Source organism: Kitasatospora sp. NPDC054795 (assembly GCF_053611565.1).
In genome coordinates this window covers 47,664-102,742 of record NZ_JBSHAP010000008.1, presented here as the reverse complement: position 1 = coordinate 102,742, position 55,079 = coordinate 47,664, and the positions used below count along the sequence as shown (strand labels likewise).

Annotated in this window: 53 protein-coding genes (1 of these 53 only partly in view); 26 read left to right on the top strand and 27 right to left on the bottom strand. The window is 73.5% G+C overall.

The features are described 5' to 3' along the window. On the bottom strand, positions 1–374 hold the beginning of the coding sequence (locus tag ACWGJO_RS04965) for a COX15/CtaA family protein (protein ID WP_452182178.1). Its footprint begins 598 nt before the window's first position; the window shows 374 of its 972 coding nt (coding positions 1–374); it begins with the start codon at positions 372–374; its stop codon lies beyond the left edge, outside the window. Positions 375–619: 245 nt separating this feature from the next. Here ACWGJO_RS04965 and ACWGJO_RS04960 point away from each other — a divergent pair, with 245 nt between their 5' ends. Together ACWGJO_RS04960 and ACWGJO_RS04955 are read left to right on the top strand one after the other, a co-directional pair. Further along, on the top strand, positions 620–1,930 hold the full coding sequence (locus ACWGJO_RS04960; protein WP_452182177.1) for a choice-of-anchor A family protein: 1,311 nt from the start codon (positions 620–622) through the stop codon (positions 1,928–1,930). A gap of 373 nt (positions 1,931–2,303) precedes the next feature. Further along, positions 2,304–2,981, top strand: coding sequence for an LAETG motif-containing sortase-dependent surface protein (locus ACWGJO_RS04955; protein WP_452182176.1), 678 nt, complete (start codon positions 2,304–2,306; stop codon positions 2,979–2,981). A 73-nt stretch (positions 2,982–3,054) separates the two neighbouring features. On the opposite strand, the gene ACWGJO_RS04950 is transcribed toward ACWGJO_RS04955, so the two are convergent. Next, the gene (locus ACWGJO_RS04950) at positions 3,055–3,831 is read right to left on the bottom strand and encodes an ABC transporter permease (RefSeq protein ID WP_452182175.1); all 777 of its coding nucleotides are present in this window, start codon (positions 3,829–3,831) and stop codon (positions 3,055–3,057) included. A gap of 20 nt (positions 3,832–3,851) precedes the next feature. After that, positions 3,852–4,778 carry an ABC transporter ATP-binding protein gene (locus ACWGJO_RS04945; RefSeq protein ID WP_452182174.1) on the bottom strand — a complete coding sequence of 309 codons (927 nt, stop codon included), beginning with the start codon at positions 4,776–4,778 and terminating at the stop codon, positions 3,852–3,854. Positions 4,779–4,941: 163 nt separating this feature from the next. Here ACWGJO_RS04945 and ACWGJO_RS04940 point away from each other — a divergent pair, with 163 nt between their 5' ends. From ACWGJO_RS04940 to ACWGJO_RS04900, 9 genes are all read left to right on the top strand, one after another. Beyond that, complete coding sequence (locus ACWGJO_RS04940; protein WP_387685656.1) at positions 4,942–5,784, top strand: helix-turn-helix transcriptional regulator; 843 nt, start codon at positions 4,942–4,944, stop codon at positions 5,782–5,784. A 9-nt stretch (positions 5,785–5,793) separates the two neighbouring features. Further along, positions 5,794–7,209, top strand: coding sequence for a Fe-S cluster assembly protein SufB (gene sufB, locus ACWGJO_RS04935; protein ID WP_359905296.1), 1,416 nt, complete (start codon positions 5,794–5,796; stop codon positions 7,207–7,209). Between the two features lie 56 nt (positions 7,210–7,265). Next, the gene (gene sufD / locus ACWGJO_RS04930) at positions 7,266–8,495 is read left to right on the top strand and encodes a Fe-S cluster assembly protein SufD (protein ID WP_387685661.1); all 1,230 of its coding nucleotides are present in this window, start codon (positions 7,266–7,268) and stop codon (positions 8,493–8,495) included. Positions 8,496–8,500: 5 nt separating this feature from the next. Continuing rightward, the gene (locus tag ACWGJO_RS04925) at positions 8,501–8,818 is read left to right on the top strand and encodes a bifunctional 3-phenylpropionate/cinnamic acid dioxygenase ferredoxin subunit (RefSeq protein ID WP_359905302.1); all 318 of its coding nucleotides are present in this window, start codon (positions 8,501–8,503) and stop codon (positions 8,816–8,818) included. Positions 8,819–8,824: 6 nt separating this feature from the next. Beyond that, positions 8,825–9,589, top strand: a complete 765-nt coding sequence (gene sufC, locus ACWGJO_RS04920) for a Fe-S cluster assembly ATPase SufC (protein WP_380548925.1) — start codon at positions 8,825–8,827, stop codon at positions 9,587–9,589. Next, on the top strand, positions 9,586–10,845 hold the full coding sequence (locus ACWGJO_RS04915; protein WP_452182173.1) for a cysteine desulfurase: 1,260 nt from the start codon (positions 9,586–9,588) through the stop codon (positions 10,843–10,845). The genes sufC and ACWGJO_RS04915 overlap by 4 nt, the downstream gene beginning before the upstream one ends. A 19-nt stretch (positions 10,846–10,864) precedes the next feature. Then, positions 10,865–11,317 (top strand): Fe-S cluster assembly sulfur transfer protein SufU, encoded by a 453-nt coding sequence (sufU, locus tag ACWGJO_RS04910; protein WP_380548922.1) that lies wholly within the window; start codon positions 10,865–10,867, stop codon positions 11,315–11,317. 22 nt (positions 11,318–11,339) lie between these two features. Then, on the top strand, positions 11,340–11,732 hold the full coding sequence (locus ACWGJO_RS04905; protein ID WP_387685667.1) for a metal-sulfur cluster assembly factor: 393 nt from the start codon (positions 11,340–11,342) through the stop codon (positions 11,730–11,732). Between the two features lie 125 nt (positions 11,733–11,857). Then, positions 11,858–12,514: a Uma2 family endonuclease gene (locus ACWGJO_RS04900; RefSeq protein ID WP_452182172.1), complete on the top strand. Its 657-nt coding sequence runs from the start codon at positions 11,858–11,860 to the stop codon at positions 12,512–12,514. A gap of 69 nt (positions 12,515–12,583) precedes the next feature. Here ACWGJO_RS04900 and ACWGJO_RS04895 read toward each other — a convergent pair whose 3' ends face one another. Beyond that, on the bottom strand, positions 12,584–13,918 hold the full coding sequence (locus ACWGJO_RS04895; protein WP_452182171.1) for an MFS transporter: 1,335 nt from the start codon (positions 13,916–13,918) through the stop codon (positions 12,584–12,586). A gap of 361 nt (positions 13,919–14,279) precedes the next feature. On the opposite strand from ACWGJO_RS04895, the gene ACWGJO_RS04890 reads away from it, so the two are divergent. Next, positions 14,280–15,908, top strand: a complete 1,629-nt coding sequence (locus ACWGJO_RS04890) for a hypothetical protein (protein WP_452182170.1) — start codon at positions 14,280–14,282, stop codon at positions 15,906–15,908. Between the two features lie 40 nt (positions 15,909–15,948). On the opposite strand, the gene ACWGJO_RS04885 is transcribed toward ACWGJO_RS04890, so the two are convergent. After that, positions 15,949–16,452, bottom strand: coding sequence for a VOC family protein (locus ACWGJO_RS04885; RefSeq protein WP_452182169.1), 504 nt, complete (start codon positions 16,450–16,452; stop codon positions 15,949–15,951). A gap of 136 nt (positions 16,453–16,588) precedes the next feature. Here ACWGJO_RS04885 and ACWGJO_RS04880 point away from each other — a divergent pair, with 136 nt between their 5' ends. Then, positions 16,589–17,971 (top strand): hypothetical protein, encoded by a 1,383-nt coding sequence (locus ACWGJO_RS04880; RefSeq protein WP_452182168.1) that lies wholly within the window; start codon positions 16,589–16,591, stop codon positions 17,969–17,971. A gap of 203 nt (positions 17,972–18,174) precedes the next feature. Beyond that, the gene (locus tag ACWGJO_RS04875) at positions 18,175–19,665 is read left to right on the top strand and encodes an alkaline phosphatase PhoX (protein ID WP_452182167.1); all 1,491 of its coding nucleotides are present in this window, start codon (positions 18,175–18,177) and stop codon (positions 19,663–19,665) included. Here ACWGJO_RS04875 and ACWGJO_RS04870 read toward each other — a convergent pair. After that, positions 19,653–21,296, bottom strand: a complete 1,644-nt coding sequence (locus tag ACWGJO_RS04870; RefSeq protein WP_452182166.1) for a PucR family transcriptional regulator — start codon at positions 21,294–21,296, stop codon at positions 19,653–19,655. The genes ACWGJO_RS04875 and ACWGJO_RS04870 overlap by 13 nt on opposite strands. 437 nt (positions 21,297–21,733) lie before the next feature. On the opposite strand from ACWGJO_RS04870, the gene pruA reads away from it, so the two are divergent. Together pruA and ACWGJO_RS04860 are read left to right on the top strand one after the other, a co-directional pair. After that, the gene (pruA, locus tag ACWGJO_RS04865; protein WP_452182165.1) at positions 21,734–23,362 is read left to right on the top strand and encodes an L-glutamate gamma-semialdehyde dehydrogenase; all 1,629 of its coding nucleotides are present in this window, start codon (positions 21,734–21,736) and stop codon (positions 23,360–23,362) included. Between the two features lie 163 nt (positions 23,363–23,525). Continuing rightward, positions 23,526–24,455: a proline dehydrogenase family protein gene (locus ACWGJO_RS04860; protein ID WP_359905370.1), complete on the top strand. Its 930-nt coding sequence runs from the start codon at positions 23,526–23,528 to the stop codon at positions 24,453–24,455. A 65-nt stretch (positions 24,456–24,520) separates the two neighbouring features. Here ACWGJO_RS04860 and ACWGJO_RS04855 read toward each other — a convergent pair whose 3' ends face one another. Then, on the bottom strand, positions 24,521–25,114 hold the full coding sequence (locus ACWGJO_RS04855; RefSeq protein WP_452182164.1) for a Uma2 family endonuclease: 594 nt from the start codon (positions 25,112–25,114) through the stop codon (positions 24,521–24,523). Between the two features lie 147 nt (positions 25,115–25,261). Here ACWGJO_RS04855 and ACWGJO_RS04850 point away from each other — a divergent pair, with 147 nt between their 5' ends. Further along, the gene (locus tag ACWGJO_RS04850) at positions 25,262–25,954 is read left to right on the top strand and encodes an RraA family protein (protein WP_452182163.1); all 693 of its coding nucleotides are present in this window, start codon (positions 25,262–25,264) and stop codon (positions 25,952–25,954) included. Between the two features lie 5 nt (positions 25,955–25,959). Here the strand turns inward: ACWGJO_RS04850 and ACWGJO_RS04845 are convergent, their stop codons facing one another. The 4 genes from ACWGJO_RS04845 to ACWGJO_RS04830 form a co-directional block, all read right to left on the bottom strand. Next, entirely contained in the window at positions 25,960–26,448 is a 489-nt protein-coding gene (locus tag ACWGJO_RS04845; protein ID WP_452182192.1) for an N-acetyltransferase family protein, read from the bottom strand. 99 nt (positions 26,449–26,547) lie between these two features. Continuing rightward, positions 26,548–27,513, bottom strand: coding sequence for an SGNH/GDSL hydrolase family protein (locus tag ACWGJO_RS04840; protein WP_452182162.1), 966 nt, complete (start codon positions 27,511–27,513; stop codon positions 26,548–26,550). A 172-nt stretch (positions 27,514–27,685) separates the two neighbouring features. After that, the gene (locus tag ACWGJO_RS04835; protein ID WP_452182191.1) at positions 27,686–29,032 is read right to left on the bottom strand and encodes a TerD family protein; all 1,347 of its coding nucleotides are present in this window, start codon (positions 29,030–29,032) and stop codon (positions 27,686–27,688) included. A gap of 169 nt (positions 29,033–29,201) precedes the next feature. Beyond that, positions 29,202–30,563, bottom strand: a complete 1,362-nt coding sequence (locus tag ACWGJO_RS04830) for a hypothetical protein (RefSeq protein ID WP_452182161.1) — start codon at positions 30,561–30,563, stop codon at positions 29,202–29,204. Positions 30,564–30,892: 329 nt separating this feature from the next. On the opposite strand from ACWGJO_RS04830, the gene ACWGJO_RS04825 reads away from it, so the two are divergent. Further along, the gene (locus tag ACWGJO_RS04825) at positions 30,893–31,393 is read left to right on the top strand and encodes an SsgA family sporulation/cell division regulator (protein ID WP_452182160.1); all 501 of its coding nucleotides are present in this window, start codon (positions 30,893–30,895) and stop codon (positions 31,391–31,393) included. Positions 31,394–31,436: 43 nt separating this feature from the next. On the opposite strand, the gene ACWGJO_RS04820 is transcribed toward ACWGJO_RS04825, so the two are convergent. From ACWGJO_RS04820 to ACWGJO_RS04810, 3 genes are all read right to left on the bottom strand, one after another. Then, entirely contained in the window at positions 31,437–32,870 is a 1,434-nt protein-coding gene (locus tag ACWGJO_RS04820) for a GAF domain-containing protein (RefSeq protein WP_452182159.1), read from the bottom strand. Positions 32,871–33,064: 194 nt separating this feature from the next. Continuing rightward, positions 33,065–34,294, bottom strand: a complete 1,230-nt coding sequence (locus tag ACWGJO_RS04815) for a M56 family metallopeptidase (RefSeq protein WP_452182158.1) — start codon at positions 34,292–34,294, stop codon at positions 33,065–33,067. Beyond that, entirely contained in the window at positions 34,291–34,740 is a 450-nt protein-coding gene (locus tag ACWGJO_RS04810; protein WP_452182157.1) for a BlaI/MecI/CopY family transcriptional regulator, read from the bottom strand. Before ACWGJO_RS04810 ends, ACWGJO_RS04815 begins: the two co-directional genes overlap by 4 nt. Positions 34,741–34,855: 115 nt before the next feature. Between ACWGJO_RS04810 and ACWGJO_RS04805 the strand changes: the two genes are divergently transcribed. The 5 genes from ACWGJO_RS04805 to ACWGJO_RS04785 all read left to right on the top strand — a co-directional run bounded on the left by ACWGJO_RS04805 (position 34,856) and on the right by ACWGJO_RS04785 (position 38,846). Continuing rightward, positions 34,856–35,524, top strand: coding sequence for a DedA family protein (locus ACWGJO_RS04805; protein ID WP_452182156.1), 669 nt, complete (start codon positions 34,856–34,858; stop codon positions 35,522–35,524). Beyond that, the gene (locus ACWGJO_RS04800; RefSeq protein ID WP_387685711.1) at positions 35,521–36,183 is read left to right on the top strand and encodes a phosphatase PAP2 family protein; all 663 of its coding nucleotides are present in this window, start codon (positions 35,521–35,523) and stop codon (positions 36,181–36,183) included. Before ACWGJO_RS04805 ends, ACWGJO_RS04800 begins: the two co-directional genes overlap by 4 nt. A 200-nt stretch (positions 36,184–36,383) precedes the next feature. Further along, positions 36,384–36,899 carry a pyridoxamine 5'-phosphate oxidase family protein gene (locus tag ACWGJO_RS04795; protein ID WP_452182155.1) on the top strand — a complete coding sequence of 172 codons (516 nt, stop codon included), beginning with the start codon at positions 36,384–36,386 and terminating at the stop codon, positions 36,897–36,899. A 139-nt stretch (positions 36,900–37,038) separates the two neighbouring features. Beyond that, positions 37,039–38,160, top strand: a complete 1,122-nt coding sequence (locus ACWGJO_RS04790) for a TIGR03364 family FAD-dependent oxidoreductase (protein ID WP_452182153.1) — start codon at positions 37,039–37,041, stop codon at positions 38,158–38,160. Positions 38,161–38,171: 11 nt separating this feature from the next. Continuing rightward, positions 38,172–38,846 carry a phosphonatase-like hydrolase gene (locus ACWGJO_RS04785; protein ID WP_387730833.1) on the top strand — a complete coding sequence of 225 codons (675 nt, stop codon included), beginning with the start codon at positions 38,172–38,174 and terminating at the stop codon, positions 38,844–38,846. Positions 38,847–38,892: 46 nt separating this feature from the next. On the opposite strand, the gene ACWGJO_RS04780 is transcribed toward ACWGJO_RS04785, so the two are convergent. From ACWGJO_RS04780 to ACWGJO_RS04730, 11 genes are all read right to left on the bottom strand, one after another. Further along, on the bottom strand, positions 38,893–39,555 hold the full coding sequence (locus ACWGJO_RS04780; protein ID WP_452182152.1) for a hypothetical protein: 663 nt from the start codon (positions 39,553–39,555) through the stop codon (positions 38,893–38,895). Beyond that, complete coding sequence (locus tag ACWGJO_RS04775) at positions 39,552–40,238, bottom strand: hypothetical protein (RefSeq protein WP_452182151.1); 687 nt, start codon at positions 40,236–40,238, stop codon at positions 39,552–39,554. The genes ACWGJO_RS04780 and ACWGJO_RS04775 overlap by 4 nt, the downstream gene beginning before the upstream one ends. Then, positions 40,228–41,556, bottom strand: a complete 1,329-nt coding sequence (locus ACWGJO_RS04770) for a WXG100 family type VII secretion target (protein WP_380353736.1) — start codon at positions 41,554–41,556, stop codon at positions 40,228–40,230. The genes ACWGJO_RS04775 and ACWGJO_RS04770 overlap by 11 nt, the downstream gene beginning before the upstream one ends. Further along, positions 41,553–41,849 carry a hypothetical protein gene (locus tag ACWGJO_RS04765; protein WP_359905419.1) on the bottom strand — a complete coding sequence of 99 codons (297 nt, stop codon included), beginning with the start codon at positions 41,847–41,849 and terminating at the stop codon, positions 41,553–41,555. Before ACWGJO_RS04765 ends, ACWGJO_RS04770 begins: the two co-directional genes overlap by 4 nt. Before the next feature lie 170 nt (positions 41,850–42,019). Continuing rightward, a complete protein-coding gene (locus tag ACWGJO_RS04760; RefSeq protein ID WP_452182150.1) occupies positions 42,020–42,511 on the bottom strand; it encodes a hypothetical protein in 492 nt (163 codons plus the stop codon). A gap of 111 nt (positions 42,512–42,622) precedes the next feature. Then, the gene (locus ACWGJO_RS04755) at positions 42,623–42,946 is read right to left on the bottom strand and encodes a DMT family transporter (protein WP_359905424.1); all 324 of its coding nucleotides are present in this window, start codon (positions 42,944–42,946) and stop codon (positions 42,623–42,625) included. Position 42,947: 1 nt separating this feature from the next. Further along, positions 42,948–43,691 (bottom strand): HAD family hydrolase, encoded by a 744-nt coding sequence (locus tag ACWGJO_RS04750; protein WP_452182149.1) that lies wholly within the window; start codon positions 43,689–43,691, stop codon positions 42,948–42,950. Positions 43,692–43,751: 60 nt separating this feature from the next. After that, positions 43,752–44,837 (bottom strand): ABC transporter ATP-binding protein, encoded by a 1,086-nt coding sequence (locus ACWGJO_RS04745; RefSeq protein WP_387685733.1) that lies wholly within the window; start codon positions 44,835–44,837, stop codon positions 43,752–43,754. A gap of 21 nt (positions 44,838–44,858) precedes the next feature. Beyond that, a complete protein-coding gene (locus ACWGJO_RS04740) occupies positions 44,859–45,704 on the bottom strand; it encodes an ABC transporter permease (protein ID WP_387685735.1) in 846 nt (281 codons plus the stop codon). Next, positions 45,692–46,672 (bottom strand): ABC transporter permease, encoded by a 981-nt coding sequence (locus tag ACWGJO_RS04735; protein WP_452182148.1) that lies wholly within the window; start codon positions 46,670–46,672, stop codon positions 45,692–45,694. Before ACWGJO_RS04735 ends, ACWGJO_RS04740 begins: the two co-directional genes overlap by 13 nt. 43 nt (positions 46,673–46,715) lie before the next feature. Further along, positions 46,716–47,885: an ABC transporter substrate-binding protein gene (locus ACWGJO_RS04730; protein WP_452182147.1), complete on the bottom strand. Its 1,170-nt coding sequence runs from the start codon at positions 47,883–47,885 to the stop codon at positions 46,716–46,718. Positions 47,886–48,226: 341 nt separating this feature from the next. Between ACWGJO_RS04730 and ACWGJO_RS04725 the strand changes: the two genes are divergently transcribed. Then, entirely contained in the window at positions 48,227–49,057 is an 831-nt protein-coding gene (locus ACWGJO_RS04725) for a GntR family transcriptional regulator (protein ID WP_452182146.1), read from the top strand. 113 nt (positions 49,058–49,170) lie between these two features. Here the strand turns inward: ACWGJO_RS04725 and tmpA are convergent, their stop codons facing one another. Continuing rightward, positions 49,171–50,769: a 2-trimethylaminoethylphosphonate dioxygenase gene (gene tmpA, locus ACWGJO_RS04720; RefSeq protein ID WP_452182145.1), complete on the bottom strand. Its 1,599-nt coding sequence runs from the start codon at positions 50,767–50,769 to the stop codon at positions 49,171–49,173. Positions 50,770–51,027: 258 nt separating this feature from the next. Here tmpA and ACWGJO_RS04715 point away from each other — a divergent pair, with 258 nt between their 5' ends. Then, entirely contained in the window at positions 51,028–52,665 is a 1,638-nt protein-coding gene (locus ACWGJO_RS04715) for an APC family permease (RefSeq protein ID WP_359905447.1), read from the top strand. Positions 52,666–52,730: 65 nt separating this feature from the next. Here ACWGJO_RS04715 and ACWGJO_RS04710 read toward each other — a convergent pair whose 3' ends face one another. Beyond that, positions 52,731–53,816: a pyridoxal-phosphate-dependent aminotransferase family protein gene (locus tag ACWGJO_RS04710; RefSeq protein ID WP_452182144.1), complete on the bottom strand. Its 1,086-nt coding sequence runs from the start codon at positions 53,814–53,816 to the stop codon at positions 52,731–52,733. A gap of 93 nt (positions 53,817–53,909) precedes the next feature. Between ACWGJO_RS04710 and ACWGJO_RS04705 the strand changes: the two genes are divergently transcribed. Continuing rightward, positions 53,910–55,001 (top strand): amidohydrolase family protein, encoded by a 1,092-nt coding sequence (locus ACWGJO_RS04705; RefSeq protein WP_380553153.1) that lies wholly within the window; start codon positions 53,910–53,912, stop codon positions 54,999–55,001. Positions 55,002–55,079: the final 78 nt, after the last annotated feature.

The following is a 55,079-nucleotide window of genomic DNA, read 5'->3' as shown; positions in this document are numbered from 1 at the left end:
GTGATGCCGCCGAGTACGGCGTTGCTCATCACCAGCCAGAACTGCGCCCAGCCGAGCCGGGTCATGCTGTGCCGCCAGGGCCGGTGGCAGCGGGCGGCCAGGATGGCCCAGCCGACGGCGGCGCTCAGCACGTAGGTGAGCATCCGGTTGGTGAACTCGACGACGCCGTGGAAGCCCATCTCGGCGGTGGGCGTCAGGCTCTCGTCGGTGCACCGGGGCCAGGTCGTACAGCCGAGGCCGGAGGCGGTGAGCCGGACGGCGCCGCCGGTGACGACGATCACCACGCTCATCACCAGCGCGGCGAACGTGGCGCGGCGGACCATCTCGGCGGATGGCTGCCAGCGCTCGGCGAGCAGGGAGAAGGGGTTAGGCACGGGGTCAATCGTAGGCGGCCTTACAGGCGATCTTGGGGCGGGGCACGGCTGCGGGCGGCCGTGGGCGGCGGAGTCCGGGGCCGGCGACACGCCGGGACGGGACACGCGGACAAAAGGGGTTAATCCCTCAAGATGCGCATTGGTCTTGACCAATTGTGGTTCGGGTGGAGAGAGTGCGCCTCTGGTCCATACCTTTTTTCGGACCTCTCTCCCACCTCCTCCCGCACGTAAGCGGAGACCTGCACATGCGCATATCCACTTCCGCCGCCGCGCTCGCCGTCGGTGGCTCCCTCGCACTGGCCGGCCTCATCGCGCCGGCCGCCCAGGCCGTCGGCGCCGACCAGGAGTGCCGCGGTCTCGGGGTCGCCAACCTCTACGGCGAATTCATCGAGGGCGACGACACCCACACCCCCGACGCCGAGGGCGCGGTCGCGGTCGGCGGCAACGCCGACTTCACCGGCGGCTTCTCGGTCGGCCAGGAGCTCACCGCGGCCCAGGTCGACGCCCTGCCCGGCAAGAACGCCCTGGTCGTGGCGGGCCGGATCACCGGCCACAACACCCAGGTGATGAAGGGCAACGGCGTCTTCGGCTCCAAGGCCGACGGTGCCACCGTCCAGGCCCACCAGGGCGCCGTCGCCCAGGGCGCCTCGCCGATCGACTTCAAGGCCGAGTTCGCCAAGCTGCGCGCCGCCGCGACCTCGCTGGCCGCCGTGCCGCAGACCGCCGGCGCCACCGTCCAGGCCGAGGGCGCCAAGCTGACGTTCACCGGCGGAGACGCGAAGTACAACAGCTTCACCGTCGACGCGGCGAAGCTGCAGGGCGCCAAGGACGTCTTCCTCAAGGTGCCGGCCGGCTCGGTGACGGTGGTCAACGTGACCGGCGGCTCGTACGACATGGCGGCGGCCGGAACCACCGGCTTCCACCTGTGGGACGAGGGCAAGAAGGCCTTCGTGCTGGACGACAAGCTGCAGAGCGCCGCGGGCGGGGCGATCCGCTCCAAGCTGCTCTGGAACTTCCCGACCGCCACCAAGGTGGTCAAGAACAGCCAGGCCGCCTGGGCCGGGACCGTGCTCGCGCCGAACGCCGCCTTCGACCTCGGCAGCGGCGGTCCGGTCAACGGCTCGGTGATCGCCGCCTCGCTGACCGGCAAGGGCGGTGCGGAGACGCACCACTACCCCTTCGCCGGCTGCCTGCCGGGCACCGTGCCGACGCCGTCCGGCACGCCGACGGTGCCGCCGACCGTGCCGAGCGGCTCGCCGTCGGCCACGCCGAGCGCCTCGACCTCCCCGAGCGGTTCGGCGAGCCCCTCGGGCGGCCCGTCCGCCCCGGCGACCGGCACGCCCGGCCCGAGCGGTTCGCCCAGCGCGTCCGCCACTGGCGCGACCACCGCCCCGTCGGCCTCGGGCAGCCCGTCCGCCCAGCCCGACGCGGGCGGCAACCTGGCGCACACCGGCTCCGGCCCGGTGCTGCCGCTGGCGATCGGCGGTGCGGTCGTGCTCGCGGCCGGCGGCGCGATCGTGGTGGCCGCCCGGCGCAAGGCGGCCAGGAAGGCCTGAACCGGTCGGGCCCGCCCCGGCGGTGGCCCCCGGCCGCGGAGGGGCGGAATCGACGGAAAGGCCGGAATGGCCCGCTGTTCGTCGGTTGACTGAATCGGAGCCCTCGGTGATTGAACCCGATCACCGAGGGCTCCGTTCTGTCTTGAAGGTGACGAAGTCCATTCAGGTTTGTCGAATCCGCGTTCCGCGAGGTGACGGCTGTGATGGGCTGGTCATGCACATCGGAAGACGGACGGACAGTCGATATCCGGTCGTACGGCGGGGTGTGGCGGGGTGCGGGAGTGCCGGTAGAGTCCCCCGGACAGTCGTAGCGGGCCACCGCGAACCACTCAACACGCCTGCTGCACAAGACCGTTCGGAGGGGAACAAAGTAATGGCACGACAGCAGCGGCACTTTGCGATCGGTGCGACGGCGCTTGCCGGAACGGCTGCGGCCGGTTTTCTCCTGCCCCTGGCGCTGGCCACCAATGCCTCGGCGCACGTGCCGAGTTGGACGGTGACCTGCGACAAGATCGTGATCGATCTGATCAACTACAGCGGCAACGAGACCGTGAGGAACACCGTCAGCCTCACCATCGACGGCGAGAAGGTCCTGGACGGCAAGACCTTCCCGAAGGAGTACCACGGCACCTTCCCGGTGAAGGATCACAACGCCCCGATCAAGGCGAACCTGGTGGTCACCACCACGGAGAACCCGAACGAGAAGGGCTGGAACATCAACGAGACCAAGACCATCGAGCCGTGCCACACGCCGACTCCCACCCCCACGCCCACCCCCACCAAGACGCCGACCCCGACGCCGACGCCGACCGCGACCCCGACCCCCACGCCGTCGACCACGCCCCCGGCCACGCCGACCCCGTCGGCCACGCCCACCCCGAGCAAGACCCCGACGCCGACCCCGACGCCCACCACCAGCGCGCCGGCGCTCGCCCAGACCGGTAGCAGCGACTCGACCCCGATCATCGCGGCGGCCGGCGGCGGCGTGCTGCTGGTCGGCGGCGCGCTCGTCCTGCTCGCCCGCAAGCGCCGCGGCGGCAGCGAGAGCTGACACCCGGCCCGATGACCACGACGCCCCCCGGCCCAAGGCGGCCGGGGGGCGTCGTTCGTCGGTACCCGCCGGCCTACTCCCAGCGGAAGAAGCGGGCGGCCGCGGCCAGCCCGAGCACCGACCAGCCGGCCAGGATGCCGAGGTCGGCCCACGGCACCCCGGCACCGTTCTGGAGCACCGACCGCAGGCCGTCCGAGAGCGCCGAGATCGGCAGCAGCTCCAGCACCGACCGCACGGCCTCGGGGAACCTGGTCAGCGGCACGATCACCCCGCCGCCGAGCAGCAGCAGGACGAACACCAGGTTGGCGCCGGCCAGGGTGGCCTCGGCCTTCAGGGTCCCGGCCATCAGCAGGCCGAGCCCGGAGAAGGCGGCGGTGCCGAGGACCAGCAGCGCGGCGACGGTCAACGGGTCGCCGTGCGGGGACCAGCCGAGGGCCAGCGCGATCACCGACAGCAGCGCCACCTGCAGCGCCTCCGTCACCAGGACGCAGCCGGTCTTGGCGGTCAGCAGCGCCCAGCGCGGCAGCGGGCTGGCGCCGAGCCGCTTCAGGACGCCGTAGCGGCGCTCGAACCCGGTGGCGATGGCCTGGCCGGTGAAGGCGGTGGACATCACGGCCAGCGCGAGCAGGCCGGGCGCCAGGAAGTCGACCCGCTTGCCGGGGCCCTCGACCGCGACGACGTCCACGGCGGAGAACAGCACCAGCAGCACGGTCGGGATGACCACGGTGAGCAGCAGCTGCTCGCCGTTGCGCAGCAGCATCCGGGTCTCGAACGCGGTCTGGGCGAGCAGCATCCGGCCGACGGGCGCGGGGCCCGGCGCGGGGGAGTAGTCGGTCGTGGTGGCGCTCATGGTTCCCTCACTCCGTTCGCTCACGAGCGCAGCTCCCGTCCGGTCAGGTCGAGGAAGACGTCCTCCAGGCTGCGGCGCTGGACGGACAGCCGTTCGGGCAGGACGCCGGAGGCCGCGCACCAGCCGGTGACGGTGGCCACCAGTCCCGGGTCGACGGGCGCCTCGACGCGGTAGCTGCCGGGGGCGGTCTCGGTGGCCGCGGCGCCCTCGGGCAGCTCCTTGAGCAGCGGGCCGAGGTCGAGGCCGGGCGGGCCGTCGAAGCGCAGGGAGTCCTCGGCGCCGCCGCGGCACAGCTCCTCGACGGTGCCGTCGGCGATCACCCGGCCGCGGTCCACGACGGCGACCCGGTCGGCGAGCTGCTCGGCCTCGTCCATGTGGTGGGTGGTGACGACCACGGTGACGCCGTCCCGGCGCAGGTCGCGCACCAGCTCCCAGGTGGCCCGCCGGGCCTGCGGGTCGAGGCCCGCGGTGGGCTCGTCCAGGAAGACCAGCTCGGGGCGGCCGACCACGGCCATCGCCAGGGCGAGCCGCTGCTGCTGGCCGCCGGACAGCCGCCGGTAGGCGGTGCGGCCGCAGGAGCCGAGGCCGAGGCGCTCGACCAGGGCGTCCACGTCCAGCGGGTGGGCGTGCAGCTTGGCGGTGTGCCGCAGCATCTCGACGGCGCGCGCGCCCGCGTACACGCCGCCGGACTGCAGCATGACGCCGATCCGGGGCCGCAGCGCGGCGCTCTGGGCGACCGGGTCGAGGCCGAGGACCCGGACGGTGCCGGCGTCGGGGCGGCGGTAGCCCTCGCAGGTCTCGATGGTGGTGGTCTTGCCGGCGCCGTTGGGGCCGAGGACGGCGGTGATCGCGCCGGCCGGGATGGTGAGGTCGAGGCCGTCCACCGCGAGCTTGTCGTCGTAGCGTTTGACCAGCCCGGCGATCTGGACCGCGGGTTCGGAGTGCATACCGGCGAGTGTAAGAGGGCCTGACGCGCGGGCCGGACGGCGGCTCGATGATCGTTTTCGCAGGTCAGGTAAGGCTAACCTGCGTGACAGATGACACCGGTGAGGCCTGGATCACGGCTTGTCGCGGCGGAAGGAATTACGCAACACTGGTGTTGTGAAAAACATGCGCGAGCACGCCCAGCAGCAGGAGGCCGAGACGGCCTCCTCCTGCGACGTGCCCGTGACGGCGGCCGAGGTGCTGCTGGAGGGCCACCGGGCCACCCGGGACCGGGTCGCCCGGTCGATCCTGGACCACGGCCCCTCCTCCGCCGCCGACCTGGCGAACCGGCTCGGCCTCACCGCCGCCGCCGTCCGCCGCCACCTCGACGGGCTGGTCGCCACCCGTCTGGTCGAGTCCCGCGAACAGCGGGTCTACGGAAGTCGCGGCCGGGGCCGTCCGGCCAAGGTCTTCGCCCTCACCGACGCCGGCCGGGACGCCTTCTACCAGGCGTACGACCAGCTCGCCGCCGACGCGCTCCGCTGGATCGCGGACTCGGTGGGCGGCGGCAAGGCGGGGGAGGAGGCGGTCGCCGCCTTCGCCCGCGCCCGGTTCGGCCAGCAGGCCGAGAAGTACCTGGAGGCCCTGCGCATGGCCGCCGCCGGGGAACGCACCGAGGCGCTGGCCCAGGCGCTGAGCGCGGACGGGTACGCTGCCACGGTGCGGCGTGTCCCGTCGGCCGCGGCCAAGGCCCCGGCGGGCGCCCAGCTCTGCCAGCACCACTGCCCGGTCGCGCACATCGCCGAGCAGTTCCCGCAGCTCTGCGAGGCGGAGACCGAGGTCTTCTCCCGGCTCCTGGGCACCCATGTGCAACGGCTGGCCACGATCGCCCACGGCGACGGGGTCTGCACCACCTATGTGCCGGCACCCGGTGCCGCATCGTCGCCCGCCCAGCCCCCGGCGGGCCGCGGCTCCGATGCAGTGCCGACTGCCGGTACGTCCACCGAAGATTCAGCGTCCGCGCGTTAGGAAGCTCGCATGACTGACACCGTTTCGCACCCCGAGCTCGAAGGCCTCGGCAATTACGAGTACGGCTGGGCCGACCCGGACACCGCCGGTGCCGCGGCCAAGCGCGGGCTCAGCGAGGAGGTCGTCCGCGACATCTCGGCGAAGAAGAACGAGTCCGAGTGGATGCTGAACCTGCGGCTCAAGGGCCTGAAGCTGTTCGGCAAGAAGCCCATGCCGACCTGGGGCTCCGACCTCTCCGGCATCGACTTCGACAACATCAAGTACTTCGTCCGCTCCACCGAGAAGCAGGCCGAGTCCTGGGAGGACCTGCCCGCGGACATCAAGGCCACCTACGACAAGCTCGGCATCCCGGAGGCGGAGAAGCAGCGCCTGGTCGCCGGTGTCGCCGCCCAGTACGAGTCCGAGGTCGTCTACCACCAGATCCGTGAGGACCTGGAGGAGCAGGGCGTCATCTTCCTGGACACCGACACCGCGCTGCGCGAGCACCCGGAGATCTTCAAGGAGTACTTCGGCACCGTCATCCCGGTCGGCGACAACAAGTTCGCCGCGCTGAACACGGCCGTGTGGTCCGGCGGCTCGTTCATCTACGTGCCGAAGGGCGTGCACGTGGACATCCCGCTGCAGGCCTACTTCCGGATCAACACCGAGAACATGGGCCAGTTCGAGCGGACGCTGATCATCGTCGACGAGGACGCCTACGTCCACTACGTCGAGGGCTGCACCGCCCCGATCTACTCCTCCGACTCGCTGCACTCGGCGGTCGTGGAGATCATCGTCAAGAAGGGCGGCCGCTGCCGCTACACGACCATCCAGAACTGGTCGAACAACGTCTACAACCTGGTCACCAAGCGCGCCGTGGCGTACGAGGGCGCGACCATGGAGTGGGTCGACGGCAACATCGGCTCCAAGGTCACCATGAAGTACCCGGCCGTCTACCTGATGGGCGAGCACGCCAAGGGCGAGACCCTGTCGATCGCCTTCGCGGGCGAGGGCCAGCACCAGGACGCCGGCGCCAAGATGGTGCACATGGCGCCGAACACCTCCTCCAACATCGTCTCCAAGTCGGTGGCGCGCGGCGGCGGCCGGACCTCCTACCGCGGCCTGATCGAGATCGGCGAGGGCTCCAAGGGCGCCAAGTCCAACGTGCTGTGCGACGCGCTGCTGGTGGACACCATCTCCCGCTCGGACACCTACCCGTACGTGGACGTCCGCGAGGACGACGTGTCCATGGGCCACGAGGCGACCGTCTCCAAGGTCAGCGAGGACCAGCTCTTCTACCTGATGAGCCGCGGCCTGACCGAGTTCGAGGCGATGGCGATGATCGTCCGCGGCTTCGTCGAGCCGATCGCGCGCGAGCTGCCGATGGAGTACGCGCTGGAACTCAACAGGCTGATCGAGCTGCAGATGGAGGGCGCGGTCGGCTGACCCAGGCCGCCGCCGCCGTCCACTCATTTCCGAGGAAGAGAGCACTACGAACAGCCATGGCTGAGCAGAACACCACCGGCTCCACCACCGCCGGGTCGATCGAGGTCGGCACCGCCGGCGCGGGCGCGCAGCTCGCCGGCCCCGGCACCGGCCGCACCGCGGTCCAGCAGCCGATCGACGCGCGCGTCGCGGTCAAGCCGTCCTTCGACGTGAACGACTTCCCGGTGCCCACCGGCCGCGAGGAGGACTGGCGGTTCACCCCGCTGCACCGCCTCGGCGGGCTGCACGACGGCACCGCCGCCTCCGCCCCGCGCGGTGAGGACAAGGTCGAGTTCACGCTGCCGGACGGCGTCACCGCCGAGACCGTCGGCCGGGACGACGCCCGCCTGGGCAAGGCCGGCAAGCCGGTCGACCGGGTCGCCGCGCAGGCGTTCAGCGCCTTCGAGCAGGCGCTGGTGGTCACCGTCCCCAAGGAGTCGGTGCTGGCCGAGCCGGTCAGGATCGACGTGCGCGGCGAGGGCGGGGTCCGCTTCGCCCACGTGGTGATCGACGTCAAGCCGTTCGCCGAGGCCGTCGTGGTGCTGAACCACGAGGGCACCGGCACCCGGGCCGCCAACGTCGAGCTGCTGGTCGGCGAGGGCGCCAAGCTCACCTTCGTCTCCGTGCAGGACTGGGAGCGCGACGCCGTCCACGCCGCCCAGCACAACGCGCTGATCGGCCGGGACGCCTCGTTCAAGTCCGTGGCCGTCACCTTCGGCGGCGACCTGGTCCGCCTGCACCCGCGGGTCACCTACGCGGGCCCCGGCGGCGAGGCCGAGCTGTTCGGCCTCTACTTCGCCGACGCCGGCCAGCACCTGGAGCACCGCCTGGTGATCGACCACGACACGCCGCACTGCCGGTCGAACGTGGCGTACAAGGGCGCGCTCCAGGGCCAGGACGCGCACGCGGTCTGGGTCGGCGACGTGCTGATCCGCGCCGCCGCGGTCGGCACCGACACCTACGAGCTCAACCGGAACCTGGTGCTCACCGACGGCGCCCGGGTCGACTCGATCCCGAACCTGGAGATCGAGACCGGCGAGATCGTCGGCGCCGGCCACGCCTCGGCGACCGGCCGCTTCGACGACGAGCAGCTGTTCTACCTGCAGGCCCGCGGCATCCCGGCCGACGAGGCCCGCCGCCTGGTCGTGCGCGGCTTCTTCGCCGAGCTGCTCCAGCAGATCGGCGTGGCCGAGGTCCAGGACCAGCTCATGGAGAAGATCGACGCCGAGCTGGAATCGGCGGTCTGAACGCGATGACCTTCCTCCGTGCCTGCGCGCTGAGCGACCTCCAGGAGGACGTTCCCAAGCGCGTGGACCTCAACGGCGTGCCGGTCTCCGTCGTCCGCACCGACGAGGGGGTGTTCGCGGTCAACGACACCTGCTCGCACGCGAACGTCTCGCTCTCCGAGGGTGAGGTCGAGGACTGCATGATCGAGTGCTGGCTGCACGGCTCCAGCTTCGACCTGCGCACCGGCAAGCCGTCCGGCCTGCCCGCCACCAAGCCGGTCGCTGTCTACCCCGTAAAGATCGAAGGGGACGATGTGCTCGTCTCCGTCAACCAGGAGTCCTGAGTACACATGGCAACCCTTGAAATCCGCGACCTGCACGTCTCCGTGGACGCCGAGAACGGCCCGCGCGAGATCCTGAAGGGCGTGGACCTGACCGTGAAGCAGGGCGAGACCCACGCCATCATGGGTCCGAACGGCTCCGGCAAGTCCACCCTCGCCTACTCGCTGGCCGGCCACCCCAAGTACACCGTCACCGGCGGCTCGGTGCTGCTGGACGGCGAGGACGTCCTGGAGATGTCCGTCGACGAGCGCGCCAAGGCCGGCGTCTTCCTGGCCATGCAGTACCCGGTCGAGGTCCCCGGCGTCTCGGTCAGCAACTTCCTGCGCACCGCCGCCACCGCCGTCCGCGGCGAGGCCCCCAAGCTGCGGCTGTGGGTGAAGGAGGTCAAGGAGGCGATGGCCGCCCTCCAGATGGACCCGGCCTTCGCCGAGCGCAACGTCAACGAGGGCTTCTCCGGCGGTGAGAAGAAGCGCCACGAGATCCTCCAGCTTGAGCTGCTCAAGCCGAAGATCGCGATCCTCGACGAGACCGACTCCGGCCTGGACGTCGACGCGCTGCGCATCGTCTCCGAGGGCATCAACCGGGTCCGCTCGACCGGCGAGGTCGGCACCCTGCTGGTGACCCACTACACCCGCATCCTGCGGTACATCAAGCCCGACCACGTCCACGTCTTCGCTGGCGGCCGCATCGTCGAGTCCGGCGGCGCCGAGCTGGCCGACAAGCTGGAGGAAGAGGGCTACGAGTCGTATGTGAAGGGGGGCGCGTCCGAGTGACCCATCCGTTTGCGGGACTGCTCGACACCGACGCGATCCGCAAGGACTTCCCGGTCCTCCAGCGGGTGCTGCACGACGACAAGCCGCTGGTCTACCTGGACAACGCGGCCACCTCGCAGAAGCCGCGTCAGGTGCTGGACGCCCTGAACGCCTACTACGAGCGGCACAACGCCAACGTCCACCGCGGCGTGCACGTGCTCGCCGAGGAGGCCACGGCGCTCTACGAGGGCGCCCGGGACAAGGTCGCGGCCTTCGTCAACGCGCCGAGCCGCAACGAGGTGATCTTCACCAAGAACGCCTCGGAGTCGCTCAACCTCGTCGCCAACATGCTGGCCTGGGCCGACGAGCCCTACCGGGTGGACGCCGACTCCGAGATCGTCATCACGGAGATGGAGCACCACTCCAACATCGTCCCGTGGCAGCTGCTGTCGCAGCGCAGCGGCGCGAAGCTCAAGTGGTTCGGGCTGACCGACGAGGGCCGGCTCGACCTGTCGAACATCGACGAGCTGATCACCGAGAAGACCAAGGTGGTCTCCTTCACCCTGGTCTCCAACCTGCTCGGCACGGTCAACCCGGTCGAGACGATCGTCCGCAAGGCCCAGTCGGTCGGCGCGCTGGTCGTCATCGACGCCTCGCAGGCCGCGCCGCACATGGTGCTGGACGTGCAGGCGCTGGAGGCCGACTTCGTCGCCTTCACCGGCCACAAGATGCTGGCCCCGACCGGCATCGGCGTGCTCTGGGGCCGCCAGGAGCTGCTGGAGGACCTCCCGCCGTTCCTCGGCGGCGGCGAGATGATCGAGACCGTCACCATGGGCTCGTCCACCTACGCCCCGGCGCCCCACAAGTTCGAGGCCGGCACCCCGCCGATCGCCCAGGCGGTCGGGCTCGGCGCGGCCATCGACTACCTCCAGGGCATCGGCATGGAGAAGATCGCCGCGCACGAGCACGCGATCACCGAGTACGCCGTCGAGCGGCTGCTGGAGGTCCCGGACCTGCGGATCATCGGCCCGCGCACGGCCGTGGACCGCGGTGCCGCGATCTCCTTCACCCTCGGCGACATCCACCCGCACGACGTGGGCCAGGTGCTGGACGAGCAGGGCATCGCCGTGCGCGTCGGCCACCACTGCGCGCGGCCGGTGTGCCTGCGGTACGGAATTCCGGCGACCACGCGGGCGTCGTTCTATCTGTACTCGACGCCGGGCGAGGTCGACGCGCTGATCGACGGCCTGCACCACGTCCGGAACTTCTTCGGCTGAGGGACGGGGCAGGACGACCATGAAGCTCGACTCGATGTACCAGGACATCATCCTGGACCACTACCGCAACCCGCACGGCAAGGGGCTGCGGGACGGCGACGCCGAGGTGCACCACGTCAACCCGACGTGCGGCGACGAGATCACCCTGCGGGTGAAGCTCGACGGCGCCACCGTCACCGACGTCTCGTACGAGTCGCAGGGCTGTTCGATCAGCCAGGCGAGCGCCTCGGTGCTCAACGACCTGGTGGTCGGCAAGACCGTGGGCGAGGCGCAGGCGGTCCAGGAGGCCTTCCTGGAGCTGATGCAGAGCAAGGGCCAGGGCGAGGGCGACGAGGAGGTGCTGGAGGACGCGGTCGCGTTCGCCGGCGTCTCCAAGTACCCGGCCCGGGTCAAGTGCGCCCTGCTCAGCTGGATGGCCTGGAAGGACGCCACCGCCCAGGCGCTCGCCCAGAACCCCGCCGTGAACGACTGACCCCGCAGAGGAGGACAAGACCATGAGTGACGAGAGCACCACCACCGGCACCGAGGCCCCCGCTGCGGAGCAGCAGACCGGTCTCATCGTCGGCACCACCGCCGGCACCGTCTCGGTCGAGGACCTGACCGAGGCCCTGATGGACGTCGTCGACCCCGAACTGGGCATCGACGTCGTCAACCTGGGCCTGATCTACGGCATCCACATCGACGAGTCCGACGTGGCCACCATCGACATGACGCTCACCTCGGCGGCCTGCCCGCTGACCGACGTCATCGAGGACCAGGCCAAGACCGCCACCGACGGCCTGGTGCAGGACCTGCGCATCAACTGGGTCTGGATGCCGCCGTGGGGCCCCGACAAGATCACCGACGACGGCCGCGACCAGCTCCGCGCCCTCGGCTTCAACGTCTGAGCACGGGCTGGTTCGTCAACCTGCTGCCGTACAAACCTCTCCTTCGAGGGAAAGGTTTGTACGGCAGTGGTATATCTGCGACCGGGCGGCCAGGCTGGAGCCGCGACCGTGGAGGGAGCGACGTAATGGCTGTGGAAGCAACTGGGCACTGGACGTTGCCCGACGCGCCGTACGCCATGTGGGTCCGGGGCGAGCTCGAGGAGTATCTGCGGATTCCGGACGATGGCACTCGGGTCGAGGTCATCGGAGGGGAGTTCGTCGTGTCACCGGCGCCGGCAGTTACTCATGCGGTGTTCCTCTCGCACATCGAGCGACGGTTCACGCTGGCCTTGGGTTTGGATCCGGCCTTCCCATGGAGAGCACTGCAGACGGTCAATCTGGACCTGGTGGAGATCGGTGACGGCTACATCCCGGACCTCGTCATCGTGGGCACCGAGGTGGAGGAGCGGGCTCTGAACGGAGACATCTCCCGCCTCCACCCGGACGACATCGGCATGGCAGTCGAGGTGACCTCCCCGTCCAATGCCCGCTACGACCGCCGCCCGATGTTCGGGCGGCAGATCAAGTCCACCAAGTGGAACGGGTACGCCCGGGGCGGAGTGCCCTACTACCTGCTGGTGGACCGCGACCCGCGGCAGTCCGGTGTCACCCTGTTCGGGGAGCCGAACCGGGGCGAGGGGACGTACGAGGTGCTGGGTGAGTGGAAGTTCGGTGAGACCGTCCGGCTGCCGAAGCTCTTTGACGTCGAGATCGACACCGGCAAATGGAAGCCCTGGGAGTAGGGGCTGGAGCGCTGCTGCCCGGGACTTCTTCGGAAGTCCCGGGCAGCGGCGTTTCGGTGTTCGAGGGGGTCAGGCTGTTGCCCTGGGTTTGCGGGCGACGGCCATCGCGAGGGCGGAGCAGGCGACGGCGGCGACGGCGGCGAAGCCGCTGACGGAGGGGAGGAGGCCGTAGGTCTGGACGAGGGCGCCGAGGGCGATGATGGGGGCGGAGCTGCCGAGGTAGACGATGACCCAGAGGGTGCTCAGCTCGGAGCCGCGGCGTTCCGGGTTCATCGCGCCGACGGCGGCGGTGAACAGGGAGCGGAAGGCCACGCCCTGGGAGATTCCGCCGAGGACGCTGCCGATGAAGAGCAGCGCCGGGGTGCCGGTGTACTGGGCGGCGACGACCAGGCCGAGGCCGGCGGCCAGGCCGGCCATGCCGAGGGCGGTCACCACGCGGTCCGAGGTCGGCGGGACGAGCAGCTGGGTGGCGGCCGAGGAGCCGAGCAGGAGGGCCGCCACGATCGCGCCGACCAGCTTGGAGTCGGTGTGCAGCAGCTGGGCGGCGAAGGCCGGGGCCAGGCTGAGGTAGACGCCGAACACCGCGTAGGAGATGAAGCCGGCGGTGGCGGCGAGCAGGAATTCGCGGCGCCCGGTGCGGGGCAGCCGCAGGCGTTGCGGGCGCAGGTGGGCCGGGGTGGTGATGCGGGGCGGGGAGGCCGGCGGGCGGCTGCGGCCGGGCATTCGGGGGTGGAGGAGGGCCAGCGGCACGCAGAGCGCCAGTAGGGCGACGGCGTGCAGCAGGAACGGGGTGAGCAGCGGGTCGGAGCCGCCGGCCAGCAGGGCGCCGACCACCGGGCCGAGCGCGACGCCGCCCGCCGAGCAGGCCAGGGTGATCTTGGCGGCCTGGGTCGGCCGGTCGGGCAGCAGGTCGCCGAGGGCGGCCCCGGCGGCGCCGGTGGACAGGCCGACGGCGATGCCCTGGACGGCTCGGCCGGCGGCGAGCTGCCAGAAGCTGCCGGAGGTGGCGAACACGACGTCGCCGGCGGCGGCCAGCGCGACGGCGGGCAGGATCAGGGCGCGTCGGCCGAGGTGGTCGGACCAGTGGCCGACCACGGCCAGCACAGGGACCAGCGCCAGTACGTAGATCGCGAACAGGACGGTGGTGTCGAGCGCGGTGAGGTGCAGCCGCTGCTGGAGGAGCGAGTAGATCGGCGTCGCGAGGTTGGCGCCGATCAGCATCAGCAGCAGGGCGGCGGCCACCAGGCCGACGCGGACGCCGCGCAGCGCGTTCCAGCGGCTGATCGCGGCGAGCTGGAGCTGGGCGCGCGGCGCGAGCTCCAGGGGAAGCAGGGCCTCCGACAGTCGGCGTCCGTCGAGCTGCGCGGTGCGCAGGCCGGAGCCGGCGGGGGAGAGGTCCGCCATGGCAGGGGTCTCCTGTGGCCGGGCACCACCGGGGTCGGCGGGGTTGTGCCGGCGCGCCCGTCCGGAGGCGCTGTGGTGGTGGCCGCGGGTACGGGCTCCCTGGTGGGGCGAGGTGAGCTGAAGAGGGCCCCTCCGGCCCGGGGTCGGGCGGAGGGCGGTTGGGCTTCGTTGCCCCGGTGGCAGGCGCGGGGTGTGCGCGCTACCAGACCGAAGGATAAGGGGTGGGCGCACGTCCATGGCGCGCGCCCCTGGGTGCGCCCCGTACGGCCGGGCATCGGGGGTGCCCGGCCTATACGCTGAGGTGATGGATCGGTACGCGGCGCTGTTGGGCTGACCGCTGGCTGAGGGAGAGCGCACAACGATGGCCGGACGACGTCGCAAGAACACCGGGGCTTCGGCGGGGGAGGGCACGGCCGAGGCGGTGCTGCCCGCGGACCTGGAGCTCCAGGACCTCTACGGGGCCTTCGCCGCACACGGGCTGGACGACGAGGATCTGGACGACGCGGCCGTCCTGGTCCCGCCGGTGAAGCTGCCCGCCGAGCGGGAGCTGGCCGAGCAGGCGAAGGCCGTACCGATGTTCGGGTATGCGCTGGCGCTGGCCCGCTGGGCCGCCCCGCACCGGGAAGTGGACGAGTTCGGCGACCTGGTCGAGGCGGACCGGGCACCCGCGGCCCGGCTGCTGGGCCTGGCCCCGGCCGAGGGCGAGGTGCCCGAGGAGGCCGAGGTCGAGGCACTGCGGGCCTGGTCGCTGGCCTGCGACCTGGACCTGGTGGAGCTCGGCACGACCGCGGACGGCGAGCACGTCGCCGTCCCGGGCCCGGACCTGGAACCCGCCGAGCAGGGCGACCCGGAGACCGTCCTGGAGCTGTGGCTGACCGCCGCCGGGATCGTCCGGGAGCTGGCCGTCGAGGCGGACTCCGTCCCGGAGGGGGCCGAGGGCGGGGCGGAACCGGCCGGGGACGGCGCGGACGAGGAGGAGGACGAGGACGGGCTCTCCGAGGTCGAGGAGGCCCGCGACGAGGCCGCCGAGCTGCTGGACGAGGCCCTGCAGGTGCTCTACGAGACCACCGCCTTCGCCGAGCCGGGCAACGAGACCGTGCCGCTGGGCGTGCTGGCCGCGCTGCTGGTCGTCCCGGAGGGCGAGGAGCCCAGCGAGGAGCTGCTCGGCGACATCACGGACGTGATGGTCGCGCTGGACCCGATGCTGGGCGACCTCGCCGAGCTCGGCCTGCTGGACTACCGCCCGATCGACCCCGAGCTGTTCGACGAGGAGGACGGCGAGGAGCCCGCCGCGGTCGGCGAGGAGCCGCTGGACGAGGAGGAGTCGGCCCGCTTCGGGCTGGTCCGGCTCACCCCGCTCGGCCAGTACGGCATCCGGCAGTGGCTGCTGGAGGACGGCTACGACGCCCCGCTGGTCGGCGACCTGGCCCGGGGGAACGCGGCCGAGCTGCTGCGCGGGGTGTGCGAGTCCGCCAACGTGCTGCCGGAGGAGGAGCTGCGGGTGTGGACCGCCGACCGGGAGCCGGTGGCGGCGGCGCGCGAGCTGCTCGCGGCGGCGCGCGGCACCGACGGCTACGGCCCGCTGCGCCGGATGCTCTGCGTCTCGGCGCTCAACCTGCTCGGGCCGGACGCGGAGCCGGCCGTCCGGGAGGCCATGGACGACCCGGAGCTGGGTGGCGCGGCGCGCGCCTGGCTGGCCGCGCAGGGCGCGACGGACGTGCCGGTGCCGGACCGGGCGATGGCGCTGTGGACGGTGGTCGACACCTTCGCCGCCCAGCTGCTGGACAACGGCGGGGACGCCGAGCTGCTCCGCGAACTGATCACCGACCTGCCGGTGAACGGCGATCCGGCCGGGTGGTTCGGCGAGCTGTGGCGGGTCGACCACCCGTACACGGCGGACGTCCTGGAGGCGATCGGGGAGCTGCACCCGGACCGGGCGCTGGCCAAGGAGGCGCGCAAGGCCGCCTTCAAGGCGCGCTCCAGGAGCTGAGCCTCCCGGCCTTCACGGAGTGCGCCGAGCCGGGCCCGGGTCACGGAAGGTCCAGCGAGCCGTCCTCGGTGAAGGGGAAGAACGGGTTGTGGGCCAGCTCCCAGAGGTGGCCGTCCGGGTCCTCGAAGTAGCCGGAGTAGCCGCCCCAGTCGGTCGGGACCGGCGGCTTGACCACCACGGCGCCGGCCTCCACCGCCGTCCGCAGCGCGGCGTCCACCAGCGCGGGGGACTCCAGGTTCACCGCGAGGGTGACGCCGCGGAAGGAGGGCTCGCCGGCGGGGGGCAGGCCCGCGTCGGCGGCCAGCTCCTCGGTGGGGAAGAGCCCGAGCGCCGAGTCGGCGGTGCGGAACCAGACGATCTCCGGGCTGGAGGCGGCGGAGCGCTTCCAGCCGAGCGCCTCGTAGAAGCGGGCGCTGCGGTCGAGGTCGGTCACCCCGAGGGTGACGATGCTGATCCGGGCGGGGAAGGCGCCCGGCCGGGTCCGGTCCTGGGCGGCGCCGTCGTGCGCCGCCCCGTTCGGTGCTGCCTCGTTCTGTGCTGTCATGCCGCCAGGTTAGGGAGGGCCGCTGACAACCGGGCGTCCTGACACGGCCACCGCCCCCGTCCGGAGGCGGAGCTGATGACCCGGCAGCTGCGGGCACGTAAGGTGGCGTCAGCGGTGCGGGTGCGAGGAATCGGGGGTGCGGCACAGGATGATGCGGGAGAACGGCGGCAGGCACCAGAAGCGGAACACCGGGCCCTCGGGGTCCGTACCGGCCTCGGACCGGCCGGTCCGGGAGGACCGTTTCGCCGGTCGGCCCGCGGAGCGCGGCGCGGACCGGAGCGCGGACCGGAGCGCGGAGCAGCCCACCGACCGGCCGTCGGGCCGGGCGGCCGAACCGCCCGTGGACCGGACCGCCGGCCGGCCCGTCGACCCCTTCGCCGATCAGGAGGCGTTCTCCCGCCGGACCCTGGCGGCGGCCGACTTCCCGGTGTACGGCGTGGTCGCCGGTCGAACGGTGGCCGGGGACGTGCGGACCGGTGGACCGGCGGCCGGTGACGGGGCCGACGATGACGCGCCGGACGGTGAGGCGCTGTCCGCCTTCGAGACCTCCGGCGGCGAGCTGCGCTGGGTCGAGGTCCAGTGCGGTGACTGGCGCTCGGCGGCCGGCCCGTACGTCACCGTGCGCACCTACCGGCCGGGCGCCGATCGGGGCGAGCGGCTGCCCGAGCTGGAGGACCTGGTCGAGGACGAACGGGACCGGGTCTACGAGCAGTTGGGCATCGACGAGGGCGACGGGCCGGGCCGGGTACGGGCGTTGCGCGCGTGGATCACGGTGGACGGCGAGCCCTGCGCGGTGGAGGTGCACGAGGACCGGCCGGTGCCGGAGCCCGGCGCCCCTGCGGTGCCCGGGCCGGAGGCGGTGTGGGCCGGGCGACTGCGGGTCGGCGGGCTGACCGTGACGGTCTGCGGGCGCGGGGTGGCCCCCGGCGCGGTGGAGCTCGGCTCGATCGGCGACTTCGAGCGCTGCCTGCGCGGACGCACCGGACTGCTGCGCGACCTGGCCGCCCGACGGGCCCGCCACGTGCCGGTCGAGGAGCGCGAACTGCCGCCCGCCGTCGGGATGGAGGCGCACCGGGCGTTGATCGCTCAGACCGTCGCCGAGTCCGCCGCGATCGAGGCGCAGGTGCGGGTCGGGCGCACGCCGCGGCTGCCGCGCGGGCTGCGCGGGGACATCGGCGCGGTGCGCTGGGAGACGGCGGTGCGCCAGCAGATGCGGCTGGCCACCGAGACCCGGGAGGAGGCCGCGGCGGCGGTGACCTCGATGGTGAACCACCTCGACCGGCTGTCCCAGCAGACGCATTGGCTGGTCGGCACGGCGGAGGGCGAGGCCGCCGTCGAGGAGGTGGTCCGGTACACGGTGTTCGCGAGCGAGGTGGCGAGCCTGCCGGCGCAGCGGGCCTGGGCGCAGCTGTGGCGGGAGCGGCCGGGCGGCGGCGGGGCGGGCGTGTGGGAGGAGCAGCGGCTGTCCGAGCAGCTGTGGCTGGCGGCCTGGGAGCAGTGGCGGGCGGCGCGGCACTGACGGGCCGTCGGCCCGCGCGGCGTCCGACGGAGCGCCTCTCCGACGGGTGCCGGCGTAAAGCCGAGGTCATGTGAAGGTCATCGGTCGGCAAATGGCCGCCTGGGCGTGAGGTGGACGTCATACCGGGTTCATCCGTCCGGCGGAGCCTGCTGGGCGTCGGCATCCCGCACCGACGCCCCCGCTCATCCTCAGGAGTTGCTGCCATGTCGCTGTCCCGCCGGGACTTCGTCAACCGTTCCACCCTCGTCGGGGCCGGCGTGCTGATCGCCGGCAGCGCCGAGGCGCTGGCCAGCGCCCCGGGCGCGATCGCCGCCCCGGTCGGCGGCGAGGCCCCGGTCGCCGCGGCCGCCGGGACCAACTCGGCCGCCGGCACCGCCGTCGGCTACGGCCCGCTGGTCCAGGACCCGGGCGGCCTGCTGTCCCTGCCGAAGGGCTTCTCGTACAAGGTCCTCAACCGGGCCGGGGTCACCAAGCTGCGCACCGGCGAGTTCACCCCGAGCAACCACGACGGCACCTCCGCCTTCGAGGACGAGCGCGGCGGCAACTACATGGTCGTCAACCACGAGCTGGCCGGCGCCCGCGCCAACTGGCCGCACCCGGTGCCGCTGACCGAGGGCCACGTCTACGACCCGGGCGCGGCCGGCGGCTGCACCATCGTGCACGCCAAGCGGGACGGCTCGGTCGAGCAGTGGGTCGGCATCGCGGGCACCGCCACCAACTGCGCCGGCGGCGTGACCCCGTGGGGCACCTGGCTGTCCGGCGAGGAGACCGAGGACAAGGCCGGCAAGAACGGCTTCACCAAGGACCACGGCTACATCTTCGAGGTCGACCCGTTCGACGACGACTACAACCGCGACCCGCAGCCGGTCAAGGCCTTCGGCCGCTACGCCCACGAGGCCGTCGTGGTGGACCCCAAGCGCGGCCAGGTCTACCTGACCGAGGACGCCTCGAACCCGAACGGCCTGCTGTTCCGCTGGACCCCGCCGGCCGGCTTCAAGCACGGCCGCTACAAGCTGCGTCAGCTGGCCGCCGACGCCGGTGTGCTGGAGGCCTTCAAGGTCTTCGACGCGCAGGGCAAGTTCGTCGACGACCTCTCCCGCGCCACCGCGGTCGGCACCACCTACGGCGTGGACTGGGTCAAGGTCGCGGACCGTGACGCCAGGACCGTCTCGGTGCGCAAGCAGTTCAAGGACGGCGAGGTCACCCGCGCCCGGAAGCTGGAGGGCATGTGGTGGGGTGACGGCGGCTTCTACTTCGTCTCCAGCTTCGCCCGCTCGGAGAGCCCGCTCCAGCACGACGGCCAGGTCTGGTTCTACAACCCGGCCCGCCGCACCATCACCCTGAAGGTCCTGCTGGGCGTCAACACCGACGTCTGGGGCGACCACGACAACTTCGACGGCCCGGACAACATCACCGTCTCGCCGTACGGCGGCATCGTGATCTGCGAGGACGGCGAGGGCGTCTCGCACCTGTTCGGCGCCACCGAGGAGGGCCTTGTCTTCCCGATCGCCCGCAACGAGCTGAACATCGGCACCGCCGAGAAGCCCGAGTTCAGCGAGTTCACCGGGGTGACCTTCTCGGACGACGGCAAGACCCTCTTCGCCAACATCCAGACCCCGGGCATCCAGCTGGCCATCAGCGGCCCGTGGCGCCGGCTGAACGAGCACAAGCGCGGCCAGGGCTACGGCGAGTGACCCTCCGAGCGTGAAGGGCTGCCCGCGGACCACTCGTCCGCGGGCAGTCGCAGTTGCAGCATGGCCAGCAGGCGCTGCTGCGGCTGGGCGAGGTCGATGCCGGTCAGCTGCTCGGCCCGGCGGACCCGGTAGCGCAGGGTGTTGGGGTGGATGTGCAGGGCGTCCGCGGCCACCCGGACCTCGCCGAGCGCGTCCAGCCAGGCCAGCACCGACTCGGCGAGCCGGGTGCCGTGCCGGCGGTCGTACGCGGTGAGCGCGGTCAGCCGCGGGTCGCGCAGGCCGGAGCGTTCCTGGAGCAGCGCCAGCATCTCGCTGACCAGCACCTCCGCCTGGACGTCGATCAGCGCCGCGACGTCGAGGTCCACCCCGCCGCGGCCCATCGCGTCCAGGATCCGGTCCGCCTGCGCGCGGGAGTCGGGCACCTGGGCCAGGCCGTCGACGGTCGAGCCGATCGCGGCGCGCAGCGGGACGCCCAGGTGCTCGCGGGCGGCCGTCACCACCTCGCAGGCCCAGTCGCGCACGGTGGTCATCGGCAGGCCGGGCGGCAGCTCGGGCAGCAGCACGTACACCCGGGACTCGATCGGGGCCAGCAGCGCGGTGCGGTGCCGGGCCGCAGTGTGCACCGAGATCAGGCCGGTGACGTCGGAGCGGTGCAGCGCGTCCGTGGTGCGCGCGCTGTAGGCCAGCACGGTGGCCGGCCGGCGCAGGTCCAGGCCGAGGTGAGTGGCGAGCGACTGGGGGCCGGTGGAGCCCTCCAGCAGGCCGGTGAGCAGGGTCCGGGTGAGCCGGACGTCGGCGGACAGCTCCCGGCGGCGGCGCACCAGCTGGGCGGCCGCCACCCGGGCGGCGCCGACCAGGGACTGCTCGGCCAGCGGGGCCAGCGGCTGGGCGCCCTCCTGCACCCAGATGGTGCCGAGCGGCTGCGCCCCGGCCCGGATGCCGACCGCCAGGCGGCGGCGCAGGCCCAGCTCGGGGTGCGGCTCGACCGCGATCGGGGCGTCCGAGCTGCGCAGGTGCTGGAAGATGCCCCACTCGCGGAGCTTGGAGAGGTACGGCTCCGGGCCCTGCCAGCCGAGGATGGACAGCCGGCGCAGGTCGTCGACCTCGTCGGAGTCGGAGGAGCGGGAGTAGGCCAGCACCCGGCTGGAGGTGTCCTCGATCGAGACGATGCCGTTGGTGAGCACGGCGACGGTCTGGGCGAGGGAGAAGAGGTCGCCGGCGTTGGGTTCGGGGGAGCCGGGGGCGTCCGGGGCGTCCGGGCCGGCGATGATCGCCCGGGCGAGCGAGTCGAGGTGCTCCCAGCGGGTCTCGCGGCGCACCGAGAGCAGGGCGACGCCCGCGTCGGTGGCGGCCTCGCGCAGCGCGTCGGCCTGGCCGGGGCCGTCCAGCTTGACCGCGACGGCGGCGGCCCCGGCCCGGCCGGCCGCGCGCAGGGCGGGCAGGGCGGCCCGGCCGCGGGCGCCGATCGCGAGGACGAGTTCGCCGGGGGCGGCGGTCGGCGGGTCCTCCGGGTCGAGGATGGCGACGTCGCGCACCGCGACGTCCAGGCCCTGCGGGGCGGCCTGCAGTTCGACCAGCGGTTCGCCGAGGGACATCAGGAGTTGACGGAGCGGCAGGCCGGAGGTGGTCACGCCGGTCCTCCTTCATCCGCCCGGACAACGTTTCGCGGTCGATTTTAGCCGGGCGGACAGCGTTCGGGGCTGTCGTCGGGCGGAAGGCCGTCCGTGACCCCGCCGGCGCACCGACTGCGCCGTCCGCGCTCCCTTCGGCGTCCGCGCTCCATTGGGCGGCCGAGCGCCGTTCGGAGTCCGAGCGCCGGAGTGCGAGCCGGTGGCCGGGGCCAGGAGCGTGAGCCGGTGGTGCACGGAGGTGTGAACCATGGGGTGGGAGGGGACGGTTCGTGACCGCGGCGTGACCAGGTTCGTCGGGCCGGACAACGCCGTACGGGGGAATTTAGCCGCGCGGCCAATCAAGTGGCCCGGTAGCCAGGAATAGCGTTCGTGCCGTGGTCGGCGTGCAACCCGCGCCGGCAGTCCCCCCGCACTGAACGAAGGAGAGCGTGCGCTCTATGGACGCTGTGACCCAGGTCCCCGCGCCGGTGAACGAGCCGGTCCACAGCTACGCCCCCGGGAGCCCGGAACGGGCTCGCCTGGAGGCCAAGCTGAAGGAGCTGGGCGGCCAGGAGCCGGTCCAGCTGACCATGACGATCAACGGTGAGCGCCGGATGGGCGGCGGCACCGAGATCCACGTCGTCCAGCCGCACAACCACGCGGCTCGGCTCGGCACCCTGCGCAACGCCACCCAGGCCGACGCGCAGGACGCCATCGACACTGCCCTGGCCGCTGCCCCGGCCTGGCAGGCGCTCTCCTTCGACTCGCGCGCCGCGATCTTCCTCAGGGCCGCCGACCTGCTGGCCGGCCCCTGGCGCGAGACCCTGGCCGCCGCCACCATGCTCGGCCAGTCCAAGACCGCCCAGCAGGCCGAGATCGACACCCCCTGCGAGCTGGTCGACTTCCTGCGCTTCAACGTGCACTTCGCCCGCCAGATCCTGGCCGAGCAGCCGATCTCCTCGGACGGCGTGTGGAACCGCAGCGACCACCGCCCGCTGGAGGGCTTCGTCTACGCGATCACCCCGTTCAACTTCACCGCGATCGCCGGCAACCTGCCGACCGCGCCCGCGCTGATGGGCAACGTGGTGCTGTGGAAGCCCTCCCCGACCCAGCAGTTCTCCGCGCACCTGCTGATGCAGCTGCTGGAGGAGGCCGGCCTGCCCAAGGGCGTCATCAACATGGTCACCGGCGACGGCCTGGCCGTCTCCGAGGTCGCGCTCAAGCACCCGGCGCTGGCCGGCATCCACTTCACCGGCTCCACCGCCACCTTCCAGCACCTGTGGCGCGAGGTCGGCAACAACATCTCCGGCTACCGCACCTACCCGCGGATCGTCGGCGAGACCGGCGGCAAGGACTTCCTGGTCGCCCACCCGTCCGCCGACCCCAAGGTCCTGAAGACCGCGATGACCCGCGGCGCCTTCGAGTTCCAGGGCCAGAAGTGCTCGGCGCTGTCGCGGGCCTACGTCCCGGCGTCGATCTGGGCCGGCCTCAAGGACGAGTTCGCCGCCGAGGTCGAGGGCCTCACCATGGGTGACGTCAGCGACCTGAGCAACTTCATGTCGGCCGTCATCGACGACCGCTCCTTCGCCAAGAACAAGGCGGCCATCGACCGCGCCCAGGCCGACCCGCAGGTCGAGGTCCTCGCCGGCGGCACCTACGACGACTCGGTGGGCTACTTCGTGCGCCCGACCGTCCTGGTCTGCCAGGACCCGGCGAGCGAGTACTTCAAGGACGAGTACTTCGGCCCGATCCTGGCCGTGCACGTCTACGAGGACGAGAAGTACGAGGAGATGCTGGCCCAGATGGAGTCGGTGTCCCCGTACGGCCTGACCGGCTCGATCATCTCCCAGGACCGCGCCGCGGCCCAGGACGCGATGAACAAGCTGCGCTTCGCGGCCGGCAACTTCTACATCAACGACAAGCCGACCGGCGCCGTCGTCGGCCAGCAGCCCTTCGGCGGCGGCCGGGCCTCGGGCACCAACGACAAGGCGGGCGCCAAGCAGAACCTGGCGCGCTGGACCTCCACCCGCTCGGTCAAGGAGACCTTCGTCCCGCCGACGGACTACCGCTACCCGCACATGGGCTGACCAGCCCCGTGCCGCCGATCGTACGGCTCGTCCAGTAGCCACCGGTCACCCGCGACGCCCGGTCCCGCAGCCGGGCGCCGCCCGCCGGGGCGGCGGGGCCCACCCCCGTACCGCCGCCCCGGCCCTTCTGCCACCCTTGGAAACACCAGCTCCAGGAGTCACGATGCTCCGTTCCGCCCTTCTCGCGGCCTCCCGGTCCCCGCAGGTCCGCACCGTGGTCGAGAAGTTCCCGCCGACCCACGCGATAGTCGAGCGCTTCGTCGCCGGCGACGTCCTCGACGACGCCGTCACCGCCACGGACGACCTGATCGCCACCGGCCGCAAGGTCACCCTGGACCACCTCGGCGAGGACACCCAGGACGCCGCCCAGGCCGCCGGCACCGCCGAGGCCTACGAGCACCTGCTCAAGGCCCTCAAGGACACCGGCCTCGCGGCCGGGGCCGAGGTGTCGGTCAAGCTGTCGGCCGTCGGCCAGTTCCTCCCGGTGGACGGCGAGAAGATCGCGCTGGAGAACGCCCGCCGCATCTGCGAGGCCGCCGCCGACGCCGGCACCACGGTGACCCTCGACATGGAGGACCACACCACCACCGACTCCACCCTCGCCATCGCGCGCGAGCTGCGGGCGGACTTCCCCTGGCTGGGCGTCGTGCTCCAGGCCTACCTGCGCCGCACCGAGGCCGACTGCCGCGACTTCTCGGGCGAGGGCTCCCGCGTGCGCCTGTGCAAGGGCGCCTACAAGGAGCCCGAGTCGGTCGCCTTCCAGGGCAAGCACGAGGTCGACCTCGCGTACGTCCGCGCCCTGAAGGTCCTGATGGCGGGCGAGGGCTACCCGATGATCGCCTCGCACGACCCCAACATGATCAAGATCGCCGGCCAGCTGGCCCAGTGGAACGGCCGCAAGCGGGACTCCTTCGAGTACCAGATGCTGTTCGGCATCCGCCCCGAGGAGCAGCTGCGCCTCGCCGGCGAGGGCAACACGATGCGCGTGTACCTCCCGTACGGCCAGGAGTGGTACGGCTACTTCATGCGCCGCCTCGCGGAGCGCCCGGCCAACCTGACCTTCTTCCTGCGCGCCATGGCCACCCGCGGCTGACCCGGCGCCCCAGGCCACGGCCCGCACCCCTGACGGGGGGTGCGGGCCGTCGCGTGTTCGCGGCGCTAGAGGAGGTCCTTGGTGTCCAACTCGAAGTCGAACGGGGCTGGGACCATGAGCGGTTCACCAAATGTGGCGAGATGTACCTCGGTGTACTCCTCGCGGTGGGGCTTGCCGAAAAGGCTCACTTGCGACTTCTCGCGGTCGACCAGCAGGTAGAGCGGGATGCCGGCCCTGGCGTAACAGTGCCGCTTGGTGATGCGGTCGAGGTCGGGCTTGCTCGATGTGACCTCGGCGACCATGGCGACGCCGTCGGGCTCCATCCAGGGCGGGGCACCGCGGAAGAGGCGAAGTTCCCGCGGCGCGAACGTCGCATCAGGGATGACGTGGTTCTTCGGACAGAGACCACCGCTGACAAGCCGGAGACCTTTGCCACCGGACACCTGCATGTGGACCTTGGACTTGGCCTTCACCTGGTCGATGAGAAGGTCGATGCAGTCCTCGTGATCGCCGTCCGGCGGTGGTGCCACGATGATCTCTCCCTCGATGAGCTCGGCTCGGAAGCCTTCGGGGGAGTGCAGGCTCAGGAAGCTCTCCAGCAGGATGTCGGCCTGCGTCGGGGAGCCCGAGATCGGTTGCTCATGCGCCACAGCACTCATGATGCCCCTCCTTCAGAGGGTGGTCACGCTATTGGCGGCTCGACCGGGCTGTGCCGTAGACGGCGGAGTTTCACTCGATGGTGTGAGTTTGGAGCCTGGCATAGGATCCGTGCTGGTGAACTGGGCTGTCGGTGAGAGGAGTTGGCGATGCTGAAGGCTTTCGCGGAGCTGTCCACGCCGTTGGTGGCGGACGCCTGTGTGCGGCTCGGGGTGGAGCCGCGGGTGGCGCCGGTGGGGGTGGGGGCGGTGGTGGCCGGGGCCCGGGTGGCGGGGCGGGTGCTGCCGGTGCGGCACTACGGGAGCGTGGACGTGTTCCTGGAGGCGTACGGCGCGGCCCGGGACGGGGACGTGCTGGTGGTCGACAACGGCGGGCGGACCGACGAGGCCTGCATCGGGGACCTCGCGGTGCTGGAGGCGCGGGCCGCCGGGGTGGCCGGGATCGTGGTGTGGGGGCTGCACCGGGACACGCCCGAGCTGCTGGAGATCGGGCTGCCGGTCTTCAGCTACGGGGCGCTGCCGCTCGGCCCGGTGCGGCTGGACGGCCGGGAGCCGGAGGCGCTGCTGTCGGCGAAGTTCGGCCCGCACCCGGTGAGCGCCGAGGACGTGGTGTTCGCCGACGCGGACGGGGTGCTGTTCGTGCCCGCCGACCGGGTCGCCGAGGTGCTGGAGACGGCCGGCGCGATCGCCCGGACCGAGCGCGCGCAGGCCGGGCGGATCGCGGCCGGGGACACGCTGCGGCGGCAGACCGCCTTCGACGAGTACCTGCGGCGCCGCGCCGCGGACCCGGCGTACAGCTTCCGGCAGCACCTGCGGCGGGTCGGCGGGGCGATCGAGGAGTAGGACGGTTACAGCGGCCGGTGCATGACGTGCAGGCCGACGTAGCCGTCCACCGGGTGGAGGAAGGCCTCGGGGACGGTGCCGACGATCTCGAAGCCGAGCGATCGGTAGAGCTTCACGGCGTGGTGGTTGCTGGCGACCACCGCGTTGTACTGCATGGCGCGGAAGCCGGCCCGGCGGGCCCAGTCGAGGGTGTACTCGACCAGGGCCCGCCCGATCCCCTCGCCGTGGTGGGCCGGGTCGACCATGTAGCTGGCGCTGGCCACGTGCGAGCCGTTGCCGGGGCGGTTGCGGTTCATGTTGGCGGTGCCGAGGACCCGTCCGTCCTCGTCCACCGCGACCACCGTGCGGTTCGGGGCGGCGAGCATCCACCACTCGCGGCCCAGCTCGGAGGGCATGTCCAGGGGGTAGGGGAAGGTCTCGCCGGCGGAGACGACGGCGTGGAAGAACGGCCAGATGGCGGGCCAGTCCTCGGGGGTGGCCTCGCGGATGTCGATGGGCATCGGACCAGGATGATCCCCGACAGGCGGGCGGGCCACCGGTTTTCGGCGGTCCCGCCCGTCGGGCCGGTCTTCGAGGGGGCGTCGCGGGGCGGGTCAGCCGTTGAGGAGGGCGTCCTCGATCAGGGCGGCGGTGTGGGCCTGGCCGAGGGCGTTGGGGTGCACCACGGCGTATTCGAGGGGGATGACGCTGGTCAGCACGCCGTCCAGCCAGTGGTCGGCGTCGCAGACGCTGTGGCCGGCGCTGGCGGGGTAGAGGTTCACGAAAGTGTCGCCGCGGGCGGCGGTGTCCTGGGCGATGAGCGCGTTGAGCGGCTCCAGGAGCGCGGTGCGGGCCCAGGCGAGGTCGCCGGTGGTGAAGGTGCCGAACTGCAGGGGGTTGCCGTACTGGCAGAGGGCGGCGTCCTCGGGGACGAGGTGCGGGTAGCCGACGGTGAGGACCCTGGCGGACGGGGCCTTGGCGTGCAGCGCGGTCAGCATCCGGGAGTAGTCGCCGCGCAGCCGGTTCAGGCGGTCGGGCAGGCTCGCGTCGAACTTGTTCTTGCAGGGCGTGCCCCGGCCGAGCTGGACGGCGCCGAGTTCGATGCAGCTCTTGAGGATCTCGGCGAAGCCGAGGTCGTTGCCGCCGATCCCGACGGTGACCAGGTCGGTGGCCGGGTCGACGGCGTCGATCTGCGGCGGGACGGACGGGTAGGGGCCGTTGGGGTCGGTGCCGAGCGGCGGGAGCGGCCGGCCGAGCGGGGACTGCGCGCCGGTGTCGACGCTGCCGGTGGTGGCGCCGCTGCAGCTGACGTTGCGCAAGGCGACCAGGGAGCCGAGGTCGCGGCGGAGGATCTCGGGATAGGAGTCGACGGTGCGGGCGCAGCCGTCGCGCGGTTCGGTCTCGTCGCCGGTGGCCACGATGACCCCGGCGGTGTAGGAGTCGCCGAGGGCCGTCCACCGCAGTGCGGCGGCGCGGTCGCCGGGCCGGGCGGCGGCCTGGGCGGTGGTCGGGGTGATCAGTCCGGCGGCGAGCACGGTGGCGGTGCCGGCGACGGCGAGGCGGGACAGGAAGTGTGGCACGGCTCTCCTCCTCGGGGTGCGGGGGAGAGAGCGGATTCACCCCCCTGAGAGTCAATCGAGTCGCCGTGGTGGCGACTTGATGCCTCAAGGGGGTGAATTCACGGGCGCGGACGTGACGTCGGGAGGTCGTCGCGTGGTGTCGTGGCTTCGCGGGACCGGCGGCGGTGCGCGGCTACAGCGCCGCGGCGGCGGGCTCGGTCATCGCCCGCGCGGTCTTGCCGTCGACGTACTCGCCGAGTGCCGTCATCTCCCACTCGCCGCCCGGACGGCGGACCAGCTTGCACATCATCACACCGGTGTGGGGCTCGGAGTTGGTGAGGTCGAAGCGGACCAGCTCCTCCTCCGTCCGGGCGTCCAGCAGACGGCAGTAGGCGTCGCGCACGTCGGTGAACTTCTGGCCGGAGAAGGAGTTCACGACGAAGACCAGCCCGTGGACCTCCGCCGGCAGGCCCTCCAGGTGGACGGTGATCGCCTCGTCGTCGCCGCCCTCGCCGCCGACCAGGTTGTCGCCGGAGTGGGAGATCGCGCCGTTGAAGATGCTCAGCTTCATGAACCAGGCCGTCTCCAGCCGCTTGTGCCGGGCGTCGAAGGCGAGGCAGGAGGCGTCCAGGTCGATGTCACGGCCGCGGCCGGCGGACTTCCAGCCGAGGGCCATCCGGACGGAGGAGAGGAACGGGCGGCCGTTCTTGACCAGGGAGACCGAGCTGCCCTTGACCAGGTTGACCCGGCCCTTGTCCAGGGTGATCTTGGCGGGGGCGGCCGGGGCCGCGGACGCGGCGGGGGCCGGGGGAGCCGCGGGCGGGGCCGGGACGGCGGTCTGGCCGGTGGCGAGGGCGATCCGCGGGTCGACCGGGGTGCCTACCGGGGTGGCGGTCGGGGGCCCGGCCGGTGCGGGCGGGGCGGCCGGCGGAGCCGGGAGCTGGACGGTGCGGTCCACCGGGGCCGGCGGCGCGACCGGCGCGACCGGCGCGGCGGGGGCCTGGGCGGCAGGGGCCGGGACCGGGGCGGAGGAGGCGGGGGCCGGGGAGTCCTCGACGCTGACGCCGAAGTCGGTGGCGATGCCCGCGAGGCCGTCGGCGTAGCCCTGGCCGACGGCGCGCACCTTCCAGGCGCCGCCCCGCAGGTAGACCTCGACCACGATGAGCGCGGTCTCCAGGCCCAGCCGGGGCGGGGTGAAGGTGACCAGCACCTCGCCGGTGTCGGCGTCGCGGACGGTGGCGGTGGGCTCCATCCCGGCGAAGGTGGAGACCTGGTCGGCGGGGCTCGCGGTGACCACGATCTTGGTGATGCCGGCCGGGACGGCCCGGGTGTCGACGGTGATCGCGTCGGGGGTGCCGGCGGTGGCCGGGCGGTGGCTGACGCCGGGGCCGTTCGGGGCGTTGAAGAAGACGAAGTCGTCGTCCGAGCGGACCTTTCCGGCATCGGTCAGCAGCAGGCCGGAGACGTCCAGCGCCTTGGGCGCGGTGACCTCGACGCTCACTCGCGCGGCGGTCAGCGGTGCGTTGCCGCCTTGGGTCAGGACGGTGGACACGGACTCCTCCTCGGGTGCGGAACGGCGGCCCGGCCGGGGCCGTCGGGGCGCCGGGCCGGGGTGCTGCCCACAGTAACGAACGAGGTTCGGGGATGTGCCCGTCCGGAACGGCCGACCGTGGATCGTCGAACGACCGTTACACCCGGCCGTCGGCAGGTCAGCGAGCCGCGGTGGCCGGGGCGGTGGACGGTGCGGAGCCCGGGGAGGGGGCCGGTGCGGGGGCCGTTGCCAGGACCGGGCCTTCGGCCGGTTCGGGGAGCGGCGAGGCGGCCCGGGCGCGGGGCGCGCACGGCTCGGCGGGCAGCGGCTGCGCCGGGCCGAAGCCCCCGAGCGCGGCGACCGCGCGGGGGTGGTCGAGGGCGAAGGCGGAGACGCTCCAGCTCTCCGCCGGGGCCGCCTTGCGCGCCGCGGCGGACGGCTCCGCGGCCGGACGGGCACCGCGGACGCCGAAGGTGTAGTGGCCGGGCCGGACGTCGGTGCCGGGCGGGGTGGTGAAGCGGTAGACGAGGGTGCCGCGCTCCTGCTGGGCGGTGACCACGGCGCCCGGCAGGTCGGTCCAGGCGGCGCCGGCGCCGGGTGCCGACTCGCCCGGGGCGAGCCGGAACTCGGCCTGGAACGCGGTGACCGGCTCGGCCACCGCGAGGGCGAGCCGGTGGCGCAGGCCGTCCCGGCCGAGCGGGGAGAGCAGGGCGGCGCCGGACAGCGCGTGGTCGGTGTCCGGGGCGCTTCCGGGGCCGGCGCCCTCGACGGGGTCGGCGCCCTTGACGGGGTCGGCGCCCTTGACGGGGCCGGTGGGCGCGGTGGGCGCGTCCTTCCCCGGGGCGCCCGCGGCGCCGACGTCCGGGAGGGACGCGGCGGGCGGCGGCGCCGGGCGGCCGGGCACGGTCGGTCGCAGCCCGGGGATGTTCGGTCCCTGGCCGGGGGCGGAGGGGTCGTAGCCGGGCTGCTGGGCGTTCCAGGGCGGGGCCGGGACGGAAGGGGAGGGCGAGGGGCCGGCCGGGGCATCGGCCCCGGTACCGGTGAGCTGGGTGCCGCGGGCCGGTGCGTCCTGCCCGGCCGAGGCCTGGCCGCCGGTCTGGGGCGTGCCCGGGCCCGCCGTGCGGGACGCGGGCGGGGTGGCGGCGACCGGCGCGGGTCCCGACGGGCGTGCCGAGAGGTGCGAGGAGGGGGCCGTCGAGGGGTGGCCCGTGGCGGGGCGGCCGGCGGCGGGGGCGGACGACAGGCCGTCGGTCGGGGTCTGCTCCGAGGCCGCCTCGGCCTGGTCGGTGGCGCCCGGCGTGGGCGGCGGGGTGGAGCCGACCCGGGCGACGCCGGCCCGGCGGCCGATGCCCTGCTGTTCGTTGAGCAGCAGGGTGGTGGCGATGCTGATGCCGACCACGGTGGACATCGCCATCGCGGCACCGGACAGGCGCAGGGTGGGCAGCCGGAACAGGCCGCCGAACGGGCGCGGCCGCCCGTGCCGACCCTGCCGTGCGGGCTCGTGGTGCACGTCCCGCGCGGTGTCCTCGCGCACAGCCACCGGACCCCTCCCTCCCCGAAGCCGCCGTCGCGTCGCCGTATTCTCCCACGCGTCGCCGCCGGGTCCGGATCCGGCCGTCGCGGGCCGGTTCCGCGCGGGCCCGCCCGGGGAGAGGGCAGAGCGTACCAGTGGGTGATCACCTCCCGGTCGGCCCCCGTCCATTTCGTGGACGCCCTTTCAGCACACGGAAGTTGACGGTCCGTCTGACAAGGGCGAGTAAGGAGCGGCCGCCCCGGACGGGGGTTATTGCAACCCCCTTGCAACCCTTGCCCGGGGCGCCGGGCGTGACGCAGGCTGAGGTCATCCCACGCCGTCCCGGAGAGACCGTCATGCCGCCCGACCCGCTGTCCGCAGCCTCAAGTGCACCCCTCGCCGCCACCCCCACGGGCGGCGATGGGGACGGCTCCACCGCCGCTCCGGCGGCGGTGGAGGAGGTGCTGATCCTGCGGATCTCGCTGGGCGAGGAGGTGGTCGGCGAGGTGCGCACCCGGTTCCGGTTCGTCGCCGCGCGCCCGTACGAGGTCCTGCTGACCTTCCATCTGGGGCGGCCGGACGAGGCCGACTGGGTGTTCTCACGCGAACTGCTGCGCGACGGGCTGCGCGCGCTGAGCGGCCAGGGCGACGTCAAACTGTGGCCGGCGTACTGCCCGTGTCACGGCGCGACGCTGCACCTGGCGCTCGAATCCCCGCACGGCAGCGCACTGCTGGAGGCCTCCAAGCCCCGGGTGCAGGCCTGGCTGGACCGCACCTACGCGCTGGTCTCCGAGCACCAGGAGCGCCACTGCGGTCCCACCGACGCCGAGCTGGCCGCGCTGCTGGCGAACGGCTGACGACGGGACGCCGGATCCGCTCCGCCCGGCCGGGGTCGGAGCGTCAGCGACGCTCCGTCGGCGCGGCGACGCGCGGCGGCAGAGGCGGAGCACCGGGCAGCCGGGCCGTCCCCGCGGCCAGCGCGGCCCGCAGCCGCCGCACGGCCGGGGCCGAGGAGGAGGGCAGCAGGTCGTACGGGTCGTCCGGCCCGTCCACGGTGACCAGCACCGACTCGGCGATCCGGTACGGCCGGTGGGCCAGCAGCCCGCCCAGGTAGCGGCGCAGCCGGGAGAGCTCCGCGCGCACCGTCACCGTCCGGCCCGGGTCGCCGAACAGCGCGTCGGCGAGCTGGGCGGCCGTGCTGCCCTCGCGTCCGGTGGCGAGCAGGAGCAGCAGTTCGGCGTGGCGCGGGCTGAGCGGGTGCGACCAGCTGTCGGCCGCGCCCCGGACGGACAGCCCGGGGCGGTCCGGGCGGCGCAGGTCCAGCCGGAGGTGGGCGCCCTCGGCCTGTTCGGCGGTCACCGTGCCCGAGCCGTTCTCCCCGGGCGGCCGGACCGGGCGCACCAGCCAGCCGTCGGCGAGCGGCTCCAGCGCGCACTCGCCGAGGCCCGGCACCCAGTGCACGGCGGCCGGGGTCCAGCCCTCGCTGGGCACCCGCAGCCGGCTGGGCGGCGGCAGCCCGGCCGCGGCGGCGGTCCAGCCGGCCGCGTCCACCACCAGCGCCGGGCCGCCGACCCGGGCGAGCAGCGGGGCGGCCAGGGTGCGCAGCTGGTGCAGCGCCTCCAGCCGGTGGGCGCGCAGCTCGGTCTCGGCCAGCCGGGCGGCCGTCGCGGTGAGCTGGAGCAGGTACGGGCGGATGCTGTGCGCCGGGCCGCTCAGGTTGATGGCGCCGACCAGCTGCCCGGTGCCGGGGTCGCGCACCGGTGCGGCCACGCAGGTCCAGGAGTGGTGGCTGCGCAGGTAGTGCTCGGCAGAGTGGACGTGCATCGGGCGCCGGGCGCGCAGCGCGACCGCGATGCCGTTGGTGCCGACGCTCTCCTCGATCCAGCGGGCGCCGGTGATGAATCCGATCCGGTCGGCGCTGCGGCGCAGGCCGCGTTCGCCCTCCTGCCAGAGCACGTGGCCCTCGGCGTCGGCGACGGCCAGCAGCAGCGGGGCCGTGCCGCCCGTCTCCACCAGGGTCTCGCGCAGCACCGGCAGGACGGTATCGAGTCCGCTGGTGCGGCGTCGCTGTTCGATTTCGCCGGGGCCCAGCAGGACGGCGGCGGCGCCGGTGTCGGGGTCGAGGCCGAGGCGGCGCAGCCGGGCCCAGGAGTCGCCGATCTCGGGCCGGGGTTCGAGCAGGCCGGGGCCGCCGGTCTCCTCGGCGCGGGCGGGGGTGGACAGTTCCCGGGCGGCGGCGTCGGCGAGGGTGCGGTCGTGGACCTTGGCCAGCTCCGTCGCGGACGGCGGGGTGCGGCGCTCTGGTCGTCGGGACTGCCGTCCGGTCTGCCGCACTCGCTTCGCTCCTCGCCGCCGTTCGAGGACGCGTCGGGGCCGACGCGCTGACGAAAGCGTACGGGTGCGGTGGGCCGCTGGGGACGGGGTCGGGCAAGTCGGCATACCGGGCGGTACGGAACGCGGGTCCGGCCCAGGGCCCGGCCGTGCCCGCCGGGGTGCGGGGCCCGACCCCCGGCTGGCACGGCCGGCGGTCAGCGCTGGGCGCCGGAGCCATGCTGGGCCGCCTCCACGGTGTGGTGCAGGTCGGCGGTGGCCTCCAGGGCGGCGCCGGTGCTCAGCGCCAGGCAGGCGGCCAGGGCCACGGCGGCGGCCCGCAGCCAGGTGCCCGGGGCGGGGGCCGGACGGGGCCGGAGCAGCGCGGCGACCCGGCGCGGGACCGGGCCGGAGTGGGCGGTGGCGACCGTCCGGGGGCGGGCCGGCCAGGGGGAACGGCTCGCGGCCAGGGCCGCCCGGCCGACCGCGCGGGCGGTCACGGCGCGGTCGCCGACCCGGGCCGCCGCGACCTCGTCGGCCCAGCGCTCCAGGTGGTACCCGAGGGGTGCGCGCAGCGGGCGCAGCGCCGGATGGACGTCGGCGGCGTGCTCGGCGAGGGCCAGGAAGAGGTGGTGGCGGGAGGTCAGGTGGGCCCGTTCGTGGGCGAGCAGGGCGGAGCGCTCGGGGCCGTCGAGGACGCGCAGCATGCCGGAGGTGACCACGATCCGGCCGGGCTCGCCCGGTCGGCCGGGGCGGCCCAGGCGGCCGGGCAGGGCGAAGGCGTCGGCGCAGTCGTCGTCCAGCACGGTGAGCGGGTGGTCGGCGGGCCGGAACAGCGCGGCGGGCCGCAGGAGGGCGACCGGCCGCAGGCGGGCGGCGAGCCGGGTGAGCGCGGGCGGCCACGCCGAGGGGCGTGACCGGCGCACCGAGGCGCGCGGGGGGCGCATGTCCGAATGCTGGGCAGGGGAGGGGGTGCGGCCCGGCCGGTGGGCGCCGGCCGGGTCCGTCCGGTCCGTCCGGTGGCGGTCGGTGCGGTCGGTGCGGTCGGTGTCGCCGGCGCCGTCGGTGGGTCGGCCGGGGTGGTCGTGGGCCGGGAGCGCGGCCCGGGCGGTGCGCAGCTCCCGCTGCCGCCGGTGGACGGTGCGCGCCGCCAGTGCGCCGAGCGCGAGGAGCGCCAGGGCGGCGAGCGCGGCCGCGAACGGCGCGTCGGGCGAGGCCGCGGTGAGCCAGGGCAGCGAGAGGTGGCCGAGGGCGGCGACGGGCGGGAGCTGGAGCAGCCCGTCGGCGGCGAGCAGGCCGAGCGAGCAGAGCGTGCCGCCGGCCAGCACGGCGGCGGTCGCGGCCAGCATCCAGGCGGCGGCCCGCGGCGGCAGCGCCTCGGCGAGGCGGCGGGCCAGCGGGGCGGCGAGGAAGGGCAGCAGCAGCGGGACCCAGACGGCGAGCATCATCGGCCGGCCGCTCCCGGGGTGCCCCGGCCCGGGGTGTACGGGCCCGCGGCGCCGCCCCCGGTCGCCTCCGTGCCCGGGGCGCCGTCGCCGAGCAGTGCGCGCAGCAGTTGCTCGTCCTCGGCGGAGAGGTCGGAGACGAAGCGGGCCAGCACGGTGGAGCGGTCGGCCTCGCGGCCGAGTTCGGTGTGCATCCGGCGGGCGGCGAGCCCCGCGGTGTCCTGGACGGTCGGGGTGTAGGCGTAGGCCCGGCCGGCCCGGGTGCGCACGACCGTTCCCTTGTCGAACAGTCGGCCGAGGATCGTCGCGATGGTGGTGCGGGCGAGGTCCCCGCCGAGCGCGGCCTGGACGTCCTGCGGCGTCATCGGCTGCCGGGCGGACCAGAGGGCGGCCAGCACCTCGGCCTCCAGCTCCCCGGCGGGCCGGCGGGCGGACGGTACGTCGGGCATGGCGGCGCTTCCTCCAAGTTTCGTCTACAGTCATGTAGACCGTCTACGCAACTGTAGACGGTCCGGGCGGGTTCCGATGCGAACCGCCCCCCAACGTACGGGAGGTCCGTCGGCCTTGCTCCAGTTCCTCGCCGATCCGGCCGTTCACCTCGCGGTGAACCCGCTGGACGCGTCCTCACTGCTCGCCGCCTTCGGGGCGCTCGGCATCGCCGCGGTGCTGTTCGCCGAGACCGGCCTGCTGGTGGGCTTCTTCCTGCCCGGTGACTCGCTGCTGTTCACCGCCGGACTGCTCTGCGTCCCCGGCGCCACCGAGGGCCCGCAGCTGCACCTGTGGCAGGTGCTGCCCGCCGCCCTGGTCGGCGCGCTCGTCGGAGCCCAGGTCGGCTACCTGATCGGCCGCCGCGGCGGCCGGGCGCTGCTGGCCCGGACCCGGCGCAAGAGCCTGCTGGAGGGCGCGGCGCGGGCCGAGGAGCTGCTGACCAAGTACGGGCACGGCAAGGCGATCGTGCTCGCCCGGTTCATCCCGGTGGTCCGTACGGTGCTGAATCCGCTCTGCGGCGTACTCGACGTGCCGGTCCGCTCGTTCACCCTCTGGCAGGTGCTCGGAGGCGTGGTCTGGACGGTCGGCGTGGTGCTCGCCGGGTACGGGCTCGGCTCGTCCGTCCCCAGCATCGACCGATATCTGCTGCCCATCATCGGTCTGGTAGTAGTTGTCTCCGTGCTCCCCATTGTTCTCGAACTGTTCCGCGCCCGTAAGGCGCGACGTCACGGAGGTGACATGTGACGCCATCCCGGGCGCTCGCCGTGTACGACGGCAGCGGAATCGACGGCGGCCTGTACAGCCGGGTCAACGGCTGGGCGCAGTCGGCCCCGCACTGGCTGGACGAGCTGATCAAGGTCTGGTCGGCGCTCGGCCTCGGGCTGTTCGCGGTCTTCATGCTCCTCGCGTGGTGGCGGGCGCGCGGCGCGGACTCGGCCGTGATGGCCAGGGTGCTCGCCTCGCCGGTGATCGTGGTCGTCGCGTACGGCGTCAACTCGGTGTTCAAGGGCGCGGTCGAGGAACTCCGGCCGTGCGCCCAGATCCCCGGCAGCGTCGCGCTGGAGACCTGCCCGGGCACCGGGGACTGGTCCTTCCCGAGCAACCACTCGGTGATCGCCTTCGCCGCCGCGGCCGCGCTCTGGTTCGTCGACCGGCGGCTCGGCTGGGTGGCCGGCCTGTTCGCGGCGCTGATGGCCGCCTCCCGGGTCTGGGTCGGCGTGCACTACCCGCACGACGTGGCGGTGGGAGCACTGGTCGGGCTGCTGGTCGCGGTGGTGCTGGCGCCGCTCGCCGGGCGCTGCGGACCGCTGGTGGACCGGATGCGGGCGGGTGCGCTGCGGCCGCTGCTCGGGCCGGGCGCGCTGCCCCCGGTCGACCGCGGCTACGCGACGCAGGGGCGCTGACCCCGCCGCCGACACCGCCGGGCACTCCGACGCCGCTGCGCGCTCGGACGCCGTTTCCCGGGCCGCCCGCCCCTTGTCCGGTTTCGGACGACGGGTGGAGCATGTGAGCCGGGCGTGGGGCCTCCTCCGGGGGGCGCCCGCCCGGCTCAGTCGTGCTCGGGCGCGCGGGGCGCCGGGCGTGCCAGCGGAGGGAGTGCCGAATGCCGTACCGACTCGACATCACGCAGGGGGACTGGCCGGGGGACCTGCTGCACAAGGGCGTCGAGGGGCTGCTGGCCGAGGCCATGGTGCTCACCCTCGCCACCGCGGGGCACGAGCACGGCCCGCACGCCAACCTGGCCTTCTTCGCGTACGACGACGACCTCGTCCTCTACTTCGTCAGCGAGCGCTCCACCCGGCACAGCCACCACCTGGCCGAGGAGGCCCGGGCCGCCGCCACCGTCTTCCTGCCGCCGCCGGCCTTCGGCGAGCAGCTGCGCGGCCTCCAGCTGACCGGCGGCGCGGGCGAGGCCTGGGGGCGGCAGGCCGAGGCGGCGCTGGCCGCCTACCAGGGGCGCTATCCGGCCTTCGCGCGGGACGAGGAGGCCCGGCGGCAGTTCCTGACCGGCGGCGGGGCGGCGGCGCTGTACCGGTTCCAGGTGGAGGAGCTGACAGCGGTGGACGAGCCGAACTTCGGCCGGCGCAACTACCTGCGGGCGCGGGTGGTGCGGTCGTAGCCGCCTCGGTCGCCGGGGCGGGCCCGGCGGCCACGGCCGCCGGGTGGTCGTCGGGTTGTCTGTACAACTTCCCAGGTGGTTCATCTCCGGGACGGCAGTCCGACGCCCCTCGGACACCCGGGCGCATCAGCCTGGACGCATGAGAGTCATCGTCGTAGGAGCAGGCGCGCTCGGCAGCATGCACGCCTGGCAGGCCGTCGAGCGCGGCCACGAGGTCGTCCACCTGGAGCGCGAGACCGAGGCCCGTGGCGCCTCCGTGCGCAACTTCGGCCTGGTCTGGGTCAGCGGCCGGGCGCAGGGCGAGGAACTGGACACCGCGCTGCGGGCCCGCGAACTGTGGGAGTCCATCGGCGCCCGCGTCCCGGACCTCGGCTTCCGGGCGAACGGGTCGCTCACCGCGATCCGCACCGAGGCCGAACTGGCCGTCGCCGAGCAGGCCCTGAACCTGCCGGACGCCGCCGCCCGCGGCTACCGGCTGCTCGACCCGGACGAGACCCGCGCCGTCAACCCGGCCCTGCGCGGCAAGCTGCTCGGCGCCCTGTGGTGCGAGCGCGACGCCGCCGTCGAGCCCCGCACCGCCCAGCGCGCGCTGCGCGGCCACCTGGAGTCCACCGGCCGGTACACCTTCCTGCCCGGGCGCGAGGTGCGCGAGGTGGTCGGCGAGAACGCCGTCCGCGACGACCACGGCGACGTCCACACCGGCGACCTGGTGATCCTCTGCACCGGCGCCTGGCTCGGCGGCCTGGTCCGCGAACTCGCCCCCGCCCTGCCGGTCCGCCGGGTCCGCCTCCAGATGATGCAGACCGACCCGCTCGGCGAGACCCTGACCACCTCCGTCGCCGACGGCGACAGCTTCCGCTACTACCCGGCCTTCGCCGGCACCGCCCTGGACCGGCTGCGCGAGACCCAGCCGCAGCCGCCGGTCGCCGCCGAGCACAGGATGCAGCTGCTGATGGTCCAGCGCAGCGACGGCGGCCTGACCATCGGCGACACCCACGAGTACGACCAGCCGTTCGGCTTCGACGTCGTCGAGGACCCGTACGACCACCTGGCCGGCGTGGTCGAGGAACTGCTCGGCCGCCCGATGCCGCGGATCCGCCGCCGCTGGGCCGGGGTGTACGCCCAGTGCGTCGACACCACCCGGGTCGTCCACCGCGAGCGCGTGCGCGACGGCGTCTGGCTGGTCACCGGCCCCGGTGGCCGCGGCATGACCTGCTCACCCGCCATCGCCGAGACCACCGCCGAACTCGCCAACCTGTAAGGAACCTTGTTGTGACCACCGATATCCGCCTGGTCGTGCTCGACATGGCCGGCACCACCGTCGCCGACGACGGCCTGGTCGAGCAGGCCTTCACCGCGGCCGCCGCGTCGCTCGGCGTCGAGGCCGGCAGCCCGGAGTTCGACCCGATGCTGGCCCACGTCCGGGCCACCATGGGCGAGTCCAAGATCTCCGTCTTCCGGCACCTGTTCGGCGAGGAGGAGAAGGCCCAGCGGGCCAACGCCGCCTTCGAGACCGCCTACGACGACCTGGTCGACGCCGGCCACTGCGCCGCCCTGCCCGGCGCCGCCGAGGCCATCGCCGAACTGCGCGGCCGGGGCCGCAAGGTGGTCCTCACCACCGGCTTCTCCCGGACCACCCAGGACCGCATCCTGGACGCCCTGGGCTGGCGGTCCGTCGCCGACCTGACCCTCTGCCCCGCCGAGGCCGGCCGCGGCCGCCCGTACCCCGACCTGGTGCTCACCGCGCTGCTGCGCACCGGCACCGACTCGGTCCACCAGGTCGCGGTCGCCGGCGACACCGGCTACGACATGCTGACCGGCACCCGGGCCGGCGCCCCGGTCGTCGCCGGCGTCCTCACCGGTGCCCACGACGAGGCCCGTCTGCGGGCCGACGGCGCGACCCACGTCCTCGGCTCGATCGCCGAACTGCCCGCCCTGCTGGGCTGATCCGGCACGCCGCCCCGGGCCCGGCCCGGGGCGGCGCCCGGCCGGTTCAGGCGACCGGCCGGCCCGGACGGTCGACGGCTCGGACGGCCGACGGCCCGGGCCGGCGCACCGACCAGAGCACGGCGCCGTCGATCAGGACGTTGCAGCCGAGGAACAGCAGCAGGTAGGCGGGGGAGCCGACCTCGCCGGGGAGCTTGGGGGCGACCCGCCCGGCCGGGTCCATCCGGACGGTGATCACGTCGCCGCGCTTGAACAGCGCGTCGCGCTCCTCCAGCGGGCCGCCCGGGACCTCGTCGTTCAGCTCCGTGGCGGCCAGGGTGTACGCCCGCCCGGTGCCGTGGAGCGAGTCGGTGACCTTCTCGTCGACCACCACGGCCCGTACCGTCCGGCCCGAGCCCAGGATCAGGTTGGTCCAGGCGGTGGAACCCGCGAGGTACGCGACGAAGGCGACCGCGCAGATGCCCGCGCTCCAGCCGAACATCCTCTTCTGGAACGCGGGGTTGGTGTCGGCGTCGCGGCGCAGGGCGAACGCGATCAGCATCACCAGGGGGTAGCCGAACCCGACCACGGTGGCGAGGAACGAGTTGACGTAGACGTCCAGCGCGATGACGGCGACGAGCATGGCGGTGGAGAGCGCGATGAGCGCCACCGCGCCCCCGAGCCGGCGCGGGCCGCTTCGGGTTCCCCGGCCGGGCGGAGCGACTGTCATCCGAAGGCCTTCCGGACGTTGTCCCACTGGTCGGGCGGCACGGTGTCGCGACTCTCGTCCCGGGGCGGGTGGAAGGAGATACCGCGGTACGCGGCGGCGACCAGCGGCAGCCACTCGTCCCAGTGGTCGACGTCCTCGGTGGTGAAGACGGCGGCGACCACGTACGGGCTCCACGGGTGCGGGATCAGCAGTTCGAGCTGGCGGACCGTGCCGACGGCCGACTCCGGTACGCCGAAGACCGCGCCGGGCACCGGGACGATCAGCTCGCGGGCGGCCAGGGCGGCACGGCCGAGCGGCAGGTCCACCACGCCGACGTCGGCGTCCGGCCAGGCCTCGGCCAGCTCCGCGGCGACCCGCGCGGGGTAGCTGCCCGGCGCGCCGAGGTCCTGCGGGCGGAGGAAGACGGAGAGCACGCCGTGGATCGGACCGCCGTCCCCGGCCCGGACCAGGCAGCCGGACACGTGGACGGCGCCCTCCCGCAGCTGGGCCTGGAGCGCGGTCTCGGAGGCGATCACGGCGGCGAGCTTCTGCTCGGCCCCGGCGTCGGGGAAGAGCGCGTCCAACTGCTCCGCGGCCCGGGCCATCCGGTCGCCGGGGTCCTCGTCCAGGTCGACGGCGGTGAAGCCCGCGGGCAGGTCGAGCCAGAGCGGCGGGGCGGTGGCCCCCGGGGTCTCAACGGCCATAGCCGGCCGCCCATCCGCCCATGCCGAGCAGGTTGCCGACGGTGGACACGCTGCCGATGATGACGTTGGCCTTGCCGCCGCCGGCCGCCATGCCCGCCGAGCCGATGACGCTGTTGCCGCCGGTGGTGTAGTTGACCGCACCGGCGAGGTTGTCGCTCGGGTTGTCCTGGGTGAGCGCGTACGCGGTCGGGGCGTTGAGCCCGGCGGTGGTGGCGGCCTGGACGCCGTCGGAGACGTTCATCGCGGTGGCCTTGGAGACGCCGAGCTTGATGGCCGGCTTCTCGATCGCCGTGGTGAAGAGCGGGTTGGCCGGGTCGATCCCCCGGGCGGCGGTCCGGACCTCGGTGGACCCGGCGGAGACCGCGCCGCGCACGCCCGCACCGGCGGCGCGGGCCTCCCGGACGGCGGTCACGCCCTTGGCCGCGACGCCCACGCCGGGGATCGCGCCGAGGACGTCGCCGCCCAGGGTCAGCCAGTTGCCGATGTTCTTCTGCGGCGGCCACAGCTGGCCCTTGGCGGCGTACTGGGTCGCGTGCGCGCCCGCGGCGGCGGCGCTCAGCAGGAGCGCCGGCAGCGCGAAGGCGGGGAAGAAGATCGCCGCGACGCCGCAGACGCCGGCCGCGACGGTCAGCAGGTCCGCGCCGTGGTTCTTGAACCAGTCGCCGACCTTGCTGAGCCAGCCGGGCTCCGGCGGGGCCTTGCTGTCGGCGGCCTTGCGGACGGCCTCGGCCGTCTTCTTCGCGTCCGACTGGTGGGTCCCGGCGAGCTCGTGGGCCTGCTTCTGGAGGCCGGCCAGCTCGTTGGAGGCGCTGGTGAGCAGGCCGGCGGCCGAGTCGAGGTGGCTCTTCGCCGTGTTGTAGCGCTGTTCGGCGGCGGCGAGGCTCGCGTCGTCGGAGTAGTGGCGGCCGGCCAGTTGGAGGTCGGGGGCGGCGGCCGCGGCGCTGTGCGCCCGGTCCGCTTCGTCCTTCTTCTTCTTGGCGGCGACCGCGGAGGCGGCCAACTCGGCCGCCTTGGGCTGGTGTTCGGTGAGCGCCTTGTACCAGACGTCGAGCGCCGTGTAAGCCGCGGTGATCGAGTCGGCGGCGTCCTGGAGGTAGCCGGGGAGCTTGTCGAACTGCTTGGCGAACTGCTTGGCGGCCTCGCCCGTCCACTCGCCCTGGTTGGAGGAGAGCTGGGAGAGCGTGGTGTGCACGCCGGTCAGGTGCTGGCCCACCCGGCGCAGACCGGCGCTGAGCGCGGTGACGGCGGCGGAGTCGCCGGGGGTGGGGTTGAAGCCGAGGCCGGACCAGTCGGGTGCCGGCGGCGTCGGGGCGCTCACGACTGGCCCGCCGGGGTGAGGACCTTGACGATGCTCTGCTCGGTGCCGTCGTAGTTCTTCTGCACCTGCTCCAGGCCCTCGTCCAGGACCTTGACGCACTCGCGGACCTTCTTCAGGCCGAACTGCCACTTGTCCTTGAAGTGCCCGCAGGCCTCGTCCAGGAAGTCGAAGCCGGTGCCGGTGTGGCCGGCCGCTTCGAAGGCCTTGAGCCCCTGTTCGAGTTCGTCGCCGCAGCCTTTGAGGTCCTGGGCCAGCTTGGCGAGGAATTCTGTACTGACTTTGAAGTCGGACACTTTCGCCCCCCGATGCGTCGTTCGTCGGACCGGGCGAGCATAGCCCCGACCAGTGCGCCGATGATCGCCCGTGCCGGGGCCCGGGGGAGGATGTTTGCGGGACCTTTACGGGCCGTCGACGCCTTCTTGACGTCGGCGGCCCGGCCCGGAGGGACGTGCGAAGGTCGGTCTCAGCGGCGCCAGAAGCCGCGCTTCTTCGGGGTGACGAGCCGCACCACGGCCGTGACGAACAGTTCGGCCACGGGCGAGGGCCCCGGGCCGTGGTTGAGGTGGCTCTCGGCGGTCCACTCGCCGAGGACGGTGCCGGGGCTGCCGTCGAAGGGGCTGAACGCGTGCTCCAGGGTCACGTAGCGCACCGACCTGGCGCCCTGGGGCTGGACGGCGGCGACGAAGTGGGCCTCGGTGGCGCCGACCGCGGTGGGCAGGGTGACCAGCAGCATGTGGTGGCCGTCGACCGACAGGTGCCGGCAGTCGAGGCCGTGGTGGGGCAGGCGGTCCCCGGGCGGCAGGGCGGCGCCGAGGTCGTCCCAGATCTGGGTGACGACGGGCAGCAGGCTGCCGCCGTCCGGGGTCGGGGTGGCCACGCGTGGGCCGAACTCCAGTACCTGGCAGGCGAGTTCGCGGTGGACGAAGCGGTAGTGATGGGGTCGGGGGTCCGTCATGGGGGACACCGTAGCGAAGGGTTCGGGGCGGGAGGTCGGCACGTCCGACGTCCCGCCCCGACAGGGTGGTTGACCAGCGTATTCGGAAATTGACGGACCGTCAGGGCCTTGTCAGGAGTGTCCGCCCTTGAGGTTGAGCACGACCACCCCGACGATCACCAGCGCTATGCCCAGCCACTGGAGCCGCCCGAGCGACTCGCCGAAGGCGACCACGCCGATCCCGGCGACCGCCGCGGTGCCGGCCCCGGACCAGACCGCGTAGGCGACCGAGACCGGTATGTGCTTGAGCGCGCGGCCGAGCAGCACGAAGGAGAGCGCGTAGCCGATGCCGACGCCGAGGCTCGGCCAGAGCCGGGTGAACCCCTCGGTGAGCTTGAGGCAGCTGGTGGCGCAGACCTCGCTGACGATGGCGAGGGCGAGCAGGAGATAGGGCATGTCAGGGTCGAACCGCGCCGGGACCGGCGAGCTTCCCGAGCAGGGCGAGGTCGGCCTGCTCCAGGCTGGCGAGCAGGGTGATCCGCTCGCCCCGGGGCATCGGCACCGCGGTGGACGGCACGGCGAGCACGGCGCAGCCGGCCGCGGTGGCGGAGGCGACCCCGGTCGGGGTGTCCTCGACGGCGAGGCAGGCCGCCGGGTCCAGGCCGAGCCGCTCGGCGGCGGCGAGGTACGGGTCGGGCGCGGGCTTGGTGCGCTCGGTGTCCTCGGCGGCCAGGGTGACGGCGAACCAGTCCCGGCCGATGGCGGACAGCACCAGGTCCACCACCCGGCGCGGGGAGGCGGAGACCAGCGCGGTGGGCACCCGGGCGTCGCGCAGCGAGGCCAGCAGGGCGAGCGCGCCGGGGCGCGGAACCGTCTCGGCGGCGACCTTGCCGGCGAAGGAATCGCCGAGCCGGGCGGCGAGTTCGGCCTCGCCGAGCGTGGTGCCGCTGACCCTGTGCAGGTGGGCGGCGGTGTGCTCGATGGCCTGGCCGAGCACCTCGGGGGCGTCCTGGTCGGTGAGCGGGCGGTTCAGTTCCTCGGCGAGTTCGGCGGCGGCCTGCCACCACAGCTGCTCGGTGTCCACCAGGGTGCCGTCCATGTCGAAGAGGACGGCGGCGGGCAGGACGGCGGCGGGCAGCGCGGCGGCGGGCGGGGCGGAGTTCCCGGGCAGAGCGGAGTCGGGCAGGGCGGAGTCAGGCATGGCGGTACCTTCGGTGGTTCTTCGGTGCTCCGGTGGACGGAGCAGGGAGGTACGAGGTTCTCAGGCGGTGCGGCGGTCCACCAGTACGGGGCGCTCCGGCAGGGTGAGCGCGGCCCGGGCGCCGGCCGGCAGGGCGGCGGCGGCCTCGGTGGGCAGGTCGGCCTTGACCTCGGTGCCGTCGTCCAGGCGGACGGTGAGCCGGGTGACGGCGCCCAGGAAGGAGGCGGTGACCACCAGCGCGGGGCCGTCCTCGGCCGGGGTCAGGGTGACGTTCTCCGGGCGGACCAGCACCTGGAGCTCGCCGTCGGCCGGGATCGCGCCGTCCACCGCGTGCCGGCGGCCGAGCACCTCGACGCCGTCCGAGGTGCGGGTGCACGGGATGCGGCTCATGGTGCCGACGAACTCGGCGACGAAGGCGGTGGCCGGCCGGCTGTACAGCTCGGACGGGACGGCGCACTGCTCCAGCCTGCCGGCCCGCAGCACCGCGACCCGGTCGGCCATCGACAGCGCCTCCTCCTGGTCGTGGGTGACGAACAGGGTGGTGATGCCCAGCTCCTGCTGGAGGCGGCGGATCTCGTCGCGCAGCTGGAGGCGGACCTTGGCGTCCAGCGCGGACAGCGGCTCGTCCAGCAGCAGGACGCGCGGCTGGAGGGCGAGCGCGCGGGCGAGCGCGATGCGCTGCTGCTGGCCGCCGGACATCTGGTGCGGGTAGTGGTCGGCGCGGTGCGGCAGGCCGACCAGCTCCAGCAGCTCCTGGGCCCGCTTGCGGCGCTCGGCCTTGCCGGTGCCGCGCATCCGCAGCCCGAAGGCGACGTTGTCCAGGGCGGTCAGGTGCGGGAAGAGGCTGTACGACTGGAACACCATGCCCGCGTCGCGCTTGTGCGCGGGGATCGCGGTGATGTCCCGGCCGTCGACCAGCACCTCGCCGGAGTCGTGCTGCTCGAAGCCGGCCAGGATGCGCAGCGCGGTGGTCTTGCCGCAGCCGGACGGCCCGAGCAGGGCGATCAGCTCGCCCGGGTGGACGGTCAGGTCCAGGCCGTCGAGGGCGGTGGTGGCGCCGAACGCGCGGCGCAGGGAGCGGAATTCGACGGTGGCGCTGCCGGGGGAGAGCGAGACGCCGTTGGCGATGGCGGTGGCCGTGGTCATGACTGGTGACTCCGGGGGGTTTCAGGAGGTGGCGGTCTTGGCGCGGCGCTCGCGCCCGGCGGTGGCCAGCAGGAGCAGCAGCAGCCAGGTGAGCAGCAGGCTCAGGATGGAGACCGCGACCGACATGTGGGCCTGGCTGTTGCCGACCGAGTAGATCCAGACCGGGAAGGGCTGGTAGCCGAGGATCGAGGCGGTGGTGAACTCGCCGAGGACCAGGGCCAGGGTGAGGAAGGAGGCGTTCAGCAGGGCACCGCGCAGGTTGGGCAGGACCACGGTGAACACCGCGCGCGGCCAGCTCGCGCCGCAGTTGCGGGCGGCCTCGACCAGGGTGCGCACGTCCATCGAGCGCAGGCCGGCGTCCAGCGCGCGGTAGGCGAGCGGCAGGGCCATCAGCACGTAGGCGACGACCAGCACCAGCGGGAAGTCCGGGTCCTGGACGAACACGAAGGTCTGGAAGAACGGGGTGTCCATCAGGTAGTCCGGGCCCCAGCGCAGCACGCCGATGAGGCCGGCGGTCAGGGCGACCGGCGGGACGACCAGCGGCAGGGTGCAGAGCACGTCGATGACCGGGCGCAGCTTCGGCGAGCCGAGCCGGACGGCGATCAGCGCCGGGACGAGCAGGAGCAGCAGCACCACGACGGTGACCACGGCGAGGCCGAGGGTCAGCCAGAGGCTGTCCAGGAAGCCGGGGGCGGAGAGCAGTCCGGTGTAGGCGGAGAAGGAGATGCCCTTGGGCTCGTCGATCGAGAACCAGAAGGAGGCCGCGAGCGGGACGACGAAGTAGACGCCGGCGAGCAGCAGCACGGCACCGCGCCACCAGCGCACGTCGCGTCGGCCGGGGCGGGCGGGGGTGGTCAGCTGAGCCATCGGGCGCTCCGGCGCTGGAGGGGGAGGTACACGGCCATCACCAGGACGGCCACGACGATCATGTTGAGGCTGAGGGCGAGGGCGAGGTTGCCCTGGCCGACCAGCACGTTGCCGGAGAGCGCGTCCGCGATCGAGCGGCTGACCAGCGGGACGGTCGCGCCGACCATGGCGGCGGCCGTCGCGTAGGCGGCGAAGGCGCTGCCGAAGAGCAGCACGAAGCCGCCGAGCAGGGAGGGCAGCAGGATCGGCAGGGCGACGTGGAGCCAGTACTGGAGGTTGGTGGCCCGGTTGTTCTGGGCCGCCTCGCGCCACTGGGTCCGCAGGCCGTCCAGGGCCGGGGTGATGGTGAGCACCATCAGCGGGACGAGGAAGTACAGGTAGACGACCGTCAGGCCGGTGAAGGAGTACAGCGACCAGCCGTGGTCGGTGAGGTGCAGCAGCCTGGTGATCTCACCGGCGTTGCCGAGGGTGGCGACGAACGCGAAGGCGAGCGGCAGGCCGCCGAAGTTGGCGAGCACGCCGGAGGCGGTGAGCACCGCCTGGCGCAGCCAGCCGCGCCGGGAGGTGACGACGGCCTGGGCGAGCGGTACGCCGAGCACGGTGGCGAGCAGCGCGGTCAGCGCGGAGAGCTTGAGGCTGCTCAGCATGGCCGTCCGGTAGCCGCCCTGGACGGAGGCCGTCAGGTTGTCGAAGGTGAACTGCCCGGCGCCGCTCTCCGCGTCGCTGGAGGTGGTGAACGCGCCGATCACGATGGCGACGCAGGGAAGTCCGAAGCCGATCAGGAAGAACAGCAGCAGCGGCACGGTGGCCAGCCAGGAGGCGCCGCCGAGGCGGGCGAGCGGCCGGCGCCGCGGGGCGGGGGCGGTGCTCGTGGGGGAGGTGGTCGTGGCGGTGGCGGACGCCCCCGCGCCGCCACCGGGGGAGGTGGCGGCGGGGGTGGTCGGCACCGGGGTGGGAGCCGTGGTCATGAGTGCCTTTTCTCAGCCCGAAGTGCGGTACGTGGCCGGGGTGTCAGCCCGCGACGGCCTTGGTCCAGTTCTCGGTGACGACCTTCTTGGCCGCGTTGATCTGGTCGACGGTCGGGAAGGTGGTGAACGGCTTCTCGACGGCCGGCAGCTTGGCGGCCGCGGTGGTGTCCAGGGTGCCGTCCTTCTTCAGGGCCTCGAAGGTGGACGGGGTGGCGTAGCCGCCGAGGAAGAGGTTCTGGCCCTCGGTGCTGAACAGGTACTCCTGCCACAGGCGGGCGGCCGCCGGGTGCGGGGCCCACTTGTTGACGGCCTGGTTGTAGAACTGGGCGTAGGAGCCGTCGGTCGGGATGGAGACCTTCCAGTCGACGCCCTTGTCCTTGAACTCGTCGGTGTAACCGGCGTTCAGGTAGGACCAGTCGATCGAGATCGGGGTCTCGCCCTTCTCGACGGTGGCCGGGGTCGACTCGACCGGGTTGAAGTTGCCGGACTGCTTCAGCTTGCCGAAGAAGTCGATGCCGGGCTGGACGTTGTCCAGCGAACCGCCGTTGGCGAGCGCGGCCGCGTAGACGCCGCCGAAGGCGGAGCCGGACTTGGTCGGGTTGCCGTTGAGGGCGACCTGGCCCTTGTACTCGGGCTTGAGCAGGTCGGCGAAGGTCTTCGGGCAGTTGGCGATCTTCTTGGCGTCGCAGCCGATGGAGACGTAGCCGCCGTAGTCGTTGACGGCGGCGCCGTTCGCGTCCTTCATGGTGTCCGGCACCTTGTCGAAGGTGGCGACCTTGTAGGGGGCGAGGATGCCGTCCTTGACCGCCTGGAGGGCGAAGGCGCTGCCGAGGTCGACCACGTCGGGGGCGCGGTCCTGGCCCTTGCGGGAGTTGACCGCGTTGATCTCGTCCTGGCTGGAGCCGTCCGGGTTCTCCTCCTCGACCTCGATGCCGTACTTGGCCTTGAAGCCGTCGATGATCTTGCCGTAGTTCGCCCAGTCCCGGGGCAGCGTGATGACGTGCAGCTTGCCCTCCTTCTTGGCCGCGGCGATCAGGCCGTCCATGCCGCCGAAGTCGGCGGCCGAGGTGGCCGTCTTGGCGTCCTTGGCGCCGTCCTTGGCGGCGTCGCCGGACTTGGCGCTCGAACCGGCGGAGCCGCAGGCGGTGAGGGAGAGCGCGGCGGCGGTCAGTACGGCCGCGAAGGCGGCGGCGCGGGCGCGGTGCACGGTCACGGGGAAGTCTCCTGTTAAGGGGGCGTACTGCGAGGGGCGTTCGCGGGGGGTTCCGCGGGCCTGCGTCTCGCGAAGGGCGGCGGACCGGCCGGGTGGGCGATCGATCGACGTCGTCCGAGTTGACTAGCCAACTTCGCTGACAGCAGTAAGTACGCCGGAGGCCGGTGACGGGAAGATGAACGGACGGCCCAGAACCGGGGTCGGCTGCGGGAACGGTGGAATCCGGCCATCGGAGCGTGAACCGTTCGGTGCGATGCTTCGAAGGCGCAGCGGGATAAGGTCGGGCAGTCCGCGCCGGTACGGCTGCGCGGGACACCGCCCCAGGAGGGACATTGACTGACGTGGCAACTGAGCCCCAGCGCCCCGGGACCGAGGGGCGCCCGGCCGCCGGGGACCACTCGGCCGCCGCGGAGCCCGCGGCCGAGCGCCCCGGCGCGCTGTACCGGAAGGTGGCCGCCGACCTGCGCGAGGCGATCACCACCGGCGCGTACGGCGAGGCCGGCCGGCTGCCCGCCGAGGGCACGCTGGCCGAGCAGTACGGCGTCTCCCGCGGCACCGTCCGCCAGGCCCTCGCGGTGCTGCGCTCCGACGGACTGGTCACCTCCCGCCGCGGCACCCGCCGGGTGGTCCTCGGCGGCGCCCGGGTGCAGAGCTTCTCCGAACTCCTCAGCTTCACGCACTGGGCGTACTCGATGGGCGAGGAGCCCGGCGGCATCCTGGACTCGCTGGTGCGCCGCCCGGCCGACGCCGCCGAGCGCGAGCAACTGCGCCTGGAGCCGGGCGCCGAGGTGTACGTCATCGTCCGGCTGCGGACGCTGTCCGGCACGCCGGTGATGGTCGAGCGCACCGTGTACCCGCCGCGGGTCGGCGAGATCGTCGCCGAGCTGCCGCCGGACGTGGTCTCGCACACCGAAGTGCTGCGCGAGCACGGCATCCTGTTCACCGACGCCGACCACACCATCGACGTCGTCCCGGCCAACGCCGAGGACGCCCGGCTGCTCGGCTGCCGCCGGGGCGGTCCGCTGCTGCGCGAGCGGCGGCGCACGACCGACCCGACGGGCACGCCGGTGGAGTGGTCCCAGGACCGCTACCTGCCCGGGACGGTGGCGTTCAGCGTGCACAACTCCCTGGCCACCTCGGCGCTTTCGCGGCACGCGCGGGAGCTGGACTGAGTCCCTTGCGCGTGCCGCACGGGCGTCCTCACGGCGTCAGCGCCCTCACGGCGTCAGCGCCCTCCTGTGGTGGGCGCCCTCACGGCGTGAGCGCCCTCACGGCGTGAGCGCCCTCACCGCATGAGGGCGGCGAGCAGCGGGCGGTAGTGCTCGAAGCCGGGCGTCGGGGCGCCCGCCACCTTCGCCTGCTCGTCCCAGCGCCGCACCGCCACCGCGTCCCGCGCGCCCGGGAGTTCGGCGAAGGCGGCGGCCCGGCGCTCGTCCATCGGGCCGCCCTGGACGCCCAGGGTGTACTCGGAGGCCGCGGAGAGCCACTCCCGGTACCCGGGCTCGACCGCGCACAGGTAGCGCTTGGCGGCCACGTGCAGCCGGACCGGCCCGGTGACCTCCGGGCCGAACCAGCGGGCCAGCCAGTCGGCCCCGGAGTCGCTGTGGCGATTGTCCTGACCCTCCATCAGATCCAGTCCGTGTGCGGACCCTTGGCCGCGCTCGTCGAAGAAGTGGCCGACGTCGTGCAGCAGCGCGGCGGCGACCAGGTGCGCCGGCGCCCCGGCGGCCTCGGCGGCGGCGGCGGCCTGGAGCATGTGCTCGGCCATGGTGACCTCCTCGCCCAGGTACTCCCCGGCGCCCTCGCCCGCGAACAGGGCGGCGATCGCGTCCAGCGCGGTGGCGCGGCGGCGCAGCACCGCGAGGGTGCTGTTCAGGGAGTCGAGGTCGGCGTAGCAGCCCTGGAGGTGGCGGTGGCCGTCCTGCCGGAAGGCCGTCCGGGCGTGCATCAGGCGGGTGTTGTCGAAGATCAGGCAGTCGCCGGGGCCGAGCCGGAAGGTGAGCCGGAGTCCGGGGCGCAGGGTGATCGCGGCGAAGCGGCGGTAGGCGGCGTAGAAGGCGTTCAGGCCGTCCGGGGCGCCGGCCCGGACGGTGCCGATCGAGCGGTTGTTGAACCTGACCTCGCGGATCCGGCCCAGCGGGTCCACGTCGATCAGCGGGCGGTCGGCGCGCAGTTCGGTGCCCCGGTCGCGGAAGACGAACGGGACGGGCGTACGGGTGAGGACCTCGAACGCGGCCGGCGCCTCCTCCCGGAGGAGCGCCGCGGCCTTGAACCCGTCCACCAGCCCGGAGTCGCCGCCGGTCGCCGAGTTCTCCAGGCAGTGCAGCAGCTGGAGGGTCGGCACCGGGTCCCGGTACGGGTTGTCGGTGTGCGGGGCGATGGCGACGCTGGTGAAGGCGAGGTTGTTCGGGTCCGGCTCGACCCGGACGTCGAACAGCTCCCCGTAGTTGGTGACCCGTACGTGGCCGAAGCTCTCCGCCACCCGCAGCACCTGCCGCTGGACGGCCGGCACCCCGCGCAGCACGGCGAAGCCGTCGTCCCGTACGGCGGCCAGCACCGCGGCCCGCTCGGCCGGGTCGGCCAGGTAGGCCTCCCACCGCGCCTGCGGGAGGCCGGACGCGAAGTCCGCCGCCGTCCAGAGCCGCTTGCCCCGCTCGGTGCGCCCGTCGCCCTCGTCGGCCCGGTCGAGCCACTCCAGCGGGTAGCGGGAGCGGTGGCCGTCCGACCAGTGCACCTCCAGGTGTCCGTCGGCCTCCGCGCTCCCGGCGACCGCCAGGTCCTCGGGCAGGTCGTCGATCTGGAACAGCTTCTGTCCGTTGCGCGGGTCCCGGCACTCGGCGCACGGGCAGTTGTCGCGCAGCCAGTACGGCGGCAGTTCGGTCATCGGTCTTCTCCTCGGCGGCACTACGGCTGTCGTATGGACTGAAGTTGTATAGCCAACTTCAAGCTCTGTCCGGGAGCCTGCCTGCCGCCGGTGAGTTCCACGTGCCGGGCGGGTGAACGCTTCGGAAACTGTGCCGACGGGCGGTTCCCGCGGGCTGTTCGGGTGAGGGGCGCGGGGTGCGGGGCGTTTCGGGGAGGGGAGGCGCCCGGGCTGGGGCACTGTCGGAGGAATTCCTCCTGCTTCGAGAGGCGATCGGCCATGGCCCATTCCTCCTCCAATCCGCCCGGCTCGGGGCACACCGGGCTACGGCGCGAGGTCGGCGTCATCGGACTGCTCTGGGCCTCGGTCGGGGCGATCATCGGCTCCGGCTGGCTCTTCGGGGCGCAGAAGGCGGCGGTGGCCGCCGGGCCGGCGGCGCTGCTGTCCTGGGGCATCGGCGCGGTGGCGATCATCCTGCTGGCGCTGGTCCACGCCGAGCTGGGCGGGCTGTTCCCGGTGGCGGGCGGGACGGCGCGCTACCCGCACTACGCCTTCGGCGGGTTCGCCGGGATGTCCTTCGGCTGGTTCACCTGGCTGCAGGCCGCGACCATCGCGCCGATCGAGGTGCAGGCGATGATCAACTACGCCCAGCACTGGAGCTGGGCGGACGGCCTGCTGAACAAGAACCTGACGCTGACCGGCTGGGGATTCGTCGTCGCGGCCGCCCTGCTCGGAGTCTTCGTCGCGGTCAACTTCCTCGGCGTGCGGCTGCTCGCCCACACCAACAGCGCGGCCACCGTGTGGAAGGTCGCCATCCCGGTGCTGACCATCTTCGCGCTCGGCCTCACCGAGTTCCACGGCTCCAACTTCGACGTGCACGGCTTCGCGCCGGACGGCGCCAAGGGCGTGCTCACCGCGATCAGCAGCAGCGGGGTGATCTTCGCGCTGCTCGGCTTCGAACAGGCCATCCAGTGGGCGGGGGAGAGCCGCAACCCGCGCCGGGACATCCCCCGCGCGGTGCTCGGCTCGGTGGTGGTCGGCACCATCGTCTACGTGATGCTCCAGGTGGTGTTCATCGGCGCACTGCCGCCGGAGACCTTCGCCCAGGGCTGGAGCACCCTCGACTACCCCGGGATCAGCGGACCGTTCGCCGGCCTGGCGACCCTGATCGGCCTGGGCTGGCTGGCCACCGTGCTGTTCATCGACGCGGTCATCTCGCCGGCCGGCACCGGACTGGTCTACATCACCTCCAGCTCCCGGGTCACCTACGGCCTGAGCCGCAACGGCTACGCGCCGCAGGTGCTGCAGTCCACCGACAAGCGCGCGGTGCCCTGGCTGGGCCTGCTCATCGCCTGGGTGGCCGGGGTGATCTGCTTCCTGCCCTTCCCGAGCTGGCAGCGGCTGGTCGGCTTCATCACCTCGGCGGTGGTGCTGATGTACGCGGGCGCCCCGCTGGCCTTCGGGGTGCTGCGCAAGCGGCTGCCGAAGATGGAGCGCTCGTACCACCTGCCCGGCGGCTCGGTGATCTCGCCGCTGGCCTTCGTGGTGGCGAGCCTGGTCATCTACTGGTCCGGCTGGGACACCCTGTGGCGTCTGGGCCTGGCGATCGTGATCGGCTACGCGCTGCTCGGCGGGTACTCCTGGTACGCGCGCTCCAAGGGGCTGCCGAACGCGCCCCGGATGGACTTCCGAGCCGGGCAGTGGCTGCCGGTCTACCTGCTCGGCATGGGCCTGATCTCCTGGCAGGGCACCTTCGGCGCGGGCGCGAAGGGGAACCTGCCGCTGTGGTGGGACATCGTGGTCGTGGTGGTGTTCTCGCTGGTCGTCTACTACTGGGCGCTGGCGATCGCGCTGCCGACGGAGGAGATCGAGCGGAACATCCGCGGCGTCGAGGTGGTGGACGTCAACGGCCACTGAGCCCGGGCATGGCCGAGGCCCCCGCAGGGTCCTGCGGGGGCCTCGGCCGTGGGAGCCCGAACCGCTCAGGCCGGGACGGTCGCGCTCCAGGCGGCCTCGGCGGCGGCCAGCGCGGGCGCCGGGTCGGCGTCCGTCGCCCCGGCCAGGGCCGACAGGCAGGCGCGGACGGTGTCCAGCGCGGCCGCCTGCCCGTAGTGGTTGACCCGCAGCATCGAGCCGGCCAGGGCGCCGCCGCCCGGCTGGACGGGCAGGGCCGGGTCGAGGCGGGCGGCGAGGGCGCTCGCGTCGACGCCGTCCGGGGTGCGCAGGGTGGTGGCGACCGGGGCCGCGTGGGCGTCCTCGACGACGTACGGGGCCAGGGTGCCGAGCGCGCGGACGCCGGCCCGGGTGGCGGCCGAGGCGGCGCGGTGGCGGGCGATCACGGCCGGCAGGCCGTCGGCGGCGATCCGGTCCAGGCAGGCGCCGAGCGCGAGCATCTCCAGCTGGGCCGGGGCGTGCGGCAGCACCGCGCGGCCGGCGTCGGTCCAGCGCTCCTTCCAGTCGAGCAGCGAGAGGTAGGAGCGGCGCGGGGCGGCCGGGTTGGCGGCGATCCGCTCCCAGGCGCGCGCGGAGACGGAGACGGCGGAGACCCCGGCCGGGCCGCCCATCGCCTTCTGGCCGCCGATGACGCACAGGTCGACACCCCACTCGTCGGTGAGCAGCGGCTCGGCGGCGACGGAGGCGACCGCGTCGAGCATCAGCAGCGCGCCGTGCTCGCGGACCACGGCACCGATCCCGGCGACCGGGTTGGTGTTGCCGGTGGCGGCCTCGGCGTGCACCAGGGAGACGAAGTCGATCTCCGGGTGGGCGTCGAGGGCCTCGGCCACCTGCTCGGCGCTCACCGCGCTGTCGAAGGGCACGGCCAGGTCGACGACCTTCGCCCCGCAGGAGCGCAGCCAGTTGCCGAAGGTCTGCCCGTACGGGCCGGTGACGATGTTGAGGGCGGTCGAGCCGGGGTGCGCGGCGCCGCGGATCGCGGCCTCCAGGGGCAGGAGCGCCTCGCCCTGGGTGACGATCACATCGGCCTCGGTGTGCAGCAGCGCGGCCACCCGGTCCTCGATCGCCGCGAACTCGGCGGCGCTGAGCGGGGGCAGGTCGAGGAAGGGACTCACGTCTTGATCGCCTTTCGCGGGGGTGGGGTGCGGAAACGAGTCTGCCGCATCATGGCTGATTGCACGGAACCCGCCCGTCGGTAGAGTGCGGCCATGAGCGATGGCGCGGTGCTGCACGTGCGGGGTCGGGTGCTGGTCGGTCCGCAGGACGTCCGGGACGAACTCTGGGTGGTGGACGGCCGGGTGAGCTTCACCCGCCCGCCGACCGCCGGGGACGTGCGGACGGTGAACGGCTGGGTGCTGCCCGGCCTGGTGGACGCGCACTGCCACGTCGGCCTGGACGCGCACGGCGCGGTGGACGCCGCGACCAGCGAGAAGCAGGCGCTCACCGACCGGGACGCCGGCACCCTGCTGATCCGCGACGCCGGCTCGGCCGCCGACACCCGGTGGATCGACGAGCGCGAGGACCTGCCCCGGATCATCCGGGCCGGGCGGCACATCGCCCGCACCCGCCGCTACATCCGCAACTACGCGCACGAGATCGAACCCGGCGACCTGGCCGCCTACGTGCGGGCCGAGGCCCGGCGCGGGGACGGCTGGGTGAAGCTGGTCGGCGACTGGATCGACCGCGAGCGCGGCGACCTCGCCGCCTGCTGGCCCGGCGACGCGCTGGCCGAGGCGATCGCGGCGGCGCACGAGGAGGGTGCCCGGGTCACCGCGCACTGCTTCTCCGCCGAGTCGCTGCCGGACCTGCTGGCGGCCGGGATCGACTGCGTCGAGCACGCCACCGGGCTGACCGAGGAGCTGATCCCGGCCTTCGCCGAGCGCGGGGTGGCGATCGTGCCGACGCTGGTCAACATCGCCACCTTCCCGGACCTCGCGGCCGGCGGCGAGGCCAAGTTCCCGGCCTGGTCGGCGCACATGCGGCGGCTGCACGAGCGCCGGTACGACACCGTGGGCGCCGCGCACGACGCCGGCATCCCGGTGTTCGTCGGGACGGACGCGGGCGGCTCGCTGGCGCACGGGCTGGTCGCGGACGAGGTGGCGGAGCTGGTGAAGGCGGGGCTGAGCCCGGCGCAGGCGCTGTCGGCCGCGAGCTGGGGAGCGCGCGAGTGGCTGGGGCGGCCGGGCCTGGAGGAGGGCGCGCCGGCGGACTTCGTGGTGTACGCGCAGGATCCGCGGGCGGACGTCCGGGTGCTCGCGGACCCGCGGCTGGTGGTGCTGCGGGGGCGGCCGGTCGGGTAGGCCCGCGGTGTGGGGGGGGGGGGGGGGGGGACCCCCCCCCGCGCCCCGGGCCCCGTGTGGTTTTAAAAAAAAAGACCC

What these genes read in the sequence shown, in the direction of transcription:
- ACWGJO_RS04960 (WP_452182177.1), top strand. Translation starts at nt 620, where the DNA reads ATGCGCATATCCACTTCCGCCGCCGCGCTCGCCGTCGGTGGCTCCCTC.
- ACWGJO_RS04955 (WP_452182176.1), top strand. Translation starts at nt 2,304, where the DNA reads ATGGCACGACAGCAGCGGCACTTTGCGATCGGTGCGACGGCGCTTGCC.
- ACWGJO_RS04950 (WP_452182175.1), bottom strand. Translation starts at nt 3,831, where the DNA reads ATGAGCGCCACCACGACCGACTACTCCCCCGCGCCGGGCCCCGCGCCC.
- ACWGJO_RS04945 (WP_452182174.1), bottom strand. Translation starts at nt 4,778, where the DNA reads ATGCACTCCGAACCCGCGGTCCAGATCGCCGGGCTGGTCAAACGCTAC.
- ACWGJO_RS04940 (WP_387685656.1), top strand. Translation starts at nt 4,942, where the DNA reads ATGCGCGAGCACGCCCAGCAGCAGGAGGCCGAGACGGCCTCCTCCTGC.
- sufB (WP_359905296.1), top strand. Translation starts at nt 5,794, where the DNA reads ATGACTGACACCGTTTCGCACCCCGAGCTCGAAGGCCTCGGCAATTAC.
- sufD (WP_387685661.1), top strand. Translation starts at nt 7,266, where the DNA reads ATGGCTGAGCAGAACACCACCGGCTCCACCACCGCCGGGTCGATCGAG.
- ACWGJO_RS04925 (WP_359905302.1), top strand. Translation starts at nt 8,501, where the DNA reads ATGACCTTCCTCCGTGCCTGCGCGCTGAGCGACCTCCAGGAGGACGTT.
- sufC (WP_380548925.1), top strand. Translation starts at nt 8,825, where the DNA reads ATGGCAACCCTTGAAATCCGCGACCTGCACGTCTCCGTGGACGCCGAG.
- sufU (WP_380548922.1), top strand. Translation starts at nt 10,865, where the DNA reads ATGAAGCTCGACTCGATGTACCAGGACATCATCCTGGACCACTACCGC.
- ACWGJO_RS04905 (WP_387685667.1), top strand. Translation starts at nt 11,340, where the DNA reads ATGAGTGACGAGAGCACCACCACCGGCACCGAGGCCCCCGCTGCGGAG.
- ACWGJO_RS04900 (WP_452182172.1), top strand. Translation starts at nt 11,858, where the DNA reads ATGGCTGTGGAAGCAACTGGGCACTGGACGTTGCCCGACGCGCCGTAC.
- ACWGJO_RS04895 (WP_452182171.1), bottom strand. Translation starts at nt 13,918, where the DNA reads ATGGCGGACCTCTCCCCCGCCGGCTCCGGCCTGCGCACCGCGCAGCTC.
- ACWGJO_RS04890 (WP_452182170.1), top strand. Translation starts at nt 14,280, where the DNA reads ATGGCCGGACGACGTCGCAAGAACACCGGGGCTTCGGCGGGGGAGGGC.
- ACWGJO_RS04885 (WP_452182169.1), bottom strand. Translation starts at nt 16,452, where the DNA reads ATGACAGCACAGAACGAGGCAGCACCGAACGGGGCGGCGCACGACGGC.
- ACWGJO_RS04875 (WP_452182167.1), top strand. Translation starts at nt 18,175, where the DNA reads ATGTCGCTGTCCCGCCGGGACTTCGTCAACCGTTCCACCCTCGTCGGG.
- pruA (WP_452182165.1), top strand. Translation starts at nt 21,734, where the DNA reads ATGGACGCTGTGACCCAGGTCCCCGCGCCGGTGAACGAGCCGGTCCAC.
- ACWGJO_RS04860 (WP_359905370.1), top strand. Translation starts at nt 23,526, where the DNA reads ATGCTCCGTTCCGCCCTTCTCGCGGCCTCCCGGTCCCCGCAGGTCCGC.
- ACWGJO_RS04855 (WP_452182164.1), bottom strand. Translation starts at nt 25,114, where the DNA reads ATGAGTGCTGTGGCGCATGAGCAACCGATCTCGGGCTCCCCGACGCAG.
- ACWGJO_RS04850 (WP_452182163.1), top strand. Translation starts at nt 25,262, where the DNA reads ATGCTGAAGGCTTTCGCGGAGCTGTCCACGCCGTTGGTGGCGGACGCC.
- ACWGJO_RS04825 (WP_452182160.1), top strand. Translation starts at nt 30,893, where the DNA reads ATGCCGCCCGACCCGCTGTCCGCAGCCTCAAGTGCACCCCTCGCCGCC.
- ACWGJO_RS04815 (WP_452182158.1), bottom strand. Translation starts at nt 34,294, where the DNA reads ATGATGCTCGCCGTCTGGGTCCCGCTGCTGCTGCCCTTCCTCGCCGCC.
- ACWGJO_RS04810 (WP_452182157.1), bottom strand. Translation starts at nt 34,740, where the DNA reads ATGCCCGACGTACCGTCCGCCCGCCGGCCCGCCGGGGAGCTGGAGGCC.
- ACWGJO_RS04795 (WP_452182155.1), top strand. Translation starts at nt 36,384, where the DNA reads ATGCCGTACCGACTCGACATCACGCAGGGGGACTGGCCGGGGGACCTG.
- ACWGJO_RS04790 (WP_452182153.1), top strand. Translation starts at nt 37,039, where the DNA reads ATGAGAGTCATCGTCGTAGGAGCAGGCGCGCTCGGCAGCATGCACGCC.
- ACWGJO_RS04780 (WP_452182152.1), bottom strand. Translation starts at nt 39,555, where the DNA reads ATGACAGTCGCTCCGCCCGGCCGGGGAACCCGAAGCGGCCCGCGCCGG.
- ACWGJO_RS04775 (WP_452182151.1), bottom strand. Translation starts at nt 40,238, where the DNA reads ATGGCCGTTGAGACCCCGGGGGCCACCGCCCCGCCGCTCTGGCTCGAC.
- ACWGJO_RS04760 (WP_452182150.1), bottom strand. Translation starts at nt 42,511, where the DNA reads ATGACGGACCCCCGACCCCATCACTACCGCTTCGTCCACCGCGAACTC.
- ACWGJO_RS04755 (WP_359905424.1), bottom strand. Translation starts at nt 42,946, where the DNA reads ATGCCCTATCTCCTGCTCGCCCTCGCCATCGTCAGCGAGGTCTGCGCC.
- ACWGJO_RS04750 (WP_452182149.1), bottom strand. Translation starts at nt 43,691, where the DNA reads ATGCCTGACTCCGCCCTGCCCGACTCCGCTCTGCCCGGGAACTCCGCC.
- ACWGJO_RS04745 (WP_387685733.1), bottom strand. Translation starts at nt 44,837, where the DNA reads ATGACCACGGCCACCGCCATCGCCAACGGCGTCTCGCTCTCCCCCGGC.
- ACWGJO_RS04740 (WP_387685735.1), bottom strand. Translation starts at nt 45,704, where the DNA reads ATGGCTCAGCTGACCACCCCCGCCCGCCCCGGCCGACGCGACGTGCGC.
- ACWGJO_RS04735 (WP_452182148.1), bottom strand. Translation starts at nt 46,672, where the DNA reads ATGACCACGGCTCCCACCCCGGTGCCGACCACCCCCGCCGCCACCTCC.
- tmpA (WP_452182145.1), bottom strand. Translation starts at nt 50,769, where the DNA reads ATGACCGAACTGCCGCCGTACTGGCTGCGCGACAACTGCCCGTGCGCC.
- ACWGJO_RS04715 (WP_359905447.1), top strand. Translation starts at nt 51,028, where the DNA reads ATGGCCCATTCCTCCTCCAATCCGCCCGGCTCGGGGCACACCGGGCTA.
- ACWGJO_RS04705 (WP_380553153.1), top strand. Translation starts at nt 53,910, where the DNA reads ATGAGCGATGGCGCGGTGCTGCACGTGCGGGGTCGGGTGCTGGTCGGT.